Below are 57,671 nucleotides of genomic sequence, written 5' to 3'. Positions count from 1 at the left end.
AGCGCCAGCACCAGGCCCGCCGCGGAGGAGGCGGCGACCAGCGCCCGCGGGCCGGTGGCGCGGGGCGCCAGTCGCGGGCCGATCAGCAGCCCGGCCGTCCAGCAGACGAGCACCGCGCTGTAGGTGAAGCCGTTGCCGCCGATCGGGCCGAGGACCAGGAACACCTCGTTGACCAGCGCGATCGCCACCGCCACCCCGGCGACGGCCTGCGCGACCACCCGGCCGAGCAGCAGCTGGTCGCTGCGCAGGAGCACCCAGCCGCTCCACTGGCCGCCGGGCACGGCGGTGACGCCGTCGTCCCGGTCGGGGTCGCGGTCCACCCCCAGCCACACCACCATGACGAGGTGGGCGAACGTGACCACCGCGTCGAGCATCAGGGCCACCTCGATCCCCGGCCCGGCCGCGAGGACGCCGCCCAGCACGATGCCCGCCACCGAACCGGTGTTCTGCGCCGACGAGAGCCGCCGCCCGCCGTCACCGACCGTCAACGTCGACGCGCAGGTCCGCGCGACACCCGCGCACGCGCTCACCAACGCCACCAGCGGGTAGAGGGCGGGCGGCCACGGGTGCGCGAACAGCAGCCCGACCAGCAGCACCACCTGCGCGCACACCGCCACGGCGAGCACCATCCGGTTCGCGAACCGGTCCACCGCCCACCCGGCGAGCGGCGTGCCCAGCGCCGCGCCGAACGCGGCGGCCACGAACAGCCCGGCGACCGCGAACGGCCCCGACCCGGCCAGCTCGGCGGTGAACCCGATCAGCGTGAGCTGCGCGCCGAGGTGGGACGCCCCGGACCCGACCGCCACCACCGCGAGCCGCCGATCCGCCCGCACACCGCCCAGCACCGAGCCCATGCCACTCCCCCGCTGCGCCACCGCCACCGACCGGGTCGACCACCTCGCGGTGCCGATCATGCACCAAGATCGCGCCGGCCGGCGGCTGCGACCCGGGGTGTCGGGGCGACCCCGCCGGGTCGTGTCGGCCCCGAGGCGTCACGTCGCCCGTTCGGAGGCGTCCTCCGGTGTCGCACCCGCCGGATACGATCCCGTCGTGGACCCCGCCGACGACCTGCTGGCCTGGGCGCCCCCACCCGGCCCGGGACAGGCGCCCGTCGTCGCGCTGCCCGGCTACAGCGACTTCCGCCTGCTCGCCCACGGCGGCGAGGGCACCGTCTACCGGGCCACCCAGGACGGCCTCGGGCGGGACGTCGCGGTGAAGGTCCTCGACGTCACCGACCCGGACGCGGTCAGCCGGTTCCACCGCGAGCTGGAGATCACCGTCCGGCTGGGCCGCCAGCACCCGCACGTCGTGACCGTGCTGGACACCGGCGTGATCGACGGCCGGCCGTGCATCGTGATGGAGTACCACGACCTCGGCTCGCTGCACGACCGGCTCCGGCAGCGCGGACCGCTGCCGGTGCACGAGGTGGTCGCGGCCGGGATCGCGGTGGCCGACGCGCTGGCGTTCGCGCACGGCCAGGGCATCCTGCACCGGGACGTGAAGCCGCAGAACATCCTGGTGCTGCCCACGTCCTACGTGCTGGCCGACTTCGGGATCGCGCGCGGCGCGGACGCGGCGCACACGGCGTCGCTGCAGATGGTCAGCTACCGGCACGCCGCGCCGCAGATGGTGGACGGCCAACCGCCCGCCGCGACCGACGACCTGTGGTCCCTGGGCTCGACGCTGTTCACCCTGCTGGACGGGCAGCCGCCGTTCGCGTCGGCCGACCCGGGGGCCGACACCATGCTGGCCCACCTCGGCCGGGTGCGCGAGGCGCCGCCGAGGTCGCTGCTGCGCCGGGACGTGCCGGTCGAGCTGGTGGCGATCATCCTGCGGTGCCTGCGCAAGTCCCGGGACGAGCGGTTTCCGGACGCGGCGTCGCTGCGGGCCGCGCTGGCGGCGGTGCCGACCCGGACCGCGCAGTCCACTGTGGACCCGGACCACACGGCGGCGGTGCGGCACGAGGCGCCCGAGCGGTACCCGGACGGTCCGACGGAGCTGCCCGACTTCGGCCCCAGGCCGGTGGTGGCGGAGTCCGCGCCGGAACCGGTGGCCGCCGTTCCCGAGCCGGTGCGGACGTGGACCGAGGACCTGGCTGAGCTGACCGTGCGGCACAACACCGACCGGCCGCCGGCGCGGCCTCCGGCGGTGCTTCCACCGGGGTTGCCCGAACCGCCGCCGTCCCCGGCCCCGTCCCGGCGTCGGTCGTGGAAGCTGGCGGCGGCGGGCGCGGTGGTCGTCGGCGTGGCGGTCGGGGTGGCGTTGAGCCTGCCGGGCCGCTCGGACCAGGTCGCGGAACCGCCGCCCACGACGACGACCACGACCGTCGCCGTCACCACCACGACGGCGACGGTCCCGGCGGGCGGCGACCCGAGGTTCACGCCGGTGCTCAAGCGGCTGGAGGACGGCGGGGACCGGATCGAGCTGTTCTGGACCGACCCGAGCGAGGGCAACGCCCAGTTCGTCGTGGTGGACGTGACGGGCCCGTCGGCCAGGCCGCTGGTGACGGTGGCGGCCGGTGCGACGTCGCACGTGCTGGAGGGCTTGGAGCCGAAGGCGCCCGAGTACTGCTTCCAGGTGCTCGCGATCGGCTTGGCGGACCCGGCGACGCAGCGCGGCTCGTCGGCCCGCACGTGCGCCGTGCGCAACGGCTAGCGCCGTCGGAGGGGCCGGGGGTCGACCGCCCACAGCACCCTGCGCCGCCACCCCGCCGCCCGCCGCAGCTCACCCCGGACCTGCCGCGCCAACTCCCACGCCGACACCTCCGGTCCGGCCGCCTGCGCCATCCCCTTCAGGCCGACCTGCGCTCCCGCTGCCGACCCCGCCGTCGACCTCGCCGACCTCGCCACCGACCCCCACTCCACCGCCGCTGATCCTGCTGCCGACCCCGCCACCGGCCCCGGCCCCGCTGTCGGCGCGAACGCCGCGCGATCCGCCAACCCCGCCAACTCCACCGCCGCCGCCGACCCCAGGTCCGCCGCGATGTCCGGCGCCGTCCGCCCCGGCGGCGGAACCCTCCCCGCCAGCAGCAACCCGTCCAGCACGTACGCCCAGGCCCCGGTCGCCCCGGCCGCGCGCAGACGTCTGCGCCGCACCAACCGCGCCAACCCCACCACTGCCGGCAGCAGCACCGGAACCCCGCCGAGCACCGCGTACCCGATCCACCGCTGCGACCCGCCGTCGACCACCGGCCCGGCCACCGCGGCGGACGGCGTCACCAGGGGCGGGGCGGACAGCGGGGTGCTGGTGGGACTGGCCGTGATCGACGCCAACCGGTCCAGCACCTCGCGCTTCTGCGCCGCGCTGGACCCGCCGGACGACACACCGGCCACCGGGTCGAACGGCACCCAGCCCCACCCGGCGAAGTACACCTCGGGCCACGCGGTCGCGTCGCTGCCGCGCACCACCCGCTCCTCCCCCGCCGCCGGCTGGAACCCGACCACGACCCGGGTCGGCAACCCCACCACCCGACCCAGCACCGCGAACGCCGACGCGAACTGCTCAGCGGTGCCCGCGTTCGCGCCCGGCTCACCCGGCGCGCCGAACAGGAACCGCTCCAACCGCGAGTAGGACGACCCGACCGGCGCCTGCGCGTCCGGCGTCCGCCCCTGCTTCACCACCTGCTCGATCGCCACCGCCCGCTCGTAGGGCGTCCGCGCGTTCCGCACGACCTGCCGCCCGTACTCGGCCAGCGAGTACGGCAGCCCCGGCAGCCTCAGGTAGCGGTCGGCGTCGGCGGGCACGGTGGCGTTCAGCAGGTCGGTGTCGTCGGGCACGTCGAGCACACCGCGCACCCGGTACGAGAGGCCTGGGGCCAACTCCTCCACCAGGACCAGCGACCCGGAGTCGGGGTCGACCATCGCGCCGTCCACCGTCACCGCCGTGGGACGCCCGACAGTGGGAAGCCACCGGCCGGTCAGCTCACCGACCGTGATCTCCACCTCCACCTCGTCCACCCGCGCACCGGCCGGCAGGTCGGGCTCCGCCACGGCCCCGAGGGGCCCGTACAACGACGCCGCCCGCCACGCCGCCCCCGAGTAGTCCGACAACGCCACCAACCGCACCGCGCGTTCGGGTCCCCGCACGCGGAACAGCTCGGTGTCGCCGAGGTTCGCCCACGCCGCCAACTGCGGCAGCGGACTGGCCACCCCCAGATCGGTGACCGGCGGCTCCACCAACTCCCGCGGCTCGAACGCCCCACCGGACGGCAACACCACCGCGACCCCCGCCACCACCGCCACCGGCAGGGCGGCCAACCCGGACCACACCCGCCCACCCGTCTCCAGCCGGTCCACCACCAACCACCCGCCCACTGCCACCACCACCAACCCGACCGCGACCAACCCCACCCGATCCGCCCGCCCCGCCGTCAACAGCGCCGCGCACGTGTACAGCACAGCTGCGCCGACCACCGGCGCCACCAACGCCCGCCCCCTCCCCGCCACCGCGAGCACCACGACCAGCGACACCCCGAACACCAGCAGCACGCCCGGCGCCAGCAGCTCGGGCGTCGCGGGCGCCGGGCGCGCGGCGGTCAGCAGGCGCGGCACCAGGTCCAGCAGCACGGGGACGGGATCAGTCGAGTCAACCGCCGACGGCCGCGCCACCCAGTACCCGCCGACCAGCGCCAACACCACCAGCGCGAACACCGTGAACCCCACCGGCAACCGCCGCCACCGCAACAACGGCAAACACCCAAACCCCACCACCGCCGCAACCGCGAACACCAACGACGGCACGACCCCCTGCCACCCCGAGCCAAGGTGCATCGCAGCCACCACCACAAGCACCGCCGCCCAGACCACCCGGGCGCTCACCCCACCACCGGCCCGCTCACCAGCGGCCAACCCGCCCCCGGCCCGCTCGCCACCGGCCGACCCATCAGCGGCCCGGCCACCACCGGCTCTTCCACCACCGGCCGACCCGCCACCGGCTCGACCATTGCCGGCTCGACCATCACCGGCAGACGCGTCACCGCCGCCAGCCGACCTGACACCTCCACCACCGGGCCCGCCGGCACCAGCAGAGGGCTCGACGCCAGCGCCAGTGCGCCCGGCACCGCCAGACCCGACACCACCAGGTCCGGCACCAGGTCGCGCGCCATCACCCGCAGGCCCGGCACCGGCGCTCGCGGGACGGGCGCTCGCGGGACCGGCGGCCGCGTGCTCGCCAAGTGCAGGCCCGAGACCGAGACCACGACGGTCGCCGCGACCGGCACCGCTGCGGTCACTGCGGTCACTGCGGCCAAAACCGGGACCGGCACTGGCACCGGGGGTGGCGGGGGTGGGACCGGGGTTGGAGGAGTCGCGGGCGTTCACGGGGCCACCGACCGGACACACGGGAGGCCGTGGCGCCGCGCCTCCATACTTCCGGCAACGTTATCGGCGTTTCCATTCATCCCCGGAGCCCGTACCACCATCGAGTGATCCTCAACTTCCAGGACCACACCCGACGAAGCGCTCACCGGGACACCGCCGCGTTCCAAGTGTCCAGCAACCCCTCGGCCTTCGCATGTCGCAGCACCACCACCGACCCCACCGCCGACACGGGCCGCGTCGGGGCCGGGTCGACGACCAGGACCACGCCCACCGAAGCCCGACCCGCCTCCAGCGCCAACGCCGACGTGTCCGCCGCCGACCCGCACACCACGGCCACCACGTCCAGGTCCCGGATCGGCAGCGGACCCCCGACCGAAGATCCCCCGACCGAAGGCCCCTCGACCGCCTTCAGGTCAGCCAACGCCGCCAGCACCACCGACGCGTCCGCCCCCACCGCCCCCGCCGGCAGCTCCACGTCCACCACCCCCGACGACGACACCAGCCGCACGGGATGCCCCTCCGCGACCGCCACCGTCACCAAGGACGCCGCTACCTCCACCGCGTCCTCGAAATCCCCACCCGACGCGTACCCGCCCACCCGGTCGTCCAGCACCACCGCCAGGTGCGGCCGCGCCGGGTCGGCGTCCTCGCGGATCATCAGGGTGCCGGTGCGCGCGGACGTCGCCCAGTGCAGCCGCCGCAGGTCGTCGCCCGGCACGTACTCGCGCAGGCCCACCAGGTCCGTGCCGCCGCGCTCCACCCGCTCGTCCGCGCCGACGTGACCGCGCCGCACACCGCCCGGCAGGCCCCGCACCGGCAGCACGCGCGGCACGACGCGGACCTCGACCACGTCGCCGACGACGGTCCGGGCGTGCGCGAGGCCGGCGAGGCCGCGCCGGCTCAGGGTCAGCGGGCCGACCCGCAGCAGGCCGCGCACGTGCGTCGGGATCGGGTACTCGACCTCCACCCGCTGCCCCGGCGCGAGCAGCGGCAGGTCCACCGGCACGGCGGTCCCGGCCACCTGGTCGGTCGCGTCGAACGCCACCGGGAACCGGCGGCTGGTGCCGGTCAGTTCGAGCACCCCGGCGCACGCGCCCAACCGCTGCACGGTGCGCGGCCGCACGGTCCGCTTCGGGGCGACCCGCGCCCGCGACAGCACCGACCCGACCCCCGCCACCACGAACGCCAGCAGCGCGGCGCCCAGCCCGGCCACACCCGGATAACGCCACCACAGCCCGCACGCCAGGAGCAGCGCGCCGAGCAGCGCCGCGCCGATCCCGCGCGCGGTCAGCCGCACGCCGGTCATCGCGCGGCCGGTCGCGGGACCGCCACGCCGGCCAGCACGTCGGCCAGCACGTCGTCGGTGGTGACGCCCGCCAGCTGCGCCTCGCGCGTCAGCACCAGCCGGTGCGCGAGCACCGGCACGGCCAGCGCCTGCACGTCGCCCGGCACCACGAAGTGCCTGCCCTGCGCGGCGGCGTGCACCTGCACGCAGCGCACCAGCGACCGCAGTCCGCGCGTGCTCGCGCCCAGCCGCAGGCGACCGTCCTCGCGGGACGCCACGCCGATGTCGCTGATGTAGCGCAGCAACGGGTCCGCCACGTGCAACGTCGCCAGCCGGCGCCCGTGCTCGGCCACCACGTGCGGGTTGCTGATCGTCGGCACGCCGCCGACCTGGCCCGCGCCGCTGCCGGGCCGCAGCACGTCGATCTCGTGCTCCACCGCCGGGTACCCGATGGAGGTGCGCAGCATGAACCGGTCCAGCTGCGCCTCGGGCAGCCGGTAGGTGCCGTCCAGGTCGATGGGGTTCTGCGTGGCGACCACCAGGAACGGCGCGGGCACGGCGTGCGCGACGCCGTCGACGGTGACGGTCCGCTCCTCCATCACCTCCAGCAGCGCCGACTGCGTCTTGGCCGCCGCGCGGTTGATCTCGTCCGCCAGCACGACGTTCGCGAACACCGGTCCGGGCCGGAACCGCACCTGGCCGGTCTGCGGGTCGTACACCGACGTGCCGGTGACGTCGGACGGCAGCAGGTCGGGGGTGAACTGCACCCGCCGCGACACCCCGCCCAACGCGCCCGCCACCGCGCGCGCCAGCGTCGTCTTGCCGGTGCCGGGCACGTCTTCCAGCAGCACGTGCCCGCCGGCGAACATCGCGACGAGCACGAGGTCCACCACGTCCCGCTTGCCGCGCACGGCGGTCTCGACGGCGTCGCCGAGCCGCGCGTGCAGGGCGCGGAACGCCGCGATCTCGTCCTCGCCGATCGCCGGCGCCGCAGTAGTCGTCACTTCTCGCCCCTCGTGCTCAGGTCACTCCGCCGCACCGCGCCGCAGCCGCCGGTTGCGCAACGTCAGCAGCCACGCCGTGGCCAGCAGCCCGATGCCGCCGCCGACGAGTCGGCTGCTCTCCCCCGAGGGCAGGCTCCGGGGCTGGCAGATCCGGCCGCCGCAGGTCTCGGTGTCGCGGACCATCACGCTGCGGATGGCCGAGTCGACCGACCCAGAGCCGGTGGCGGCGTGCGCCCGCACGACGATCTGGTTGCTCCCGATGTCGACGTAGATGTTCGCGGACGTGGCCGAGCACGCGATCGGCTGCGAGTAGCCCTGCGTGAGGTTGACGATCTCGCACTGGCCGTCGTGGCTCGCCCAGTCGGCCGGCGGCGCCAGGTTCACCCGCCGGTCGAACACGTCGCCGGTCGGCGAGAACGAGGTGATCACGGCCGCGCCGGCCTGCGGCAGGCTGGGCGGCGGCGGTGGGGGCGGGGTGGTCGTGGTCGGCACGACCGGCGGCGGGGTGGTGGTCGTCGGGACGACCGGCGGCGGGGTGGTCGTCGTGGGCGGGGCCGGGGGCTTGGTCGTGGTGGTCGCCGCGACCGGGCGGACCGACCACGACGCGGTGCCGGGGTCGCCGAGGCCGAACCGGTTGTAGGCCGCCACCGCGACGTCCAGCTTCCCGCGGGAGCAGAACGTGGTGCCCGCGCACGGCAGCACCAGTTCCGCCGTCGTGCCCGCGACCCGCGTCTCCCGGGCGCCGCCCGAGAACCCGCCGCTGCCGGTCACCTGGTAGCCCGAGATCGGCTCGCCGCCGTCCGGCGCCGCGCTCCACGTCACCGCCACGGTGACGGACGTGCCGTTGTTGCCGCGCTGCGACACGGTCACGCCGGACGGGCGGCCGGGCGGGGCGCCGGGCACGCCGGCGCTCGGGGTCGTCGTGGGCACGGGCGCGGTCGTCGTGCCGCCGGTGTCCTGCGCGTTGCGGCCGTTGCCCCGGTCGTCCCGGGTGGGCGGGTCCGGGCGTGGCGGGGGCGGGCTCGGCACGGTCGGCATCGGGGGTCGTTCCGGGTCCACCACCGGCAGCTCCGGGCTGCGGATCACGACGCCGCGGGTGCGGCCGTCGGCGTCGACGATCACGCCCTGGTCGGCGCCCGGCGTGTTGATGAACAGCTTGCCGTCGTCGAACACCAGCGCCGGGTCGCCCGAGCCGCCCGTGCGCACGTCGTCCGCGCCGCGCCGACCGGACCGGTCGAGGACCACGACCTTGCCCGAACCGCGGCACGGCACGTAGACGCGTTCCCGGAACACGGCGGGCCGGCCCGGCTTGGAGCAGCTGAACTGCCCCATGTCGACCCGCACCACCTCGTCACCGCTGAGCAGCACGACCGCCGCCGCGTCCGGCACCGACGCGGGCACCAGGCCCGTCGGGCTGGTCTGCGCGGCCAGCACCTCGCCGCCCAGCGACGCGGTGCTCGCGGTGAGGTCGCGACCGGTGCCGTCGCGCACCACCACGCCGCCCTCCAACCCGAGCAGCGTCACGCCGCGCTCGTGCGGCACGAGCGCGGTGCGCGGGCCCGCGCCCGGCACCGGCTTGTTGGACCGCTCGGAGAACTCCAGGTCCTCTTCGGACCACTCCAGCGCGCGCAGGTTGCCGCCGTGGTCGACCGCCCAGACCACGCCGTCGTCGTCGACCACCACGTCGGCCAGCGGTTGGCCCGCGAGCCAGGGGGCGCCGATGTCGGCCAGCGTCACCGGGTCGGCGTTGTGCACCGACCCGGCCACGCGGTCGACCACGAAGACCCGGTCGAACGCGATGAGCACCTTCGCCGACGGGCCGGCGGGGGCCTGCCTGCGGCCCGAGGACAGGAGGGTGGCCAGGTCGATCACGGTGATCTGCCCGGTGCGGCGGTCCAGGACGACCAGCTTGTCGTCGGACTGGGCGATCTCCAGCTGCGCGTCCGCGCCGCTGACCTGCAGCCGGGTCTGGGGTTTGCCGGAGCTGGGGTTGACCTGCACGACCTCGCCGCGCTCGTCGTCGTCCAGCCAGGTGAGCCCGTCGGAGACCTCGACGGCGGTGCGCGAGATGCCGTCGCCGAGCGCGGCGCCGACCAGCAGCAACAGCCCCAGCGCGGCGGCGCTGACACCGGCCGACTCGCGTCGGCCCGCACCGATCGCCCGGCGCGCGATCCTGCCCAGCTTCGCTCCCACGGGCGGGATGCTAACGGCCCCGGGTGACGATCCGGCGTCGCTGTCCGGATCGGCCCCCGCCGCGGGGAACTGCCGCGGGGAACTAGAAGTCGGCCAGCTCGGCGCGCACCGCGGCGCACTCCGCCGTCAGGCCGTCGTCCACGGCGCGGCTGATCTCCGCCAGGGATCGCAGCTGTTCCGGCGTCAGCACGTCGAACAGGTGCTCGCGCACCGCCGTCACGTGGCCCGTCGCCGCCCGCTCCAGCACCGCGAACCCGGCTCCGGTCAGCGCCGCGATGGAGCCGCGCCGGTCCGACGGGCAGGCCCGGCGCTCGACCCAGCCCTCCTTCTCCAGCCGGGCCACCGCGTGCGACAGCCGTGACCGGGAGGAGTGGCACACCGCCGCCAGCTCGCTCATCCGCAGCGCCCGGTCCGGCGCCTCGGACAGCGCCACCAGGATCTCGTAGTAGGCCATCGGCATCCCGGCGTCGCGCTGCAGCTGCCGGTCCAGGTGCTCGGTGAACTTCGTCACGGCGGTCATGAAGGCACGCCAGACCTGCTGCTCCTCGGCGCTCAGCCACCGCACGTCGCTCATGCCTCCCATCATAGGTCCTTGTTGAACCTTCAACCAGGATGCGCTATGTTCTGTTGAGAGTTCAACCAGACCTACCCAGAAGGACCACTCAATGACCTCGCAGGCTGTGCAGATCCCCGGCTACCTCGTCGGCACGTGGGCGATCGACCCGGTGCACTCGGACGTCTCCTTCGTGGTCCGCCACCTCGGCGTGTCCAAGGTCCGCGGCCACTTCGGCTCCTTCGAGGGCACGATCGTGACCGCGGAGAACCCGCTGGAGTCGACGGTCAACGCCAAGATCGACGCCACCTCGATCGACACCCGCAACGAGCAGCGCGACGGCCACGTCAAGGGCGAGGACTTCCTCGACGTCGAGAAGTTCCCGGAGCTGACCTTCACCTCCTCCGGCGTGCGCGCCCACGGCGAGGGCTTCCTGGTCGACGGCGAGCTGTCCCTGCACGGCGTGACCAAGGCCGTGACCCTGGAGCTGGAGATCAACGGCTTCGGCGACGGCTTCGAGGGCGCGAAGGTCGCGGGCTTCTCCGCCTCCACCGAGATCAACCGCCGCGAGTTCGGCGTGACCGGCGGCCCGGCCGGCGCCGTCGTCGGCGACAAGATCACCATCCTGCTCGAGATCGAGGCCGTCAAGCAGGCCTGAGCTCGTCCCAGCACCCCGCGAAGGGCCCGTCGGCAGCCGACGGGCCCTTCGCGCTGCACGTCCCCGACCACCCCCTGCGCTGCGGATTCACGTCACACGCCCGAGCGAACATGAGCGGTCATTCCATTTCACCGCGCATTTCGGTAGTTTCCGGTCCGCCGCCGCGAACCGGGTGAACCGCACTCGGTGATGACCCGTAGTAGGTCGTGGGACTACGATTCCCTTTCGGTCAGCACTGAAGGCGTAGAACTCGAAGCGGACACGGTCCGCTCACGGTCGTAGACCACGTGGGTGACACCGGATGCACTCATGGCACCATCTGGCGCAGCACGCGCCGGACGCAGGCGAGGAGGATTCGGTGTGAACGGCCAGACCGAACAGGTCGACGACCTTCGACTCGTCGCGCTGCCCACCGCGGTGAACGTCGCGGACATGTTCGTGCGCTTCTCGCTCGGCGAGTGGCGCCTGCGGGCGATGCAGGACGAGGCCGCGCAGACCGTCCGCCGGCTGGTCGGCGCCGCGGTCGACGTGGCGGACCGCAGGGCGCCCGGCTTCCTGCTGGTGCGCCTGCGGCTGACCGGCGGCTACCTGGTGGTGGAGGTCGAGGGCAACCGCGTGGCGCTGCCGCCGGAGCTGGCGGGCACCCGCGCGGGCCTGGTCGACCTCACCGCGGGCGGCCACCTGGCGTGGTGCGAGCTGGCGCTGCCGTCCGGCATGAACGCCTCCGCCGTGCCGCTGCCGCGCCGCGAACCGCGCCGCTCCCCCGCCGCCGAGAAGATGGGCGACGAGCCGGACGTGGACCCCGAGGTCATCCAGCGCATCCTGTACGGCCTGGGCGGCGGGGCGCACCGCCCCGACTAGCACCGCCCCGACCGGCGGTGGGCCGACGCCGGACGGCGCCGACCCACCGGGGTGTCACCCGCGCGCGAGCGCGAGCAGGGCCAGCGCCAGCACGGCCATCCCGCACCAGGACGCGAGCGGCAGGCGTTCGTGCAGCACGACGACGCCCAGCACGGCCGCCACGGCGGGTTCGGCGAGCGTCAACGTGGTCGCCGCCGCCGCGCTCGTGCGCCGGAGCCCGTGACCGAACAGCAGGTACGCGGCGAACGTGGTGAACACCGCCAGGTGCGCGGTCACCGCGAGCCCGGCCGGGTCGGCCACCCACCCGACGCCGAGCAGCAGGAGCACCGGCAGCGTCAGCGCCGCCGCGCCGCCGAACACCGCGCCCACCACCGCCCGGGACGGGTGCCCGAGCCCGATCAGGTGCGCGCAGATCACCGAGTACGCGGCGTAGGACAGGCCCGCGACCAGCGCCAGCGCCACGCCGACCAGGTCGACGTGCGCGTTGCCGCCGCCCAGCACGAGCACCGCGCACCCGACCACGGCGGTCGACGTGACCAGCGGTCGGGAGCGCAGCCCCAGGACGATCGGCGCGGTGGCCAGCGCCACGGTGGTGGCGACCGCCACCCCGGTGCGCTCGACGGCCGGGTAGAACGCGAGCGCGTAGCCCGCCACGGTCAGCGCGCCGAGCAGCAGCAGCCGCCGGTCGGCGGTCCGCAGCACGGCGCGCGCGCCCCGGGCGGTGAGGAAGAGCAGGCAGCCGCCGAGCACCAGGCCCGCCGCGCCGACGGCCGAAGCCGGTGCGGAGGCGGGCGCGAGCGAGCTGGCGGTGCCGGTGGTGCCCCACAGGACGCACGCGGCCAGGATGGGCAGCGATCCTTGAGCAGGACGTGCTCGGACAACGGCAAGGGTCGACACTGGATCTCCGTTCGCGAGAAGAGGTGAGGGCGCGAACGGGCGCACTGCGCGATCAGGCAGGCGTGCGGGTGTGTGTCAGCGAGTGCGCCCGGTCAGGCGCACGGCGGCGGGAGGACCACGTGCCAGTGGGTGTTCACGACCGGCATCGTAGCCGAGCGGGGCCCCGGTATCGTGGGATCATGGACATCGGCGTCGCGGATGACCTGCTGCGGCGGTCCCTGGTGGTGTACAAGTTCGCGGTCGACGAGCTGATGACGAAGCTGCGCATCCTCAGCGAGGAGTTCGACCTCGTGCACCGGCACGACCCCATCGAGCACGTCACCCACCGGGTGAAGCGGCCGGACGCGATCCTGGACAAGCTCCGGCGCAAGGGGCTGCCCGCGGACCTGTCGCTGGCCGCCGAGCACCTGGACGACGTGGCGGGCGTGCGCGTGGTGTGCCCGTTCGTGTCCGATGTGTACCGGGTGCGCGACATGCTGGCCCGGCAGAGCGACGTGGAGATCCTGCGGACCAAGGACTACGTCGCCGCGCCGAAGCCCAACGGCTACCGCAGCCTGCACCTGATCGTGCGCATCCCGGTGTTCCTGTCCGACCGGGTGGAGCACGTGAAGGTCGAGGTGCAGCTGCGGACCATCGCGATGGACTTCTGGGCCACCCTGGAGCACAAGCTGTTCTACAAGTACGACGACCAGGTGCCCGCGGGCTTCGTCGAGGAGCTGACCGCCACCGCCGCCATCGCGGCCGAGCTGGACGCCCGGATGGAAGCCCTGCACCACGACGTCCAGCTCGACTGACCGCGCCCGCGCGGGCCGGTGCCCGCCGCGCCGCGGCCGGTGGGTCGACGCCCGGCGCGGGCGGTGTCCTCTGTGAACGGTGGGGTCCGCGGCGCGCGCGCCGGAGCGGTCGATCTTCCACCGGAGCCCGAGCCCGCCAACGCGCCGTGACGGACATCCGTCACCCAGCGCCACCGCGGCCCGGGAACACTACGGCCGGGTAACGCCAAACGACGTCCCGCGGCAAAGGTTACGGTGATCTCAAATATTGTGAGAAATTCATCCGGCGGACCGTGAAGCCATTTCATGGTCGCCTGTGCGACCGCTCACGTCTACCCCTGAAGGCGTTGACACCCGACTGCGAATAACCCTCGCGTACTGCGCTTCTATACGAGACCGGCTAGTCCAAACCCGACCGTTCGAGTGAATCGGGGGCGCTCTCCTCTGGCGTGGGGTCACGTTCTCCGCAAAATAGGTAATGACTATTCTGGGAATGCTCCGTTCGGCGGTCGCGACGATCTGCTGTCGACCGTCAATGTTGGGCACGCAGCCGTATTGGCTCATTCTCAGAGGACTCACGCATGGACACCCAACGGATCATCGCTCGATTAACGGCGCTCGTCCGCGAGCACCACGTCCCCGGCGCGCAGCTCGCCGTGCACCACGCGGGACGCACGTGGACGCACGAGGTGGGGCTGGCCGCCGATGCGGCCGTGCCCATCGGCTCGATCACCAAGACCTTCACCGCGACCGTCGCCATGGCCCTGGTCTCCGACGGCGACCTGGAGCTGGACGCGCCGCTGTCCGACCACCTGCCCGGCGTGGCCGACGAGCTCACGCTGCGCCACCTGCTCAGCCACACCGGCGGCCTGCCGTCGGACCCGGAGGACGTGCGCACCACGTCCCTGCGCCACCACGTGCGGCAGGCGCTGCGCGAGCTGCACCCGCTGCACGAGCCGGGCGCGGGCTTCTCCTACTCCAACATCGGCTACAGCCTGGTCGGCCACCTGATCGAGGTGACGACCGGGATGACCTGGTCGGAGGCGGTGGAGGCGGTCCTGCTGCGCCCGCTCGGGGTGCGCGCCGGGTTCACCACGAACCCGTCCGACGACGTGGTCAGCGGCCACGCGGTCAACCCGGGCACCGGCCGGGTCGTCCCGGTGGCGCAGTCGCTGGCCGCCGTCGACGCGCCCGCGGGCGCCCTGGCGGCCAGCGCGACCGACCTGGTCGCGTTCGGCCGGATGCTCGGCGGCGCGGCGCCGCACCTGATCGCCGCCGACGACCTCGCGCTGATGCGCGAGCCGGTCCGGCACGCCGAGCCGTTCGGCATGGCCGACGGCTGGGGCCTCGGCCTCGCGCTGTTCCAGCGCGACGGCGTCCGCTGGGTCGGCCACGACGGCACCGCCGACGGCACGTCCTGCCACCTGCGGATCAACCCGTCCGACGGCACCGCGGTGGCCCTGACCACCAACGGGAGCAGCGGTTTCGCCCTCTGGCGCGACCTGGTCCAGGACCTGGCGGACGCCGGCCTGCCGGTCGCGGACTACGACGGGATGAGCGGCCTGCGGCACCGCATCCCACCACCGCCGGACTGCACCGGCCGCTTCCGCAACGGCGACGTCGAATACGCGGTGCGGGCCGTGGACCGGGAGCGGTTGGCGCTCACCGTGGACGGCGAGCCGTTCGCGGACCTGTCGCTGTTCGATGGCCTGGTGTTCGCGATGCGCGATTCCGACACCGGTGACACCAACCAGACCGGGCGTTTCCTGCGCGACCCCGGCGACGGTGGGATCCGGTGGATCCAGATCGGTGGCCGACTGGCTCGCCGGCAGGTCGCAAAAACAGCCTGAAATCACGTTTAGCCCCCGCGCTTATCGGGTAAGGCGCGCCCCCGAGCCAGAAAGGCACTTCTCGCGATGACGCACGCCCGCACACTGCCGGAATTGATCGCCGCGCAGGCGCTGCGCACTCCCGACGCGCCCGCGGTCATATCCACCGACGCGGTGGTCGACTACCGGGAACTGGAGGAGCGGGCGAACCGGCTCGCGCACCTGTTGGCCGCCAAGGGGGCGCGGCGCGAACAGGTGGTCGCGGTGGCCATGCCGCGCTCGGTGGACAACGTGGTGGCCCGGCTCGCGGTGCTGAAGACCGGCGCCGCGTACCTGCCGATCGACCCGGCCTACCCGGCCGACCGGATCGCGTTCATGGTCTCCGACGCCGGGCCGCTGCTCGTGCTGGACGCCCTGCCCGGGCTGGACGGCCTGCCCGCCACCGCGCCCGACGTGGCGATCCGGCCGGAGGACCCGGCGTACGTCATCTACACGTCCGGCTCGACCGGCAAGCCCAAGGGCGTGGTCGTGCCGCACCGGGGCTTACCCGCCTTCTCGGCCGCCGAGGTCGAGCACTTCGACGTGCGGCCGGGCGACCGGGTGCTCCAGTTCTCCTCCCCCAGCTTCGACGCCTCGGTGCTGGAGCTGTGCATGGCCCTGCCCGCCGGCGCGGCGCTCGTGGTGCCGCCGCCCGGACCGCTGCTGGGCGACCAGCTCGCTCAGGTGATCGCGCAGTTCGGCGTGACGCACGCGCTGATCCCGCCGGTCGCGCTGGCCACCGTGCCGGACGTGGAGCTGCCGACGTTCCGCACGCTCGTCGTCGGCGGCGACGCGTGCCCGCCGGACCTGGTGGCCAAGTGGGCGCCGGGCCGTCGCATGATCAACGCCTACGGGCCGACCGAGTCCACCGTGGTCACCTCGTGGAGCGAGCCGCTGGAGCCGGGCGGCACGCCGCCCATCGGCAGGCCCGTCCCGGGCACCGAGGTCCGGCTGCTGGACGACGAGCTGCGCCCGGCCGCCGAGGGCGAGCTGTACGTGACCGGCGTCGGCCTGGCCCGCGGCTACCTCGGCCGGCCGGGGCTGACCGCGCAGCGGTTCGTGGCCGACCCGTTCGGCCCGCCCGGCGGTCGGATGTACCGCACCGGCGACGTGGTCCGCACCCGCGAGGACGGCCAGCTGGAGTTCGTCGGCCGCGCCGACCACCAGGTGAAGATCCGCGGCTTCCGGGTCGAGCCCGGCGAGGTCGAGGCGCTGCTGCGGCAGCACCCCGGCGTCGAGCACGCCGTCGTCATCGCCCGCGGCGAGCCGAAGCGGCTGGTGGCCTACGTGGTCGGCGGGACGGCGGGGCTGCGCGAGCACCTGGCGGCGAGCCTGCCGGACTACCTGGTGCCGTCGGCGTTCGTCGCGCTGGACGCGTTCCCGTTGACGCCCAACGGGAAGCTGGACCGCGACGCGCTGCCGGAGCCGGTCGTCGGCGACCTGCCGGAGGGTTACGTCGAGCCGCGCACCGAGGCCGAGCGCCGGGTGGCCGAGGCGTGGTCCGAGGTGCTGGGCGTGCCGCGGGTGGGCGCGCACGACGACTTCTTCGCCCTGGGCGGCGACTCGATCCTGGCCGTGCGGGCGCTGTCCCGGCTGGGTGGGCTGCCGGTCCGGGCGATGTTCGACCACCGCACGGTCGCCGCGCTGGCCGAGGCCGTGCTCGGGCACGACCGGGGCGAGGACCGCACGCCGATCCGCCGCGCGCCGAGGGGCGCGCCGCTGCCGCTGTCGTCCGCGCAGCGCAGGCTGTTCTCGCTGGACGCCGCGCCCGAGCAGAACACGTCGGTCGGCGTCCGGCTGTCCGGCCCGCTGGACGTGGCGCGGCTGGCGCGGGCGCTGGACGCGCTGGCGGCCAGGCACGACGCGCTGCGCACCACGTTCGACGTCATGGGCGACGAGCCGGTGCAGGTCGTCGCGGAGCACGGGGCGATCCCGCTGCGCGTGCTGACCGAGCCCGCCGACGCCGACGACCTCGGCCTGGCCGAGCCGTTCGACCTGCGCGCCGGGCCGCTGACCCGGGCCGTGCTGAGCCCGCTCGGCCCGGACGAGCACCTGCTGGTCCTGGTGCAGCACCACATCGTCACCGACGGCTGGTCGGTGCAGGTGCTGCTGGAGGAGCTGGCCGAGCTGTACGCGGGCGGGCAGCCCGGTGAGCCGGCCGTGCAGTACCCCGACTACGCGGTGTGGGACCGGGCCGGGACCGAGGGCGACCCGGGCTACTGGCGCGACCGGCTGGCCGGGATCGAGGCGCTGGACCTGCCGACCGACCGGCCGCGACCGCCGCTGCGCACCACGTCCGGCGCGGTGCTGCGCCGACCGCTGCCCGCCGACCTGGTCCGCAGGCTGGCCGGGGTCGGCCGGGCGCACGACGCCACCCTGTTCATGACGCTCACCGCCGCCGTGCAGGTGCTGCTGTCGGCGCGCAGCCGGCAGCGCGACATCGCCGTCGGCACGGTCAGCTCCGGCCGCGAGCACCCCGACCTGGACCGCGCGGTCGGCTTCTTCGTCCGCACGCTCGTGCTGCGCTCGTGGGTGGACCCGGACCTGCCGTTCACCGCGTTCCTGGACCACGTGCGCGACACCGCGCTGGAGGCGTACGCGCACGACGACGTGCCGTTCGACCGGGTGGTGGAGCAGCTGCGCCCCGACCCGGACCCCAGCCGCACGCCCCTGGTGCAGGCCGTGGTCGCGCTGCAGCAGCCGTTGCTGCGCGAGGGCGCGTTCGGCGAGCTGACCGCGGTCGAGCACGACCTGCCGCGGCCGGTGGCCCGGTTCGACCTCGTGGTGGAGTTCTGGCCGCGCGGCGACGACCTGGCGCTGACCGTCGAGTACAACACCGACCTGTTCGACGCGGGCACGGTCGAGTCGCTGGGCGACGACCTGGAGGCGTTGCTGCGCCTGGTGGTCGAGGACCCGGACCGCCCGCTGCGCGGGCTCGTGGAGCTCGACTTCGCGCCGGACGACTCGGTCCGCGTCCGCGGCGTCCGGGTGGACCCGGCCGAGGTCGAGCAGGCGATCCGGCGGCACCACGGGGTGACCGACGCGGCCGTGGTCGCGGTGGACGGCCGGCTGGTCGCCTACGTGACGCCCGACGTCGGCGCGTCCGCGCTGCGCGGCTTCCTCGGCCAGGTGCTGCCCGCGCACGCCGTGCCCGCGACGTTCGTCGGCCTGGACCACCTCGACCGCGACGCGCTGCCCGCGCCGCCCGAGGAGCGCGCCGAGGTCCGCTACGTGGCGCCGCGCACGCCCGTCGAGGCCGTGCTGGCGGAGGTGTTCGCCGACGTGCTCGGCGCGGCCAGGGTCGGCGTGCGGGACAACTTCTTCGAGCTGGGCGGCGACTCGATCCTGGGCATCCAGGTCGTCACCCGGGCCCGGCGCGCCGGTCTCGTGCTGACCTCGCGGGACATCTTCGCGCACCAGACCATCGCCGCCATCGCCCCGCACGTCACCCGCGACCTGCCGCCCGCCGCCGACCAGGGCCCGGTCGCGGGCGACGCGCCGCTCACCCCGATCCAGCGCTGGTTCCTCGACAGCCACACCGTGCGGCCCGAGCACTTCGACCAGTCCGTCGTCGCCGACCTGGACGACGAGGTCGACCCGGTCGCGCTGCGCGCCGCCCTCGCCGCGCTGGTCGGGCACCACGACGCGCTGCGCACCCGGTTCGAGGGCGACCGCCAGGTGGTCGAGGCCGCGACCGGCGTCAACCCGCTGGACCTGGCGGGCTTCGACCTCACCCGCGGCCCGCTGCTGCGCGCCGAGGTGCTGGACGGCCGGTCGGTCCGGCTGACCGCGCACCACCTCGTGGTCGACGGCGTCTCGTGGCGCGTGCTGGTCGAGGACCTGGCCACCGCCTACCGCCAGGCCCGCGCGGGCGGCACGGTCCGGCTGGGGCGCAAGACCACGTCGTTCCGGGACTGGGCGACCCGGCTCGCCGAGCACGCCACCGGCGGCTTCGACGCCGAGCTGGAGCACTGGGCGGCGGTGGCCGCCTCGCCGACCGACGTGCCGGTGGACCGGCACGGCCCCAACACGGTCGGCTCGCAGCGCGAGGTCACCGTGCGGCTCACCGCCGAGGAGACCGGAGCGCTGCTGCGCGACGTGCCCGGCGTGTACCGCACGCAGGTCAACGACGTGCTGCTGACCGCGCTCGGCCGGGTGCTGTCCGACTGGACCGGCCGGTCGCGGGTGCTGGTGGACCTGGAGGGCCACGGCCGCGAGGAGCTGTTCGACGACGTCGACCTGTCCCGCACGGTCGGCTGGTTCACCACCGTCTTCCCGGTCGCGCTCGACCTGCCCGAGGACGAGGACTGGGGCGTCGCGCTCAAGTCGGTCAAGGAGCAGCTGCGGGCCGTGCCCGGTCGCGGCATCGGCTACGGCGCGCTGCGCCGGCTGGCCCGCACCGCGCCCGCCTGCGACCCCCGGATCTCCTTCAACTACCTGGGCCGGTTCGCCGAGGACCAGCGGGACCTGGAGCTGTCCGCCGACCCGGCCGCGCCGCGCCCGCACCTGCTCGACGTGGTCGGCCAGGTGCGCGGCGACCGGATGGAGTTCACCTTCTACTACAGCGACAACACGCACGAGGAGGCCACCGTCGGCCTGCTGGCGGACGCGTTCGCCGCCGCGCTGCGCGGCGTCGTGGCGCACTGCGCCGAGCCGGGCGCGGGCGGCCGCACGCCGTCGGACTTCCCGCTGGCGCGGCTCACCCAGGACGAGGTGGACCGGATCACCGGCGCCGACGCCTACCCGCTCACCCCGATGCAGGCGGGCATGGTGTTCCACGGCCTGGGCGACCGGGGCGTGTACTTCCAGCAGACCACGTTCGTGGTCGACGGCGTGACCGACCCGGAGGTGTTCGCCGCCGCCTGGCAGCGGGTGGTCGACCGGACGCCCGTGCTGCGCAGCAGCGTGCTGTGGGAGGGCGTGCGCACGCCGTTGCAGGTGGTGCACGACGACGTCCGGCTGCCGGTCACCTTCCTGGACTGGAGCCACCTGGACGAGGGCGCCCGCGCCGAGCGGCTGCGCGAGCTGCTGGCCGACGACCGGGCGCGGGGCATGGACCTGGCCGCGCCGCCGCTGATGCGGATCGCCGTCGCCCGGCTCTCGCCCACCAGCGTGCAGGTGCTGTGGACGTTCCACCACGTGCTGCTGGACGGCTGGAGCGTCTTCCACGTGCTGTCCGACGTGCTCGACCCGGCCGGACCGGCGCAGCGGCCGCCGTTCCGCGACTACGTCGCCTGGCTGGCCGAGCAGGACGAGGCCGCGGCCCGGGAGCACTGGGGCCGGGCGCTCGGCGACTTCGACTCGCCGACCCCGCTGCCCGCAGACCGGCCCGCCGAGCACGGCACGTCCTCGCAGCGGCTGTCGGTCGAGCTGACCGACGCCGAGTCCGGGCGGCTGTACGAGTTCGCCCGCGCGCACCGGCTCACGCCCAGCGCGATCGTGCAGGGCGCGTGGGCGCTGCTGCTGGCCCGGTCCGCCGGTCGCACCGACGTGTGCTTCGGCGCGACCGTCTCCGGCCGACCCGCCGAGCTGTCCGGCGTGGACGCCATCACCGGCATCTTCATCAACACGCTGCCGGTGCGGGCCCGGGTCGACGGCGCGGCGCCGGTCGCGGAGTGGCTGCGCGCGCTGCAGGACGCGCAGGCCGAGTCGCGGCGGTTCGAGCACGTGCCGCTGACCGACATCCAGGCGTGCAGCGGCGTCGAGCGCGGCACGAACCTGTTCGACAGCGTCGTGGTGTTCGAGAACTACCCGGTCGAGCTGGCCGAGGACATGGGCCTGCGCGAGCTGTCCGCGGTCGAGACCACGAGCTTCCCGCTCAGCGCCACCGTCTACCCGGCCGACCGGCTCGGCGTGCTGCTGGGCTACGAGCCGGCCATGTTCGAGCGGGCCACCGTCGAGCGGCTGGGCGAGCGGCTGCGCCGGCTGCTGGTGCACCTGGTGGCCGACCCGGCCCGCCCGGTGGCCGACGTGCCGTGGCTGTCCGAGGACGAGGTCCGCCAGGTGGTCGTGGACTGGAACGGCACGCTGGTCAGCGAGCCGACCACGACCATCCCCGGGCTGTTCGCCGCGCAGGCCGCCCGCACGCCGGACGCCGTCGCGGTGACCTGCGAGGGCGAGCACCTGACCTACCGCGAGCTGGACGAGCGGGCGAACCGGCTGGCGCACCACCTGGTCGGGCTGGGCGCCGGGCCGGAGCGGATCGTCGCGCTGCGCCTCGGGCGGTCGCTGGACCAGGTCGTCGCGGTGCTCGGGGTGCTCAAGTCGGGCGCGGCCTACCTGCCGCTGGACCCGGCCTACCCGGCCGACCGGATCGCCGCGACCGTCGAGGACGCCCGGCCGGTGGCCACCCTGTCGGAGATCCCGGACCTGTCCGGGCTGCCGGCGACCGCGCCGGTCGTCGCGCTGCGCCCGGACCACTCCGCCTACGTCATCTACACCTCCGGCTCCACCGGGCGGCCCAAGGGCGTGGTCATCCCGCACGGCAACGTGGTGCGGCTGTTCAGCGCCACCGACCACTGGTTCGGCCTCGGCCCGGACGACGTGGTGTCGATGTTCCACAGCTACGCCTTCGACGTCTCGGTGTTCGAGCTGTGGGCCGCGCTGCTGCACGGCGGCCGGCTCGTGGTGGTGCCGCACGCGGTGTCCCGCTCGCCGCGCGACTTCGCCCGGCTGCTGGCCGACGAGGGCGTGACGATCCTCAGCCAGACGCCGTCGGCGTTCTACCAGCTCATCCCCGAGCGGCCGACCGGGCTCGCCCTGCGCTGCGTGATCTTCGCCGGCGAGGCGCTGGACCTGCGCAAGCTCGACGGCTGGGACGGCCCCGGCACGTTGGTGAACATGTACGGCATCACCGAGACGACCGTGCACGTCACCTACACCGAGGCCGACGGCAGCATCGGCGTGGCGATGCCGGACCTGCGGATCTACGTGCTGGACGAGGACCTGAACCCGGTGCCGCCGACCGTGCCCGGCGAGATGTACGTCGCCGGTCCCGGCCTGGCCCGCGGCTACCTCAACCGGCCCGGCCTGACCTCGTCCCGGTTCGTCGCCGACCCCTTCGGACCGCCGGGGACCCGCATGTACCGCAGTGGCGACCTGGCCCGCTGGGACGACACCGGCACCCTGCACTACCTGGGCCGGGCCGACCACCAGGTCAAGATCCGGGGCTTCCGGATCGAACTGGGCGAGGTGGAATCCGTGCTCCTGGCGCATCCCTCCGTCGCCCAGGTCGTTGTACTGGCGAACGAACAACGCTTGGTGGCGTACTACGTCCCGGAGAAGCCGACCACGGCGACGGAGCTGCGCGACCACACGGCCGAGGTCCTGCCCGACCACATGGTGCCCGCGGCGTTCGTCGCACTGGAAAGCATGCCGTTGACCGTGAACGGCAAGCTCGACCGCGTCGCGCTCCCCGCGCCCGAGCGCGACGCGGTCACGTCCACCGACTACGTGGCTCCCCGCACCGAGACCGAAGAGGCGATCGCGGCGATCTGGACCGACGTGCTCGGCGTCGGCGAGATCGGCGTGGAGGACAGCTTCTTCGCGCTCGGCGGCGACTCGATCCGCAGCCTGCACATCACGTCCCGGACCAAGGCGGCCTTCGGCGTCGACCTCTCGCCGCGCGACGTCCTCACCGCCCGCACCGTCTCCGCCCTCGCCGACCTGGTCGAGGACCTGGTGCTGGCGGACCTCGAAGCCCTCGCTGCCGACACGGAGGCGTGACCCGGAATGACCGCGTCCAAGAACGACCGCATCTCCGCGCTGCCGGAGCACCTGCGGGAACGCCTCCGCGCCCGCCTCGCGGGCAAGGCGACCGACCGGCCGAAGGCCGACGTGATCCCGCCCGCGCCGCGGGACGAGCCGCTGCCGCTGTCCGCGGGCCAGCAGCGGCTGTGGTTCCTCTCCCAGTTCCAGCCGGAGAGCACCGAGTACACCAGCGCCATCGCGCTGCGGCTCACCGGCGCGCTCGACCTGCCCCGCCTCACCGCGGCGCTGCGCGGGCTGCTGCGCCGGCACGAGTCGCTGCGCACCACGTTCGACCAGGTCGACGGCCACCCGGTGCAGGTGGTGCACGACGACGTCGACTTCGCCGTGGTCGCCACCGACGACCTGCGGGCCGAGCTGGACCGGCCGTTCGACCTGCGCACCGGGCCGCTGTTCCGGGCGGCCCTGCTCACCGAGTCCGCCGACGTGCGCGTGCTGCTGCTGACGTCGCACCACATCGTGGTGGACGGCTGGTCGCTCGGCCTGCTGACCGAGGAGCTGGGCGCGCTGTACCGGGGCGAGGCCCTGGACCCGCCCGCGCTGCAGTACGCCGACTACGCCGTCTGGCAGCGCGGCCGGCCGGTGGACACCGGCTTCTGGGTCGACCGGCTCGCGGGCGTCGTGCCGCTGGAGCTGCCCACCGACCGGCCGAGGCCCGCCGAGCGCACGTCCGCGGGCGCCACGCACGAGTTCGCGGTGCCCGCCCGGCTGGCCGGCGACCTGGCCGAGCTGGCCCGGGTCAACGAGACCACGCTGTTCACCACGCTGACCGCCGCCTGCCAGCTGCTGCTGGCCCGGTACTCGGGCCAGGACGACGTCGCGATCGGCACGGTCACCAGCGGCCGGGGCCGGCCCGAGCTGGCCGGCCTGGTCGGCTTCCTGGTCGGCACCGTCGTGCTCCGGTCCACAGTGGACACTTCACGGTCGTTCGCCGAGTTCCTGGCCGAGGTCAACCGCACCGCGCTGGACGCGTTCGCGCACGACGACGTGCCGTTCGACCGGGTGGTGGAGGCGGTCGGCGCGACCCGCGACCCGAGCCGGACGCCGCTGTTCGACGTGATGGTCGTGCTGCAGAACGCCGGCCGCGCGCTGCCCGAGCTGCCCGGCCTGCTGGTCGAGGAGCAGCCGCTCACCCGCGAGTGGGCGAACTTCGACCTGAGCGTCGACTTCACCCAGACCGAGGACGGCATCCACGGCCTGGTCGAGTACAGCACCGAGCTGTTCGACGCCGACACCGTCGACCGGATGGCGCGGCACCTGCTCGTGCTGCTGGCCGGGATCACCGCCGACCCGCACCGGCCGATGGTCGAGCTGTCGCTGCTGCTCGGCGACGAGCCGACCGGCCGCGGCCGGGAGCTGGCCGTCCCCGCCACCACGTTCCCGGCGGTGTTCGAGGCGCAGGCCCGGCGCACGCCGGACGCGACGGCCCTGGTCTGCGAGGGCGACGAGCTGACCTTCGCCGAGCTGAACGCGCGGGCCAACCGGCTGGCCCACCACCTCATCGCGGAGGGCGTCGGGCCGGAGCGGATCGTCGCCCTGTCGCTGCCGCGCGGCGTCGAGGCCGTGATCGGCATCCTCGGCGTGCTCAAGGCGGGCGGGGTGTACCTGCCGGTCGACCCCGGCCTGCCCGAGGCCCGCCGGCGCTACCTGCTGGAGGACTCCGGCGCGGCGCACGTGCTCGACGCGCCGGTCGACACCACCGGTCTGCCCGACACCGACCCGGTCGTGCCGCTGCGCCCCGAGCACGCCGCGTACGTCATCTACACGTCCGGCTCCACCGGGCGGCCCAAGGGCGTCGTGGTGGAGCACCGCGCGCTGCTGAACCTGATGCACAACCACCGCGACGAGTTCGCCGGCGAACGATTGCGCGTCGCGCTCTCCGCCGTGTTCTCGTTCGACACGTCGTGGGAGGGCATCCTGCTCATGGCCGACGGCCACGAGCTGCACGTGCTCACCGACGACGTCCGGCTGGACGCCGTCACCCTGATCGACTACGCCGAGCGGCACGACGTCGACCTGCTCGACCTGCCGCCGTCCTACGTGCAGCAGCTGCTGTCGGCCGGCCTGCTCGGCCCCGGCAGGGGCCCGAGGATCCTGCTGCTGGGCGGCGAGGCGATCGGCGCGGCGCTGTGGAACGAGCTGGCGCGCAGCGGACTGCGGGCCTACAACTTCTACGGCCCGACCGAGACCACGGTCGACGCGGTGTACACGCCGATCGGCGGCGACCGGCCGGTGATCGGCCGACCGGTGGCGAACCTGACCGCGCACGTGCTGGACGAGGACCTGCGGCCGCTGCCGGTCGGCGTGCCCGGCGAGCTGTTCGTCGGCGGGCCGCAGGTGGCCCGCGGCTACCTGGACCGGCCCGGCCTGACCGCCGACCGGTTCCTCGCCGACCCGTTCGGCGAGCCCGGCGCCCGGATGTACCGCACGGGTGACCGGGTGCGGTGGGTCACCGTCGGCGGAGCCGACAACGGGCCGCGGTCGGCAGTCCTGGAATACCTCGGCCGGACCGACGAGCAGGTCAAGATCCGCGGCTTCCGGATCGAGCCGGGCGAGGTCGAGGCCGCGCTGCTGAGCCACCCGGACGTCACCGAGGCCGCCGTGGTGGCGCGCGCCGACAACGGGCACACCCGGCTGGTCGGCTACGTCGTCACGACCGGCCCGGCGAACCTGCGCGAGCACCTGCGGCGCTCGCTGCCGGAGTACTCGGTGCCGTCGGCGTTCGTCGAGCTGGACCGCCTGCCGCTGACGCCGAACGGGAAGCTGGACCGGGCCGCCCTGCCCGCGCCCGAGGCGGTCGGCGACGGCGAGTTCGTCGCGCCGCGCACGCCGGTCGAAGCCGAGCTGGCCCGGATCTGGGCCGAAGTCCTCGGCGTCGAGCGGATCGGTGTGGAGGACAACTTCTTCACCGTCGGCGGCGACTCGATCCTGTCCATCCAGCTGGTGTCCCGGGCCAGGCAGGCCGGGCTGCACCTGACCTCGCGGGACGTGTTCCGGCACCAGACCGTCGCGGAGCTGGCGCTGGTCACCTCGGTGCGGGCTGAGGAGGAGCCGGAGCGGCTGTTCACCGGACCCGCGCCGCTCACCCCGATCCAGCGGTGGTTCTTCGCCGAGCACGGCCCGCTGGCGCACTACACGATGACGCTGCTGCTGGAGCTGGACCCGGAGGTCGACGCCGACGCGCTGCGCGCCGCCGTGCGGACCGCGGTCGGGCACCACGAGGCGCTGCGGCTGCGGTTCCGGCAGGTCGACGGCCGGTGGGCGCAGGAGGTCGCGGACGCGGGCCCGGACGTGTTCCGGATCGCCGAGGACGACGACGTCGAAGCCGCCGCCCGGGACGCCCAGCGCGGCCTGGACATCGGCGACGGGCCGCTGCTGCGCGTGGTGCTCTTCCCCGGCGCGCGGCCGAAGCTGCTGCTGACCGCGCACCACCTCGCCATGGACGGCGTGTCGTGGCGCATCCTGCTCGGCGACCTGGAGCGGGCCTACCGCGGCGCGGCGCTGGAGCCCGTCGGCACGTCGTTCACGCAGTGGGCGCACCGGCTGGACGAGCACGTCCGGTCCGGCGCGCTGGACGGCGCCCGGGACCACTGGGCCGCGCTGCCCGCGCCCGAGGCGTTGCCGGTGGACCACGAGGGCCCCAACACGGCCGGCTCGGCGCGCGTGGTGTCCGTGCGGCTGGACCGCGGGACCACGGACGCGCTGCTGACCGCCGTGCCGCCGGTGTACCGCACGCAGGTCAACGACGTGCTGCTGAGCGCGGTCGGCCGGGCGCTGGCCGAGTGGACCGGGCGCGACGAGGTGGGCGTGGCGCTGGAGGGCCACGGCCGGGAGGAGCTGCTGCCCGGTGTCGACCTGTCCCGCACGGTCGGCTGGTTCACCTCGCAGTTCCCGGTGGTGCTGCGGACGTTCGGCGACGGCGACGGCGCCGACTGGGGCCGCACGCTCAAGTCGGTCAAGGAGTCCCTGCGCGCGGTGCCGCACAAGGGCCTGAGCTTCGGCGCCCTCGACCACGGGCAGCCGGGCGGCGGTCCGCTGCCCGAGGTCTCGTTCAACTACCACGGCCGGTTCGACGTCGCCGGCGGCGGCTTCTTCCGGGGCCGCGGCGAGTCGGCGGGCGAGGACCTGGCGCCCGACGAGACGCGCAGCCACCTGATCGACGTGACCGGCGTGGTCGAGCACGGCGAGCTGGAGCTGAGCTGGACCTACTCCGATCACGTGCACGACGAGGCGACCGTGCGGCGGGTGGCCGAGCGGACCGCCGAGGCGCTGCGCGAAATCGTCGCGCACTGCGCCCTCCCCGGCGTCGGTGGCCGCACGCCGTCGGACTTCCCGCTGGCCAGGCTCACCCAGGAGCAGGTCGACGCGCTCGCGGGGCCGGACGTGGAGGACATCTACCCGCTGACCCCGTTGCAGGCGGGCATGGTGTTCCACAGCCTGGTCGAGCCGGGCGCGTACGTGGACCGGATGCGGCTGGTGCTCGACGGCGTCGGCGACCCGGCGGCGCTGGCCCTGGCGTGGCAGCGCGTGGTCGACCGGACGCCCGTGCTGCGGTCGAGCGTGGTGTGGGACGGCGTGGCCGAGCCGGTGCAGGTCGTGCGCCGCGGCGTGGAGCTGCCGACCGGCGGCCTCGACGACCCGTTCGACCTCGGTGTCGCGCCGCTGCTGCGGGTGCGGGTCACGCCGCTCGGCGGCGACCGGGTCGAGCTGGTGTGGTCGTCGCACCACGTGATCCTGGACGGCTGGAGCACCGCGCAGGTGTTCGGCGAGGTGCTGGAGCAGTACCGGGCGATCACCACCGGCGTCCCGGCCCGGCTGCCCGCGCGGCGGCCGTTCCGCGACTACCTGCGGTGGCTGGCCGAGCAGGACGGCGCGGAGGCCGAGGCGCACTGGCGGGCCGTGCTGTCCGACGTGGACGGACCGGCGGCGCTGCCGTTCGACCGGCAGCCCGGCGGCGACCACCGCGGCGAGGCGTCCGCGTCGGTGCGGTTCTCGCTGGACCTCGGCGACGCGGCCCAGCGCGCCGGGCTGACCGTGAACACCGTCGTGCAGGGCGCGTGGGCGCTGCTGCTGGCCCGCGTGTCCGGCGAGCCCGACGTGGTGTTCGGCAGCACGGTGTCCGGCCGCCCGGCCGAGCTGCCCGGCGTCGAGTCCATGATCGGCATGCTGATCAACACCGTGCCGACCAGGGCGGTGGTGGACGGCTCCGCCGAGGTCGGCGCGTGGCTGCGCGGGTTCCAGGCGGCGCAGAGCGAGTCGCGGCGGTTCGAGCACACGTCGCTGGCCGAGATCCAGTCCTGGGTCGGCGCCCGGCTGTTCGACAGCGTCGTGGTGTTCGAGAACTACCCGTTCGACCGGGAGACCGCCGGGCCGCGGGTGGTCGAGGTGCACTCCGTCGACAACACCACCGTGCCGCTGACGGTGAGCGCGTCGATGACCGACCGGCTCGACCTCGACCTGGCCTACGACCCGGAGCTGTTCGACGCCGCCACCGCCGAGCGGCTGGCCGGGTGGCTGCGCGAGCTGGTCGCGGCGATCGCGGCCGACCCCGGCGTCCGGATCTCCGAGCTGCCGTGGCTGTCGGAGGCCGAGCGCCACCAGGTGCTGGTGGAGTGGAACCGGACCGCGCTGGACACGCCGCCCTCGCTGTTCCCCGAGGTGTTCGCCGAGCAGGCGCGCCGGACGCCGGACGCGACAGCCCTGGTGTTCCACGACACCTCGCTGACGTTCGCCGAGCTGGACGCGCGGGCCAACCGGCTGGCGCACCACCTGCTCGCGCACGGCGCCGGGCCCGAGCGGGCCGTCGCGGTGCTGCTCCCCCGGACCGCCGACCTCGTGGTGGCCGTGCTCGCCGTGCTCAAGGCGGGCGCGGTGTACCTGCCGGTCGACCCCGGGCTGCCGCGCGAGCGGGTCGACTTCCTGCTGCGCGACGCGAACCCGGCGCTGGTGCTGGACGCCGTGCCGGACCTGGCCGGGCTGCCCGGCGCCGCGCCCGACGTGCGGGTGCGGCCCGAGCAGGCCGCGTACCTGATCTACACGTCCGGCTCCACCGGCACGCCCAAGGGCGTCGTGGTCGAGCACCGGCAGCTGGCCAACCTGTTCCACGCCAACCGGCGCGACCTGATCGCGCCGCTGACCGAGGACGGCAAGACCCGGTTCGCGGTCACCGCGACGTTCTCGTTCGACACGTCGTGGGAGGGCCTGCTGTTCCTGGCCGACGGCAACGAGCTGCACGTCGTCGACGAGGAGCTGCGGCTGGACCCGACCGCGCTGGTGGCCTACCTGGTCGAACACGGCATCGGGGTGGTCGACCTGACCCCGACCTACGCCCGCCAGCTCATCCCGGCCGGCCTGCTGCGGTCGGGGCTGCGCGCGATCATGGTCGGCGGCGAGGCGGTGGACGCGCCGCTGTGGCGCGAGCTGGCCGACTCGCCGGTCGAGGGCTTCAACTACTACGGCCCGACCGAGGTCGCGGTGGACTCGGTGGCGACCCGCGTGGTCGGCGACCGGCCGCTGATCGGCCGACCGCTGGCCAACCTGGCCGCGTACGTGCTGGACGCCGACCTCCGCCCGGTGCCGCCCGGCGTGCCCGGCGAGCTGTTCCTCGCGGGCAGGCAGGTCGCGCGCGGCTACCTGGACCGGCCCGGCCTGACCGCCGCCCGGTTCGTGCCCGACCCGTTCGGCGGCACGCCCGGCGCGCGGATGTACCGGACCGGCGACCGGGTGCGGTGGCTCGCCGACGGCGCCTTGGAGTACCTGGGCCGCACCGACGACCAGGTGAAGATCCGGGGCTTCCGGATCGAGCCCGGCGAGGTCGAGGCGGCGCTGCTGGCCGTGCCGGGCGTGCGCGAGTCCGCCGTGGTGGTGCGGGACAACCGGCTCATCGGGTACGTGACCGGCACGCCGGAGTCCGACCCCCGCTCGGCGCTGGCCGAATCGCTGCCGGACTACCTGGTGCCGTCGGCCGTGGTGGTGCTCGACCGGCTGCCCCTGTCGCCCAGCGGCAAGCTGGACCGGCGGGCGCTGCCCGAGCCGGACCTGTCCGGCGAGTTCGTCGCGCCGCGCACCGAGGCCGAGGAGGTCGTCGCCGCCGTCATGGCCGACGTCCTCGGGCTGGAGCGGGTCGGCGCGCTGGACGACTTCTTCCGCCTCGGCGGTGACTCCATCCTCAGCATCCGGGTGACCTCCCGGTTGCGCGCGGCGTTCGGGATGCAGCTCTCGCCGCGCGCGGTGTTCCGACACCCCACGGTGTCCGGGCTCGCCACCGCCATCCTCCACGGTGCGGGCCCCGGCGATGTGGAGGTGGCCGCCATCCCGGTGATCCCGCGCGATGGCGACCACCTCCCGCTGGTCCGCCCGCAGTCCCCCGCGCAGCGGCGGCTGTGGTTCCTGGACCAGTTCGAGGTGGGCAGCACCGAGTACGTGACGCCGACCGCGTTGCGGCTGCGCGGGCCGCTGGACGTGGACGCGCTGCGGCGCGCGGTGGACGGGCTGGTCGCGCGGCACGAGTCGCTGCGCACCACGTTCGACGACGGCGTGCAGGTCGTGCACGAGCCGTTCGAGGTGCCGCTGGCCGTCGAGGACGGCTCGTGGGAAGCGGTGCTGCGCGAGGAGGTCGGCACGCCGTTCGACCTGCGCCGCGGGCCGCTGCTGCGGGCCCGGCTGGTCCGGGTGGAGCCCGAGGAGCACGTGCTGGTGCTGACGCTGCACCACATCGTCACCGACGCCTGGTCGTCGGGCGTGCTGGCCCGGGACCTCGGCGCGCTGTACGCGGGGCAGGACCTGCCCCCGGCGGCCCTGCAGTACGCGGACTACTCGCAGTGGCGGCAGGACCCGCCGGTGGACTACTGGGCCGAGCGCCTGGTCGGCGTGCCGCCGCTGGAGCTGCCCACCGACCGACCGCGCCCGGCCGTGCGCAGCGCCGCGGGCGCGGTGCACCGGTTCACCATCCCCGCACCGGTCGCGGACGCCCTGAAGGCGTTGGCGGCGCGGCGCGGCGACACCCTGTTCACCGCCCTGGTGGCGGCCACGCAGGTGCTGCTGGCCCGCTACACCGGTCAGGACGACATCGCGGTGGGCACCGCCGTGTCCGGTCGCGGCCGGGCCGAGCTGGACGACGTGGTCGGCCTGTTCGTCAACACCGTCGTGCTGCGGTCCACCGTGGACCTGCGGCGGTCGTTCGACGACTTCCTGGCCGACGTGCGCACCACCGTGCGCGAGGGCTTCGAGCACCAGGACGTGCCGTTCGAGCGCGTGGTGGAGGCCGTGCGGCCGGACCGCGACCCGAGCCGCAACGCGTTGTTCGACGCCATGGTGCTGCTCCAGAACACCGGGACCGAGGTGCCCGAGCTGCCCGGCCTGCGGGTCGAGGAGGTGGACCTGCCGCTGTTCAGCTCCACCTGCGACGTGTCGTTCGAGTTCGGCGAGGCGGACGGCGCGCTCGCCGGGGCGGTCGAGTACAGCACCGACCTGTTCGACGCCGGGACGGTCGACCGGATGGCGCGGCACCTGGTCGCGCTGCTGGCCGGGATCACCGCGCGGCCGGACCGCCCGCTGGCCGAGGCGTCGCTGCTGCTCGGCGACGAGCCGGACGGGCACGGCGTGCGGCTGGAGGCGCCCGACACCGCGTTCCACGCGGTGTTCGAGGACTGGGCGCGGCGCACCCCCGACGCGACCGCCCTGGTGTGCGGCGCCACGTCGCTGACGTTCGCCGAGGTCGACGCGCGGGCCAACCGGCTCGCGCACCACCTGCTCGCGCACGGCGCGGGCCCGGAGCGGGTGGTCGCGGTGTCGCTGCCGCGCTCGGCCGACTCCGTGGTGGCGGTCCTGGCCGCGCACAAGGCGGGCGCGGCCTACCTGCCGGTCGACCGCGACCTGCCGCGCGAGCGGATCGACTTCCTGCTGCGCGACGCGAACCCGGCGCTGGTGCTGGACACCGCGCCGGACCTGACCGGGCTGCCCGACACCGCGCCCGACGTGCGGGTGCGGCCGGACCAGGCCGCGTACCTGATCTACACGTCCGGCTCCACCGGCGTGCCCAAGGGCGTCGTGGTCGAGCACCGGCAGCTGACCAACCTGCTGCACAACCACCGGCACGCGCTCGTCGGCGAGCCGGCGGGCCCGGAGCAGCGGCTGCGGGCCGCGCTGACGGCCGTGTTCTCGTTCGACACGTCGTGGGAGGGCCTGCTCGTGATGGCCTACGGCCACGAGCTGCACGTGCTCACCGACGACGTCCGGCTGGAACCGGCCGCGCTGGTCGACTACGTGCGCGAGCACCGGATCGACTTCCTCGACCTGACGCCGTCCTACGTGCAGCAGCTCCTGCCCGCCGGGCTCCTCGACGGCGAGCACGTGCCGGCGCACGTGATGCTCGGCGGCGAGGCGCTGCCCGACGCGCTGTGGCGGGAGCTGGCCGCGTCCCGCACGACCGCGCACAACTACTACGGCCCCACCGAGACGGCGGTGGACGCGGTGTCCACCGTGGTCACCGGCGACCGCGCGCTGATCGGCCGCCCGCTGGCCAACCTCGTCGCCCACGTGCTGGACGAGGACCTGCGGCCGGCGCCGGTCGGCGTGCCCGGCGAGCTGTTCATCGGCGGCGCGCAGGTGGCCCGCGGCTACCACGACCGGCCCGGCCTGACCGCGCAGCGGTTCGTCGCCGACCCGTTCGGCCCGCCCGGCGCCCGCATGTACCGCACCGGCGACCGGGTGCGGTGGGTCGGCGACCAGCTGGAGTACCTGGGCCGCAACGACGACCAGGTGAAGGTCCGGGGCTTCCGGATCGAGCTGGGCGAGGTCGAGGCGGCGCTGCTGCACCACCCGGAGGTCGCGCAGGCCGCCGTGGTGGCCCGCGAGCACAACGGCCACCAGCGGCTCGTCGCCTACACCGTGGGCACGTCCGCCGACCTGGCCGGCTGGCTCAAGCAGCGGCTGCCGGACTACCTGGTGCCGTCGGCGTTCGTGGCGCTGGACGCGCTGCCGGTGACGCCGAGCGGCAAGGTGGACCGGCGGGCGCTGCCCGCGCCGACGTTCACCGACGCCGGGTACGTCGCCCCCGAGGCGGGCGTGGCGACCACGCTCGCCGACATCTGGGCCGACGTGCTCGGCGTGGACCGGGTCGGCGCGCGGGACAACTTCTTCGCCCTTGGCGGCGACTCGATCCTGAGCATGCAGGTCGTGTCCCGGGCCAGGCAGGCCGGGCTGAAGCTGACCTCGAAGGACGTGTTCCTCCGCCAGACCGTCGCCGAGCTGGCGCTCGCCGCCACCGCGGACACCGGCACGGCGCACGAGGTGGTCGCCGGCCCGGCGCCGCTGACCCCGATCCAGCGCTGGTTCTTCACCGAGTACGGCCCGCTGGCGCACTTCACCATGTCGGTCGTGGTCGAGCCGGGCGACGTCGACCCGGCCGCCGTGCGCGGCGCGGTGCGGGCCGTGGTGGACCACCACGACGCGCTGCGGCTGCGGTTCACGCAGGTGGACGGCGTGTGGCAGCAGGAGGTGGCGGACGTCGGGACCGCCGAGGTGTTCCGGGTGGCCGACACCGACGACCTGGTCGCCGAGGCCGCGGCGGCCCGCGCGAGCCTCGACCCGCGCACCGGCCCGGTGCTGCGCGCCGTGCTGCTCGCCGACGGCAGGCTGTTCGTGACCGCGCACCACCTGGTGATCGACGCGGTGTCGTGGCGGATCGTGCTGGCCGACCTGGAGACCGCGCTGGCGGGCGGCGACCTCGGGCCGAAGGGCACCGCGTTCACCGACTGGGCCCGCCGGCTCGACCGGCACGTGCGGGACGGGCGGTTCGACGCCGCGCTCGCGCACTGGTCGGCCGTGCCGGTGGAGGAGCGCGTGCCGACGACGGCCGGTTCCGCGCGCACGGTGTCGGTCCGGTTGGGCCGCGCCGAGACCGACGCGCTGCTGACCGCCGTCCCGGACGCCTACCGCACGCAGGTCAACGACGTGCTGCTGACCGCGTTGGCGGCGGCGTTCGGCGGGCGGGCGCTGGTGGCGCTGGAGGGCCACGGCCGCGAGGAGCTGTTCGACGGCGTGGACCTGTCCCGCACGGTCGGCTGGTTCACCGCCGAGTTCCCGGTGGCCCTGTCCGTTCCCGAGGGGGAATGGGGGCCCGGAGCCGATTGGGGCACCGCGCTGAAGGCGGTCAAGGAGCAGCTGCGCGCGGTGCCCGACAAGGGCCTGAGCTACGAGGCGCTGCGGTACTCCGACCGCGGCCTGTCCGGGTCGCTGCCGCAGGTGTGCTTCAACTACCTGGGCCGGTTCGAGGACGCCGCCACCGACGTCGAGCACGGCCGCGAGGTGCCGGACGACCTGCTCCGGCCGCACCCGCTCGACCTCACCGCCGCCGTGCAGGCGGGCGAGCTGGTGGTGGAGTGGGAGTACTCCACCGAGGCGCACGACGAGGCCGGGGTGCGGGCGCTGGCCGAGCGGATGGTCGACGCCCTGCGCGCGATCGTCGCGCACTGCGCCCGCCCCGACGCCTGGGGCCGCACGCCCTCGGACTTCCCGCTGGCGAAGCTGACCGCCGACCAGGTGGACCGGCTCGTCGACCGGGACGTGGAGGACGTCTACCCGCTCACCCCGCTGCAGGCGGGCATGCTGTTCCACAGCCTGGTCGACGACGGCACCGCGTACCTCAACCAGGTCCGGGTGCGGCTGTCCGGGGTGGACGACCCGGCCCGGCTGGCGCGGGCGTGGCAGCGGGTGGTCGACCGCACGCCGATCCTGCGCACCGCCGTGGCCTGGGAGGGCCTGGACGAGCCGGTGCAGGTCGTGCGGCGCGGGGTGACCGTGCCGGTGACCTACGCCGACGTCACCGACGAGGTGGTGGCCGCCGACGCGGCGGCGGGCGTGGACCTGACCGAGGCGCCGCTGATGCGGCTGGTGGTCGGGCGCGCGTCCGACGACGAGGTCGACCTGCTGTGGACCTCGCACCACCTGCTGCTGGACGGCTGGAGCACGGCGCAGGTGTTCGGCGAGGTGCTGAACGAGTACGCGGGCGGCGCCGCCCCGGCGCGGCGGCCGTTCCGGGACTACCTGGCGTGGCTCGCCGAGGTCGACCAGTCGGCCGTCGAGGAGTACTGGCGCGGCGCGCTGGCCGGGTTCGACACGCCCACCCCCCTGCCGTTCGACCGGCAGCCCGCCGAGGCGCACCGGGCCGAGTCGTCCGCCCAGGTCGTGCTCGACCTGCCCGCGGACCGGCTGGACGCGGTCGCCCGCGCCCACGGCCTGACGGTCAACACCCTGGTCCAGGGCGCGTGGGCGCTGCTGCTGGCCCGCACGTCCGGTCGCCGTGACGTGGTGTTCGGCAGCACGGTGTCCGGTCGCCCGGCCGAGCTGCCCGGCGTCGAGTCGATCGTCGGCATGTTCATCAACACCGTGCCCGCCAGGGTCGTGGTGGAGCCGGACGCCGAGGTCGTCGCCTGGCTGCGCCGGCTGCAGGACGCGCAGATCGAGTCCCGGCAGTTCGAGCACGCGTCGCTGGCGCAGGTGCAGGGCCTGGCCGGGGTCGGGTCGGGCACGGGCGGTCGCCTGTTCGACAGCCTGCTGGCGTTCGAGAACTACCCGGTGGACAAGGAGACGCCGGACGGCGCGCCCGGCGTCGGCGAGGTGGACGGCCTCGACACCACCACCTACCCGCTCACGGTCCGCGCGCACGTGGACGACGCGCTGCACGTCGAGCTGACCTACGACCCGCGGCTGTTCGACGAGGGCACGATCACCGCGCTCGGCGACCGGCTGGCCCGGTTGCTCGACGCGATCGGGACCGACCCGCGCCGGCGAGTGTTCGAGCTGCCGTGGTTGTCCGACGGCGAGCGCGAGCAGGTGCTGGTGACGTGGAACGGCACGTCGGCGGGCAGCGCGGTCGAGGACACCGTCCCGGCGCTGTTCGCGGCGCAGGCCGCGCGCACGCCGGGCGCGACCGCGGTGACGTGCGAGGGCGCGAGCCTGACCTACCGGGAGCTGGACGAGCTGTCCAACCGGTTGGCGCACCACCTGGTCGGGCTGGGCGCCGGGCCGGAGTCGCTGGTGGCGCTGCGGTTCCCCCGCTCGCTGGACCTGGTGGTCGCGGTGCTCGGCGTGCTCAAGTCGGGCGCTGCCTACCTGCCGCTGGACGTGTCGTACCCGGCCGACCGGGTCGCCCACATGATCGCCGACGCGCGGCCGACGACGACCCTGGAAGCCCTGCCGGACCTGTCCGGGATGCCCGTGGACGCGCCGGACGTGCCGCTGCGGCCCGAGCACGCCGCGTACGTGATCTACACGTCCGGCTCCACCGGCAAGCCCAAGGGCGTCGTCATCCCGCACAGCAACGTGGTGCGGCTGTTCGGCGAGACCGACCACTGGTTCGGCTTCGGGCCGGACGACGTGTGGACGCTGTTCCACAGCTACGCCTTCGACTTCTCGGTCTGGGAGCTGTGGGGTCCGCTGCTGCACGGCGGCCGGCTCGTCGTGGTGCCCCACGAGGTGTCGCGCTCGCCGCGCGAGTTCGCCCGGCTGGTGGCCGACGAGGGCGTGACGGTGCTGAACCAGACGCCGTCGGCGTTCTACCAGCTGCTGGAGGAGGCGCCCGACCTCGACGTCCGGTACGTGATCTTCGGCGGCGAGGCGCTGGACGTGCGCAAGCTGGCCCCGTGGCGCGGCTCCGGCGCGTTGGTCAACATGTACGGCATCACCGAGACGACCGTGCACGTCACCTGGACGCACGCCGACGGCTCGATCGGCGTGCCCATCCCCGACCTGCGGGTGTACGTGCTGGACGACGAGCTGCAGCCGGTCGCGCCCGGTGTGGTCGGCGAGATGTACGTGGCCGGGCCCGGTGTGGCGCGCGGCTACCTCAACCGGCCCGGCCTGACCGCGCAGCGCTTCCCCGCCGACCCCTTCGGCGAGCCGGGCACGCGCATGTACCGCACGGGCGACCTGGCCCGGTGGGTCGACGGCCGGCTGGAGTACTTCGGCCGCGCCGACCAGCAGGTGAAGATCCGGGGCTTCCGGATCGAGCTGGGCGAGATCGAGGCGGCGCTGGCGGCGCACGACGCGGTGACCCAGGTCGCGGTGGTCGTGCGGGAGGACCGGCTGGTCGCCTACTACGTGCCCGCCGGCGCCACCGAGGACGGCGCGTCGGCGGCGGGTCGGCCGGTCGAGGCCGCCGACCTGCGCGAGCACGTCGCCCGGTCGTTGCCGGACTACATGGTGCCGACCGCGTACGTGGCGCTGGAGCGGTTGCCGCTCAACGCCAACGGCAAGCTGGACCGGGCCGCGCTGCCCGCCCCGGAGCGCGAGGCGTCGGCGGCCGGCGGGTTCGTCGCGCCGCGCACCGACGCCGAACGACTGGTCGCCGAGGTGTGGGCGGACGTGCTGGGCCTGGCCGAGGTGGGTGTGGAGGACAACTTCTTCACCCTCGGCGGCGACTCGATCTCCAGCATCCGGGTGGTGTCGCGGCTGCGGTCGTCGTTCGACGTCTCGCCGCGCGAGGTGTTCGACCACCCGACGGTCGCGGCGCTGGCCGCCCGGCTGTCCGGGTCGACCGCGGCCGACGCGGTGATCCCGCGGGTCGGGGGCGACGCGCCGCTGTCGTTCGCGCAGCAGCGGCTGTGGTTCCTGGACCAGTTCTCGCCCGGCGGCACGGAGTACGCGACGCCGCTGGCCGTGCGGCTGCGCGGCGGGCTGGACGTGCCCCGGCTGGAACGGGCGCTGACCGCGCTGGTCGAGCGGCACGAGACGCTGCGCACCACGTTCCCGGCGGTGGACGGGCTGCCGGTGACCGCGTTGCGGCCCGCCGCGCCGGTCGTGCTGCCGGTGGTCGACGCGCTGCCCGCGGTGGAGCCGTTCGACCTGGCCGAGGGCCCGCTGTTCCGGCCCGCGCTGGTGCGGCTCGGGCCGGACGACCACGTGCTGGCGCTGACGATGCACCACATCGTCACCGACGGCTGGTCCGGCGGCGTGCTGGTGTCCGACCTGGCCGCCCTGTACGGCGGCGAGGAGCTGCCGCCGCTGCCGATCCGGTACGGCGACTTCGCCGCCTGGCAGCGGGAGCAGCCGCTGGACGCGCAGCTCGCGTACTGGCGGGAGCAGCTGGCGGGCGTGCCCGCGCTGGAGCTGCCGACGGACCGGCCGCGACCGCCGGTGCAGACCACGGCGGGCGCGCAGACCGAGTTCGCCGTGCCGGCCGAGGTGGCGCACCGGCTGCGCGAGCTGGCGAGGGCCGTGGACGGCACGCTGTTCATGGCGCTGGTGGCCGCGTGCGAGGTGCTGTTCCACCGGTGGTCCGGGCAGGACGACTTCGCGGTGGGCACGGTGGCCTCCGGCCGGGACCGGCCGGAGACGCAGGACCTGATCGGGTTCTTCGTCAACACCGTGGCGCTGCGGGCGCGGATCGAGCCGTCGGCGACGTTCCCGGAGTTCCTGGCCCGCACGCGCGACACCGTGCTGGACGCGTTCGCGCACCAGGACGTGCCGTTCGAGCGCGTGGTGGACGCGGTGCAGCCGGACCGCGACACCAGTCGCACGCCGCTGTTCCAGGCCGTGGTGGCGCTGCAGAACGCGCCGCAGGCCCCCGGCTTCGCGGACCTGGTGGCGGAGGACGTCGAGCAGCCCGTGGTGAGCACCGGCTTCGACGTGACGGTCGAGTTCACCGAGGACGCCGACGGCGGGCTCCGGGGCTCGGTCGAGTACAACACCGACCTGTTCGACGCGGGCACGGTCGGGCGGCTGGTCGAGCACCTGGGCGTGCTGCTGGCCGGGATCGCCGCCGACGCCGACCGCCCGCTGTGGTCGCTGCCGGTGCTGCCGGACGGCGAGCGCGAGCTGGTGGCCCGGTGGGGCGCCACCGGACCGGCGGTCGAGGGCCCCGGTTTCGTGGAGCTGGTCGAGGCGCAGGTGGCGCGGACGCCGGACGCGGTGGCGCTGACCGGCGCGGCCGACGTGACCTACGCCGAGCTGAACGCCCGCGCGAACCGGCTGGCGCACCACCTGATCGGGCTGGGCGCCGGGCCGGAGCGGATCGTCGCGCTGCGGCTGCCCCGGTCGGTCGACCTGCTGGTGGCCGAGCTGGCGGTGCTCAAGGCGGGCGCCGCGTTCCTGCCCATCGACCCGGACTACCCGGCCGAGCGGATCGCGTTCATGGTCGCCGACGCCCGGCCGCTGGTCGTGCTGGACGGCCCGGTGGACGTGTCCGGGCAGCCGGACACCGACCCCGGCGTGCCGGTGCGGCCGGAGCACCCGGCGTACGTGATCTACACGTCCGGGTCGACCGGGCGGCCGAAGGGCGTGGTGGTGTCGCACGCCGGCCTGGCCACGTTCTCGGCGGCCGAGGTCGAGCACTTCGACGTGCGGCCCGGCGACCGGGTGCTGGAGTTCTCCTCCCCCAGCTTCGACGCGTCGGTGCTGGAGCTGTGCATGGCGTGGCCGGCGGGCGCGGCGCTGGTCGTGCCGCCGCCGGGGCCGCTGCTCGGCGACCAGCTGGCCGAGGTCGTCAACGGGCACGGCGTGACGCACGCGCTGATCCCGCCGGTCGCGCTGGCCACCGTGCCGGACGTGAAGCTGCCGACGTTCCGCACGCTGGTCGTGGGCGGCGACGCCTGCTCCGCGGACCTGGTGCGGCGCTGGGCCCCCGGACGGCGGATGGTCAACGCCTACGGGCCGACCGAGTCCACCGTGGTCACGTCGTGGAGCGGGCCGCTGGAGCCCGGCGGCGCGCCGCCGATCGGGCGGCCCGTCCCCGGCACCCGGGTGCACGTGCTGGACGGCGAGCTGCAGCCCGTGCCGGTCGGGGTGCCCGGGGAGCTGTACGTCTCCGGCGTCGGCCTGGCCCGCGGCTACCTGGACCGGCCCGGCCTGACCGCGTCCCGGTTCCTGGCGAACCCGTTCGGGCCGGCCGGGTCGCGGATGTACCGCACCGGCGACGTGGCGCGCTGGACCGCGGCCGGTGAGCTGGAGTTCGTCGGCCGGGTCGACGAGCAGGTGAAGATCCGCGGCTTCCGGATCGAGCTGGGCGAGGTCGAGACGGCCCTGCTGCGGCACCCGGACGTGCGGGAGGCGGTCGTCGTCGCCAGGGCGGACGCGCGCGGCCACAAGCGGCTCGTCGCGTACGTCGTCGGCGAGGTCGGGCAGCCGGACGGCGTCCGGGAGTTCCTGGGCGAGTCGCTGCCGGACTACCTGGTGCCCTCGGCGTTCGTGCCGCTGGCCGCGCTGCCGATCAGCCCGAACGGCAAGGTGGACCGGGCGAAGCTGCCCGAGCCGGACTTCGGCGCGCTCGGCGGCGCGGACCACGTCGCGCCGGACGGGCCGGTGGAGGAGGCGCTGGCGGCGGTGTGGGCGGACGTGCTGAACGTGCCGCGGGTCGGCGCGCGGGACAACTTCTTCACCCTCGGCGGCGACTCGATCCTGAGCATGCAGGTGGTGGCCCGCGCCCGGCAGGCGGGCTACCGGTTCGCCACCCGGGACCTGTTCGCGCACCAGACCGTGGCGTCGCTCGCGCCGCACGTCTCGGTCGAGGACTCGACCGCGGCCGACCGGGCCCCGGTGGTGGGCGACGTGCCGCTGACCCCGATCCAGCACTGGTTCCTCACCTCCGGGCGGCGCAACCCGCACCACTTCAACCAGTCCCACCTGGTCGAGCTGGACCCGGCGGTGGACGTGGCCGCGCTGCGGCGGGCGCTGGGCGCGCTGGTGGCCCACCACGACGCGCTGCGGCTGCGGTTCACCTCGGTCGACGGGGTGTGGCGCCAGCACAACGACGACGTCCGCGACGTCGACGTGCTGACCGAGGTGGACGGCGTGGCCGAGCTGGAGGCGGTCGCGGACCGGGTGCACGCGTCGTTCGACCTGGCGACCGGTCCGCTGCTGCGGGCCGTGCTGTTCCGGGCCGAGCAGCCGCTGCTGCTGCTGGTCGCGCACCACCTGGTGGTCGACGGCGTGTCGTGGCGGATCCTGCTGGACGACCTCGACACCGCGTACCGGGGCGGCGACCTCGGCGCCAAGACCACCTCGTACCAGGAGTGGTCGCGGCGGCTGGAGGCCCACGTGCTCGGCGGCGGGCTGGCCGACGAGGTCGAGCGGTGGGACCAGGAGTTCCCGCCGGCGCCGGCGCCGAGCGGCGCGCAGGAGTCGGTCACCGTCGAGCTGTCCGAGGAGGACACCGACGCGCTGCTGCGCGGCGCGCCCGCCGCCTACCGGACCCGGATCAACGACGTGCTGCTGGCCGCGCTGGCCTGGGCGCTGTCGCGGTGGACCGGCTCGCCGCGGGTCGCGGTGGACCTGGAGGGCCACGGGCGGGAGGACGTGCTCGACGTCGACCTCTCGCGCACGGTCGGCTGGTTCACCACGGTGTTCCCGGTGGCGCTGGAGGTGCCGGACGGCAGCTGGCGCGACCGGGTGAAGGCGGTGCGCCGGCAGCTGCGGGCGGTGCCGGGCAACGGGTTCGGGTACGGGGCGCTGCGGCAGCACGGCCTGGTGCCCGACCGCGGCCGGCCCGCGGTGTCGTTCAACTACCTGGGCCAGTTCGACGGCGGCTCGGCCGAGTCCACCGGGCTGTACCGGGCGGTGCTGCCGTCGGTCGGCCACGACCACGACCCGGCCGACGTCGGCGACCACGCCGTCGACGTGGTCGGCGAGGCCGGGAAGACGTTGGGCTTCACCTGGTACTACTACCCCTCGGCGCACTCGGGGGACGAGGTGGGCGCGGTGGTCGCCGACTTCGCCGCCGCGCTGCGGGCGATCGCCGCGGACTGCCGGGGCGCGCTGTGACGACGTCGTTGGCGCGCAACCGGAACTACACGCTGCTGTGGGGTGGCCAGGCGCTGGCCGAGGTGGGGTTCAGCGCCTCGATGCTGGCCCTCCCGCTGCTGGTGCTGGTGCTGACCGACTCGCCGGTGCTGGCCGCCCTGGTGCTCACCGTGGACGCCACCGCGCAGCTGCTGGTGGGGCTGCCCGCCGGCGCGCTGGTCGACAGGTGGGACCGCAGGCGGATCATGCTGTGCTGCGAGGCCGCCCAGGTGCTCGCCCTGGGCAGCCTCGTGGCCGCGGTGGTGACCGACCAGGTGTCGGTCGTGCACGTGATGGCGGTGGCCGCGGTGCTCGGCGTGTGCCGGGCGCTGTTCGAACCGGCCGAGGACGCGACGCTGCCCCGGCTCGTGCCGGAGTCCCAGCTGGCGACCGCGGTGGCGATGAACAGCGCGCGGTCGTCGCTGGGGCAGATGTCCGGCACGGCGCTGGGCGGCGTGCTGTTCGCGGTGACGCGGTGGCTGCCGTTCCTGGTCGACCTGGTCACGCACGTGGTCGCGTTCGTGATGCTGCTGTTCCTGCGGGTGCCGCCGGCGCAGCCGGTCGAGTCGCACCCGCACCTGCTGCGGTCGATCGGCGAGGGCCTGCGGTGGGTGTGGAGCCGGCGCGAGATCCGGGTGACCGCCCTGTGCGCGGTGGTGCTGAACCTGTTCTTCACCGCGTTCTACCTGGTCGTCATCGTGCTCGTGGAGCGGCGCGGCGCGTCCACCGCCGAGATCGGCGTCATGGCGGCGATGTTGGGCGTCGGCGGCGTGCTCGGCGCCCTGGCCGCGCCGTGGCTGCACCGCGTGCTCGGTCCGCACCGGTCCATCGCGGCGGTGTTCTGGGTGCTGACGCTGCTCGTGCCGTGCACCCTGGCGCTGGAGTCGACCTACCTGATCGGGGTGCTGTTCGCCCTGATGAGCTTCCTGGCCCCCACGGCCAACACCACGATCGGCACCCACCAGCTGCTGCTCACCCCCGACGAGCTGAGAGGACGGCTCAGCGGGGTGATGGGAGTGGTCGTCGGCGGCGCGGGCGCGCTCGGGCCGGTGGTCGGCGGCGTGCTGACCGAGGCGCTGTCGGCGGCTACCGCCGTGGTGGTGTGCGCCGTGGGGATTTCCTTCATCACGATTTTCGTCACAGTCAGCCCGACGCTGCGCGGGTACGCGAAAGCACAAGAGGAGAAGAACGCATGAGGGACGACATCACCTACCAGGTCCTGGTCAACGACGAGGGCCAGTACTCGTTGTGGCCCGCGCACCACGACGTGCCTGCCGGGTGGCGGTTCGAGGGCACCAAGGGCACCAAGGACGAGTGCTCCGCGCACGTCGACACCGTGTGGACCGACATGCGCCCGGCGTCGCTGCGGGCGGCGATGGGCTGAGACCCGGCCCCGGTCCGCCCCTGATGACCGCGGCCCACCTGATCCGGTGGGCCGCGGTCATCGCGCGTCGAAGGACACTTCCGCGGCGGGCACCACGCGCAGCCGTCCGCCGGGGTGGACCGCCCGGCTCAGGATCCGGTTGTGCCGGTCCACGACCTGCTCGGCGGTCAGGCCCGCCTCGGGGTCGCCGTCGGCGGCCGGCGCGTGCCCGTCGCCGACCAGCACGACGTCCAGGCCGTGGCTCAGCGCCGACCGGGCGGTCGCGTCGACGCAGTAGTCGGTGGCGACGCCGGTCAGCACGACGGTGTCGACGTCCCGCTCGGCGAGCAGGGCGGCGAGCCCGGTGCGGTAGAACGCGTCGGTCGCGGTCTTGCGGACCACCTCGTCGATCGACTCCAGGCCCAGGCGCGGGCTGAGCCGCGTGCCCGGCGACGCCGGGTCGAACGTGGTGCCGCTCGGTCCGATCTGCTGCAGCGCGATCACCGGCGCGCCCGCCCGCCGGGCCCGGCGCGCCAGCACCGCGATCCGGTCGGCCAGCTCCGGGCCGCGCCGGACGAGCGGGATCAGCACCTCTTGCACGTCCACGATCAGCAGCGCCGCCTTCACGACCGCGAGCCTACGCGCGGGAGGCGGGTCGATAACGTCTGCGCGGTGAGCACAGGCGACTGGTTGACCGACACCCGCACGTCCTACGACGCGGTGGCCGAGAGCTACGCCGACTTCGGCCGGGAAGCGTTGGCGCGCAAGCCCGTGCTGCGCGGCGTCCTGGCCCTCTTCGCCGAGGCGGCGCGGGCCGTCGGCGGCCCGGTGGCGGACGTCGGCTGCGGTCCGGGGCTCGTCACCGCGCACCTCCGCGACTTCGGGCTGGACGCGTTCGGGATCGACCTGTCGCCCCGGATGGTCGGGATCGCCCGCCGCGACCACCCCGGGCTGCGGTTCGAGGTCGGCTCGATGACCGACCTGGACCTGCCGGACGGCTCGGTCGGCGGCGTGCTGGCGTTCTACTCGGTCATCCACGTCCCGGACGAGGAGGTGCCCGGCGCGCTCGCGCACTTCCACCGCGTGCTGCGGCCCGGTGGCGTGGCGATGCTCGGGTTCCACGTCGGCGACGTGAGCCGGTTCAAGACCGAGGGGTACGGCGGCCACCCGATGGCCCTGCACGTCCACCGGCGCACGGTGGAGCGGATGTCGGCCTGGCTGCGCGACGCCGGGTTCACCGTCGAGGCGCAGGTGCTGCTCGACCCGGACGAGGAGGTGCCGGGTGGCGCCGTCCTCGCCCGCCGGGGCGCCTGAGCTGGTCGCGCCGACCACCCGGCTGCGGGCGGCCTGGCTGGCGGCGCGGGACGAGTGGGGTCCGGGCCCGCACGAGGACGGTTTCGGGCTGCTGCCCACCGACGACGTCGACTCGCCGGACGGGTTCGCGGCCTGGGTGGCCCGGCTCGCCGCCGAGGCCGACCCGGCCCGGCGGCGGTGCCGGTACCGGTGGGTCGTGCAGGACGGCCGGGTGCTCGGCGGGATCGCCGTGCGGCGGGAGCCGGCGGACCTGGTGCGCCGGCTCGGCCACGTCGGTTACGGCGTCCGGCCGTCGGCGCGCGGGCGCGGGGTGGCCACCCGGGCGCTCGGCCTGGCGCTGGGCGAGGCCCGCGAGCTCGGCCTGGACCGGGTGCTGGTGGTGTGCGAGGACGGCAACACCGCGTCGATGAGGACGATCGAGCGCAACGGCGGCGTCCTCGAAGACGTCCGGGACATCGGCCTCGGCGTCGTCCGGCGGTACTGGATCGACCTCGGGTAGCCCTACGTCACCGGCACGATCCGGGCGGCCAGCAGCCGGCCGTCCTCGACGTCGAGCAGGCCGACGGTGCCGTGCGGCTGGCGGCGGCGGTCGGTGGGCGAGCCGGGGTTGAACACGCGCACGCCGTCCCCGGTGACGTCCATGGGGATGTGCGAGTGGCCGAACACCACCAGGTCCGCCTCCGGGAACCGGCGGCGCATCCGCGCGGTGCGGCCGGTGGCCTGGCCGCTGTCGTGGAGCATCGCCACCCGCAGTCCCGCGAGGTCGAGCTCGACCGCGTCGGGCGCGCCCCACGCGGCCACGTCCGGCCCGTCGTTGTTGCCGCGCACCGCCGTGACCGGCGCGTACTGCGCCAGCTCGACCAGCACCGGCGCCACGCAGACGTCACCCGCGTGCAGGATGACGTCCGCGTGCCGCAGGTGCTCCGCGACCCGCGGCGGGCACGTCTTCCACCGCCGGGGCGCGTGGGTGTCGGAGAGCACGACCACGCGCATGTCAGGAGACGGCGGGTCCCGCGTCGCCGCTCGCCGACAGCTCCTTGAGGAAGTCGTGGCACTGCTTGGCGCGCGCGGAGTCCTCCTCCATCACCCGGCGGAAGAAGTCGGCGATCTCCTGCTTGCCCGCGTTCTCCGCGTCCCGGACGTACTGGCCGTAGTCGTGGCCCGCCTTGAGCGCGTGGTACTGCACGGAGATCAGGTCGTAGCTGACGTCGTCGAACCCGGTCTCGCCGGTGGCCATGGCCCCTCCTTGGTGTCGTGGTGGTCGTCGTGGTGGTCGCCCTGTGCCATACCCGCCAGCGGCGGCGTCAACCGCCCGGGCCCGGTCGCTCTGAGTGGCGGGGTCCCGTGGTTGCTTGTACGGTTCGAGTTGGGTTGAGACGACAGCCTGTGACCGGTGGACGTGGCGACGAGCCGCTTCCCCGCGGCTGGAGGAACCCATGAAGATCGCGGTCGTTTCGGCGCACGCGAGCCCGCTCCCCGTGCTCGGCGACGCCGAGGAGGGCGGTCAGGACGTCCACGTCGCCGACCTCGCGGCGGCGCTGGTCACCGCCGGTCACGACGTGGTGGTGCACACCCGCCGTGACTCCGTGCGATCGGTCGACCTCGTGCACACCCGGCGGGGTTACGACGTGGTGCACGTCCCGGCCGGTCCGCCGAGCCCGCTGCACCCGGACGAGGTGCTGCCCCACCTGGACGAGTTCACCCGGTTCCTGCGCGAGCAGTGGCGGGCCGACCCGCCGGACGTGGTGCACGCCCACTACTGGACGTCCGGGGTGGCGTCGGTGCTGGCGGCCAAGGACCTGGACGTGCCGGTGGTGCAGACGTTCCACGGGTTGGGCGCGGTGGAGCAGCAGGTGGGCGACGGGTCGGTGCCCGAGGCGCGGCTGTCCACCGAACGGCTGATCGGGCGCGAGGCGGACCTGGTCGTGGCCGGGTGCACGGACGAGAAGGCGCAGCTGGTGCGCCTGGGCGTGGCGCGGAGCAGGGTCGCCGTGGTCGCGCCGGGGGTCGACGTCGAGCTGTTCAAGCCGGAGGGGCCGCGGCTCAACCGCCCGCTGCCGCACCGGCTGGTCTCGCCCGCGCCCGGCGCGGAGGACGTGATCACCGCGCTGCGGGCGGTGCCGGACACCGAGCTGGTGGTCGTCGGCGGCCGGGCGGAGGACGTGCGCAGGCTGCGCGAGCACGCCCGCGAGTCGGGCGTCGGCGACCGGGTCAGGCTGGTCGGCCGGGTGCCCAGGGTGGCGATGCCCGCCCTGCTGCGGTCCGCCGACGTGGTCGTGTGCGCCGCTCCCGGCGCCTCGTCCGTCGCGCCGGTGGAGGCGATGGCGTGCGGCGTCCCGGTCGTGGCGGGGACGGTCGGCGGGGCGGTGGACACCGTCGTGGACGCCGTCACCGGGGTGCTCGTGCCGCCGCAGGACCCGAAGGCCCTGGCACGCGCCCTGCGCCCGCTGCTGGTGGACGACGCTCGACGTGAGGCTTACGGCATCGCCGGCGCGGACCGGGTGGAGGCGCGGTACAGCACGGCCCAGGTCGCCGCCGAGGTGGTGCGCGTCTACCGCCAGGCGACCGGCCGGCCGGAGACCGTCGAGGCGTCACTGCAGGACGGGTGACGGCTCGGCTCACCGGCTGTGCGGTCTCGACGCCTGCCTGCCCTCGGTTCGCGCTGTCAGGGCGGGCAGCGGCTGTCTGGGCTGTCGAGGCGGGCGGGCTCGCACCGGCAATGCGCGCTCTCAGGACAGGCGGGCGGGCTGTCAGGTAGGCAGCTCGCGCTGTCAGGGCGGGCAGGCGCGCAGGCGGTCGGTGAAGTCGTCGGCGGAGCCGTAGGCGCGCAGGCGGATCGGCCTCGGGTCGCCGGGGTGCCCGCCGCGCAGCAGGGCCGCCACGAACGCGGCCACCTCCGCCGCCGTCGGCAGCACGTCCCCGCCCAGGTAGGAGATCACCACCGGCGGCTCGTCCGCGTCCGTCCGCACCGCCGCCGCCCAGCCGAACTCCTCGTCCCACACCAGCGCGAAGCCCCGGCCCGGGAACGAAGGCAGGTTCCCGGCCAGGGCGAGGTAAGCGGTCGCGGGTGGACCGGCATCGGTGGATGGCGGCCGTTGCGCCGAGCCCAGCTCCACCGCGACGGCCCGCACGTAGCGCCGCAGGCCGTGGGTCGGCGTGTCACCAGAGTCGGGGTCCACCAGCGGCTCCCTGCGCGGAAGGCGGCGGCCGGGTCGAGCCCGGCCGCCGGTCTCCCTCAAGTCACCCGGCGCGCGGGACGTCGCCGGGTCGGATCGAGCGGCCCAGCGCGAAACCGAGCGCGATCATGCCGATGCCCAGCACCAGGTGCAGCCAGTTGTCGGCGCCGTTGACCGGCACGAAGTTCGCCGCGCTGTCGTGGTCGATGATGAGGCCGTAGAGCCACAGCACCAGGTACACCACACCACCGGCGACCAGGTACAGGAACGCGTTGCGCGCCGTCTTGGCCATCACCAGGCCGACGACGCCGAACAGCAGGTGCACGATGTTGTGCAGGACCGAGACGGCGAACACGCCCAGGAGCATCGCCTGGGAGTGGTGGCCCGCGAACGTGAGCTGGTCGTAGTTCGTGGTCAGCCCTGGGATGAACCCGGCGATGCCGACCACCAGGAACACCGCGCCCACGACCGTCGCGGCCAGTTGGACCGGTGTGCGAGTCGTCGCTGTGCCCGCTCTGGTCATGTCGTCTCCCGTTGCATCGCGGAACCCACTTCGGTTGTCGTCCGACTACCCCTCTTGCGTTCGCGCAAACGAGGGGTTTCACCGGCGCACGACCAGCCGGTCCGGGGGTGCGCGCGGAGCGCCTTGACGCCGCGGGTGCCACGTAGGCTGTGCGCACCTCGGACGAGGGTGTCGACACGCGGTGAGAGGAGGCGAGCCGGTGCGCACGACTGCGAGAGCGGACCGGCTCGGGCTGCTGCTCGCCCTCGTGCTGGTGCTGCTCGGGGTGAGCGCCGCCACGGCGCCCGACAACGGGAACACCGGGCAGCGCCAGGCGTCTCAGGGCGCGACAGCACTCCTCGGCGAGTCGGTGTCGGCGGCGGCGTCGATGAACGACGACCTCCACGACTGGCTGCGGCTGTCGATGGCCGCGCGGTTCGCCCCCGCCCAGGCGGAGCCCGACTCCTGGTGGGCCGTGCGCCCCCGGGAGGCCGGTGGGCGCCCCCTGCGGGGCCGGTCACCCGTCGACGGGTTCGGCGGCGCGGGCCTGGCCACCGTGGAGCCGCCACCGCGGTCGAGTCGGGGACCGCCGTTCGCGTGAACCGGGTCGACCGGTTCCGCACCGCTCCCGCACGCCTGTCGCGCGCACCCCGGCCGGGGTGGCGCGGCTGATCGCGCGCGGGAGCCGACGTCGTGCTCCTTCCTGCCGCAACTCCCGTGAGGACCCGCAGATGAACGTTGTCGTGCTCGCCCTGCTCGCCGCGTCGGTCGTGGCCGTGGTGGCGCTGATGGTGAGGATGTACGTCAAGGACGAACCGTTCTACGGCGCCGTGGGACTCGCCGTCCTGACCGGTCCGGGCAGCATCCTGGCGCTCGCGCACATGGCCGTCGCCTAGGACCGCCGGCCCGGTGGCGTCGCTGCACCCGCGCCACCGGGCCCGCCTGGCGAGAGGGGCGAGCCGCCCGCGGTCACGGTTCGATGAGGCCGGAGCGGATCGCGTAGCGGGTGAGTTCCAGCCGGTCCTTGAGCCCGAGCTTCTGCAGCAGGTTCGCGCGGTGCCGCTCGACGGTCTTGACGCTGATGACGAGGAGGCCGGCGATGTCCTTGGACGAGTGGCCCTCGGCGACGAGCTTGAGGATCTGCTCCTCGCGGTCGGTGATGGCCTTGTCGGGCACGTCCGCGCCGTCGCGGACCCGGTCGAGGTAGTTGCGGATGAGCGCCGTGACCGCGCCCGGGTAGAGGAACGGCTCGCCGCGCATCGAGGCCCGGCAGGCTTCGACGAGGTCCCGGTCGGCGACCGACTTGAGCACGTAGCCGGAGGCGCCCGCCTTGAGCGCTTCGAAGAAGTACTGCTCGTTGTCGTACATGGTCAGGATGAGGATGCGCAGGTCCGGTTGGAGGCGGGACAGCTCCCGCGCGGCCTGCAGACCGGTCAGCCGGGGCATCGCGATGTCGAGGATGGCCAGGTCCGGGCGCTCGGCGCGGGCCTTCTCGACGGCTTCGGCGCCGTCCCCCGCCTCGGCGACGACGGTCAGGTCCGGCTCGCCGTCCAGGATCAGCCGGACCCCGCGCCGGACCAGCGCGTGGTCGTCGGCGAGCAGGACGCGGGCCACCGGCTTCGGCATCAGGCGCTCCGGGCCGGGACCGGCACGCGCAGCCGCACCCGGGCGCCGCCGCCGGGGTCGGAGTCGACGGTGAGCCCGGCGCCGATGAGCAGCGCCCGCTCGCGCATGCCCCGGATGCCGGAGCCCTCGGGCGCGCCGCCGAGCCCGCGGCCGTCGTCGTGGATGCGCAGGTCCACGGTGTCGCGGTCGTGGGTGAGGGCGAGGTCGAGGCGCCGGGCGCGCGCGTGGCGCGCGACGTTGGTGATGGCCTCCTGCGCCACCCGGTAGACGACCAGCTCGACCTCGTTGCCGAGGTCGGGGAGGTCGCCGTCGAACCGCTGGCGGACCGACAGCCCGCTGTGGTCGGCGATCTCGGCGGTCAACGCCTTGAGCGCGCTGATGAGCCCCAGCTCCTCCAGCACGCCGGGGCGCAGCCGGCGGGCGATCCGCCGGATCTCGTCGAGGCCGCCGCGGGTGGTCTCCTGCACCTGGCGCAGCTCGTCGCGGACCGCCGGCGGCGCGTGGTCGGCCACCCGCTTGAGTTCGAGCAGGACCGCGGTGAGGGTCTGGCCGACCTCGTCGTGCAGCTCCCGGGCGACGCGGCTGCGCTCGGCCTCCTGCGCGGACAGGGCGCGGGCGGTGCTGTCACCGCGCTCGGCCTCCAGCCTGTCGAGCATGGTGTTGAAGGTCCTGATGAGACCCGCGATCTCGCCCTGGCCGGTGGGCGCCGGGCGCGGACCGGGGCGCAGCAGGTCCGTCGTGGTCATCGCGCGGGTGAGGCGTTCCAGCGGCGCCAGGCCCAGCCGCAGCAGCACGGCGTTGGCGACCAGCATGACCACCAGGCCCCCGGACAGGATCACCGCTTCGGTGAACAGGACCGGGGTGGACACCGTCACCGGTCCGAGCAGCAGCGCCGCCGCGGCCACCACCAGCACCACGGCGTTGAGCAGGAAGATCCGCCAGAACAGGGACAAGGTCACAGCCTCCTTCGGCTCCAGGCTGCCCGGCGGTGCGGCGCCTGTCCATCCGGGGTGGCGCCCATTCGCCACGTGGGTGCCGCCACCGCCCCGGGATGGGTGTCGGCCCCGATTGTGCCCCCGCCCGGCGGCTCGAAGACTGGTGCGGACGGTTCACGACGCCAGGAGGAAGAGGTGACAGCCGTGCTCGGATCAGAGCCCCGGACGCTCGTGCCGCGGCAGGCCACCCCGGTCACCGGTGACGCGGCCACCACGCTGCAGGCGCACTTCCACCGCCACGCCGAACAGGTTGATTTCATGCACGCTAGCGATATCGCGGTGAACGTGCCGACGGTCACCGTCCACGATCCGGTCGCGCAGGCCGTGCGGGTGATGGCGGTGAGCCGGTTGCCGGGCCTCGTCGTCGTGGACGAGCGGTCGCGCCCCTCGATGGTGCTGCCCGGGACGCAGGTGCTGCGCCTGGCGGTTCCCAGCGCCTACCAGGAGGACTCGGCGCTCGCCCGGGCGGTCGACGAGGACCACGCGGACCGCTTCTGGCTGGAGCTGGGCGACCTGACGGTCGGCGACTGCGCGCCGCGGCGACCGGTGAAGCCCGTGACCGTGCGGGCCGACGCGACCCTGCTGGAGGTCGCCGCGCTCATGGCGCGCTCGCACAGCCCGCTCATCGCGGTGGTCGACGCGGACGGGGTGCTCCTCGGCGCCGTCACGCTGGAGCGCCTGATCACCAGCTTGGCGGTGTTCGGCCAGGCCGAGTGACGGCCGAACCCGCCCGCCGACCACCGCCCCGTTCCTCCGCACCCGCTCGCGGGTGCGCTTCGCCGTGTCCTCTTAGGAGAGTGCCTTCCGTGTGCCCGAGTGCCGCGACCACACCACAGCCCGGCCGCGAACCCACCGCGCGCACCGACCGCGCCGACGGTCACGCCGACGGTCGCTTCGGCGGCCGGACCGGACCTCCGGGTCGTGACCGGTGAGCGCGGTCCTCGCCCTCGCGATCTTCCTGGTGGCGTTCTTCTTCATCGCCACCGAGAAGGCGGACAAGCTCAAGGTGGTGCTCATCGCGTCGGGCGTGATGGCCGTCCTGGGCCTGGTCCCCGGCGCCGAGGTGTTCTTCTCCGAGCACGCCGGCATCGACTGGAACGTCATCTTCCTGCTGTTCGGCATGATGATCATCGTCGGGATCGTCAAGCAGACCGGGATCTTCGACTACCTCGCCATCTGGGCGGCCAAGAGGGCCAGGGGCAAGCCGTACCGCCTCATGGTGATGCTGATGGCGATCACCGCCGTGGCGTCGCCGTTCCTCGACAACGTCACCACGATCATGCTCGTCGTCCCGGTGACCATCGTGGTGTGCAACCGGCTGCGCGTCGCGCCCCAGCCGTACGTGATCGCCGAAGTCCTCGCGTCCAACATCGGTGGCGCGGCAACGCTCATCGGCGACCCGCCGAACATCATCATCGGCAGCCGGGCCGGGTTGACCTTCACCGACTTCCTGGTGCACATGGCGCCGATCGTGGTCGTCATCTTCGCGGTGTTCGTGCTGCTGACCCGGGTGCTGTTCCGCAAGTCGTTCCAGCACAACCCGGACCACGTCGCCGCGGTGATGGCGCTCAACGAGCGGCGGGCCATCACCGACGCCAGGATGCTGCGCCGGTGCATGGTCGTGTTCACCGCGGTGGTCGTCGGGTTCGGCCTGCACTCCGTGCTCCACCTCGACCCCGCCGTCGTCGCCCTGGTGGGCGCCGGGCTGATGATGCTGGCCACCGGAGCCGACGTCGGCGACGTGCTGCGCGAGGTCGAGTGGCACACCCTGGCGTTCTTCATGGGCCTGTTCGTCATGGTCGCGGGCCTCGTGCACACCGGCGTCATCGAGGCGATCGGGAGCTGGGCGGTGCGAGGTGTCGGCGACAACTACTTCGCCGCGGCCACCGCGCTGCTGTTCGGCTCCAGCGTCCTGGGCGCCTTCTTCGACAACATCCCCTACGCCGCCACGATGAGCCCCGTCGTGGAGGGCATCGTCGCCGAGGTCCCGGACCCGGCGACCGGGCAGGCGCTGTGGTGGTCCTTCGCCCTCGGCGCGGACTTCAGCGGCAACGGCACGGCGGTGGCGGCCAGCGCCAACGTCGTCGCCATCGGCATCGCCGCGCGCACCGGGAACCACATCAGCTTCTGGCAGTTCACCAGGTACGGCATCGTCGTGACGCTGCTGAGCACGGTGATGGCGTGGGCCTACGTCTGGCTGCGCTACTTCACGTGATCCCGAGGGGCGCCCAATGCCACTGCGGCAGTTCTTCGGCTCGCCGAAGTCACCCCGTCCGGCGGTCGCCCCGAACGCGTCCCCGAAATGTCACGCGGGGGTCACGGAATAGAAGCGGCGGCACCCCAGCAACAAGCCGTCGGCGGCGATGGTGAAGATGTCGGCGAATTCCACGGCCGGCGCCGGGGCGGCGGTGAAACGGCCCACCGCGGCGATGCAGTCGCCGTCGGCGATCACCCGCAGCAGGTGGTGCCTGCCCCTGGGCCCCTCGGCCGGCGCGAGCACGTCGAGGACTTCGGAGCGACCGCCGGCCGGCGTCGCCCGGAGGGGTTCGCCCTGCGCCGCGCAGTGCACCAACGACTCCAAACCCTCCAGGTCGCCGTCATCGGCGTAGAGGTAGGAAAGCCGGACGTGGTCGACCCCGACCGCCGTGATCGTGTCGCTGGGCGGCGTCGGCCGGCGTTCGCCGAGTGCCATGCCCCCTCCTTTCACCCTGCCGCCCGGGACGCGCGGGCGGACTCGCGGAACCGACTTTCCGCGCCCCCGGCAACCCGCCTTTATCACGCCTCTATCGCGGCGGCATCTCGCGCGCCATAACCATTTCCAATGGGTTGGTCCAGACCTGTTCCGAGGCGTTGGGAGAACTACGGAACTGCATTCGCACGGGTATCTTCTGCCTGGCGCCCGGTGCAGGCTTCAGGTCAGGCGGGCGAGCGGAGGTCGCATGGACGAGGTCGGGAGCCGGGTGGCCCCCATCGGCGAGCACCTGGTGTTCAGGGTCCTCGGGCCGATCGAGGTCGCGGGCGCGGGCGGTCCGGTGCGCATCCCTCCCGGGCGGCAGCAGGTCATCCTGGCCTCCCTGCTGGTGGAGGCGAACAAGGTGGTCAGCACCGACCACCTCGTGGACACCCTGTGGGAGGTCCACCCGCCCGACACCGCGCGCACCCAGGTGCAGATCTGCGTGTCACGGCTGCGCAAGACGCTCTCCGAGGCCGGGGTGGAGGTGTCCATCGTGACCCGCCCTCCCGGTTACCAGCTGCGCGTGCCCGATACCGCGCTCGACGTCCACGAGTTCACCCGCGCGGTCGCCCGGGCGCGCGCGGACGTCAAGCGCGGCGCCCTGGCGGAAGCCTCGGAGGCGTTGCGGGCCGCGGTGGGGCTGTGGCGCGGGCCGTGCCTGAGCGGGCTGTCGGGCCGACCGCTGCGGACCAAGGCGCTGCGGCTGGAGGAGGACCGGCTCAACGCCGTCGAGACCTACCTCGGCATCGACCTGGAGCTGGGTGCGCACCACGAGCTGGTCGGCGAGATCGGCAGGCTGGTGCACGAGCACCCGCTGCGGGAACGGCTGCGCGCGCTGCTGATGCTGGCGCTGCACCGGTCGGGCCGCAAGGCCGAGGCGCTGGAGGTCTACCGCGCGGGCCGCGACCTGCTGGTGGAGGAGCTGGGCCTGGAGCCGGGCGAGGAGCTGCGCGGGCTGGAGCGGGCGATCCACGCCGGTGACGCCTCCCTGCTGCGCGGGCCGGCGGTCGAGCGGGAGCAACCGCCCGCCGCGCGGGTCGAGGCGGCGCCGCCCCGGGCCGTGCCGCGGCACCTGCCCGCGGACACGGCCGACTTCATCGGCGGCGAGGCGTTGATCCGCACGGCGGAGCAGGTGCTCACCGACGGGCGGCGGTCGGTCGGCGTCGTGGTGGTCATCGGCAGGCCGGGCGTCGGCAAGTCCGCGCTGGCCGCCCACATCGGGCACCGGATCGCGGAGGAGCACTTCCCGGACGGCCAGCTGTACTGCGACCTGCGCGGCACCTACAGCGACGCGGGCGAGTCCGCCGACGTGCTCGGCAGGTTCCTCCAGGCACTGGGCATCCCGGGCGCCCTGATCCCGGTCGACCACACGGCGCGCACCGAGATGTACCGGACGCTGCTGGCGGACCGACGGGTGCTGGTCGTGCTGGACAACGCCGTCAGCGAGCGGCAGGTCCTGCCGCTGCTGCCGGGCAGCGGCACGTGCGCGGTGGTGGTGACCAGCCGGTCGCGGCTGACCGGCCTGCCGGGGGCGCGCCACCTGGAGCTGGACCTGCTGGACCGGGACCAGTCGCTGGACCTGCTGGGCCGGGTCGTCGGCGAGGACCGGGTGGCGGGCGAGCGGGAGGCCGCCGAGGCGCTGGTGCGCACCGTCGGCGGGCTGCCGCTGGCGCTGCGGATCGTCGCGGCGCGGCTGGCGGCACGGCCGCACTGGTCGCTGGCGTCGATGGTGCACCGGCTCGCCAGCGAACGGCACCGGCTGGACGAGCTGGCGCACGGCGAGATGACGATCCGGGCGAGCCTGTCGCTGACCCACGACGGGCTCGACCAGCCGACCCGGCGGCTGTTCGGCCTGCTGAGCCTGGCCGAAGGGCCGTCGCTGCCGGGCTGGGTGGCGGGCGCGGTCCTGGACGACGATCGCCCCTACGCGTCGGACCTGGTCGAGCCGCTGGTGGACGTGCAGATGCTCGACGTGGTCTCGGTCGACGGCTCGGGCGGGTTCCGCTACCGCTACCAGGACATCATCCGCCTGTTCGCCCGCGAGCAGCTGTCCGCTGTGGACCCCGAGGAGCAGCGCCGGGTGCAGGAGCGGGTGCTGGGCGGCTGGCTGTCGCTGGCCGAGCAGGCGCACCGCGGCGTGTTCGGCGGCGATTTCACCGCGCTGCACGGCGCCGCGCCGCGCTGGCGCCCGCCCGCCGACCACGCGGCGCGGCTGCTGGAGCACCCGATGCAGTGGCTGGAGGACGAGCTGCCGAACCTGCGCGCCGCGGTGGCGCAGGCGGCCAGGATCGGCCTGGACGAGCTGTGCTGGGACCTCGCGGTCACGGCGACGACCGTGTTCGAGGCGCGCGGCCACCTGGACGACTGGCGGCACACCCACGACGACGCCCTGCGCGCCACCAGGGAGGCGGGCAACGCCCGGGGCACCGCCGCGCTGCTGGCCTCGCTGGGCACCCTGCACATCAACCGGGGTCGGCCCGCGGAGTCCGCGGCGTCGCTGACCGAGGCGCTGGAGCTGTTCACCGAGCTGGGCGATCCGCTGGGGCGGGCGCTGTGCCACCGCGACCTGGGCCTGCTGACCCGGCAGGCGGGCGACGACGCGGGCGCGCTGGCGCTGTACGAGCAGGCGCTGCGCGGTTTCGACGAGGTCGAGGACGTGGTGGGGCGGGCGATCGTGCTCACCCAGCGCGCCCACGTCCTCATGCGCACCGGTCGGGGCGACGAGGCGTTGGCGCAGCTGGACGAGGCGATGGGCATCTGCCGCTCGGTCGGCTACACCGGCGGGGTCGCCACCGCGATGCGCCGCATCGGCCAGGTGCAATCGCACCGGGGCGAGCACGCGCGGGCGGAGCGGACCCTGGAGGAGGTGCTGGAGATGGTGCGCGCCAACCGCGACGTGATCGGCGAGGGCCACCTGCTGCACAACCTCGGCGAGGTCAACGCGGCGGCCGGTCGGCACGACGCGGCCGGGGACTACTTCGGGCAGGCGATCGCCGTGCGGGAGCGGATCATGGACCACGAGGGGGCGGCGGTGGTGCGGCGGGACCTAGCCCTGCTGCGAGCGGGGGTCCCCGCGTAGCGCCCGAGGGGGCCGGCCGCGGTTCGTCACGCGGCGGGCGAGCGGTGTTCCCGGCGAAACCGGCGGGATCGGCGGAACCGGTGGGATCGGTGGAGCTGTCGGAGCTGTCGGGTCCGGCGGCGAGCTAGTCCCAGGGGTTGGTGCCGTCGGTGGTGGCGGGGGCGCCGTCCCACGGGTTCGTGCCGCTCGTGGAGACCGGGGCGGTGTCCCGGGGGTTGGCGCCCTCGGCCAGGGCGCCCTGCGCGCCGAGCAGGGTGGCGGCGGTGACGGCGGCGGCGAGGGCGATACCCCGGGCGATGGCGGTGATGTTCATCCTTCTCTCCATTCGGGCTTGTTCTCCGGCGTTGAGAAAAATGTACGAGGCCGTTTAATCCCGCCCTTATCACGCCATTTATCTCCCGGCTATCACGAGGCGATGCCAGTCGTGATAGCCGGCCGAACACGCCCTGACCTGGTCAGATCAACCCCAGCCGCACGGCGTGCGCCACCGCGTGCGCCCGGTTGCGGACCCGCAGCCGGGCGGTCAGCTCGTAAATGACGTTCTTCACCGTGTGCTCCGAGCACGCCAGCGCCCGCGCTATCGCGGAATTGCCGAGACCCTCGGCCATGAGCTGCAGCACGGCGGTCTGCTTGGCGGTCAGCGACTCGACCTGGACCACCGCGCCGTCGCCCGACCGGCCCAGCAGCCGGACCAGCGCCTGGTAGGGCACGACGCCGTCGCCGTGCAGCGCCGAGTGCACCCCCGCGACCAGCCGGGACACCGGCGAGGCCACCGGGCAGAGCACCGCGCTGGCGCCCATCCGCACGGCCCGCAGCACCCCGGCGGGGTCGAAGGAGTCCGCCAGCACCAGCAGCCGGTCCTGGCCGGGCAGGAACGCGGCCGGGCACGCGTCCAGCGCCTCGTCCACCGACTCCGCCGCGAGCACCACGA

Annotated in this window: 35 protein-coding genes (2 of these 35 running past the window's edge); 17 read left to right on the top strand and 18 right to left on the bottom strand. The window is 74.4% G+C overall.

Going from position 1 to position 57,671, the window contains the following annotated elements:
• A protein-coding gene (locus AB0F89_RS21575) for an MFS transporter (protein ID WP_367127305.1) crosses the window boundary here: on the bottom strand, nt 1–914 show its 5' portion. The gene continues 373 nt to the left of window position 1, outside the view; the window shows 914 of its 1,287 coding nt (coding positions 1–914); it begins with the start codon at nt 912–914; its stop codon lies off the left edge, out of view.
• A gap of 136 nt (nt 915–1,050) precedes the next feature.
• Here AB0F89_RS21575 and AB0F89_RS21570 point away from each other — a divergent pair, with 136 nt between their 5' ends.
• Nucleotides 1,051–2,655, top strand: coding sequence for a protein kinase (locus tag AB0F89_RS21570; RefSeq protein ID WP_367127304.1), 1,605 nt, complete (start codon nt 1,051–1,053; stop codon nt 2,653–2,655).
• On the opposite strand, the gene AB0F89_RS21565 is transcribed toward AB0F89_RS21570, so the two are convergent.
• From AB0F89_RS21565 to AB0F89_RS21540, 6 genes are all read right to left on the bottom strand, one after another.
• Nucleotides 2,652–4,790 (bottom strand): transglutaminaseTgpA domain-containing protein, encoded by a 2,139-nt coding sequence (locus AB0F89_RS21565; protein ID WP_367138954.1) that lies wholly within the window; start codon nt 4,788–4,790, stop codon nt 2,652–2,654. The two genes, AB0F89_RS21570 and AB0F89_RS21565, sit on opposite strands and share 4 nt — an antisense overlap.
• Before the next feature lie 23 nt (nt 4,791–4,813).
• On the bottom strand, nt 4,814–5,230 hold the full coding sequence (locus AB0F89_RS21560) for a hypothetical protein (protein WP_367127303.1): 417 nt from the start codon (nt 5,228–5,230) through the stop codon (nt 4,814–4,816).
• A gap of 230 nt (nt 5,231–5,460) precedes the next feature.
• Nucleotides 5,461–6,624: a DUF58 domain-containing protein gene (locus tag AB0F89_RS21555; RefSeq protein ID WP_367127302.1), complete on the bottom strand. Its 1,164-nt coding sequence runs from the start codon at nt 6,622–6,624 to the stop codon at nt 5,461–5,463.
• Nucleotides 6,621–7,607, bottom strand: coding sequence for an AAA family ATPase (locus AB0F89_RS21550; protein WP_367127301.1), 987 nt, complete (start codon nt 7,605–7,607; stop codon nt 6,621–6,623). The genes AB0F89_RS21555 and AB0F89_RS21550 overlap by 4 nt, the downstream gene beginning before the upstream one ends.
• A 21-nt stretch (nt 7,608–7,628) precedes the next feature.
• A complete protein-coding gene (locus tag AB0F89_RS21545; RefSeq protein WP_367127300.1) occupies nt 7,629–9,800 on the bottom strand; it encodes a hypothetical protein in 2,172 nt (723 codons plus the stop codon).
• An 82-nt stretch (nt 9,801–9,882) separates the two neighbouring features.
• Complete coding sequence (locus AB0F89_RS21540) at nt 9,883–10,374, bottom strand: MarR family winged helix-turn-helix transcriptional regulator (RefSeq protein ID WP_367127299.1); 492 nt, start codon at nt 10,372–10,374, stop codon at nt 9,883–9,885.
• Nucleotides 10,375–10,465: 91 nt separating this feature from the next.
• Here AB0F89_RS21540 and AB0F89_RS21535 point away from each other — a divergent pair, with 91 nt between their 5' ends.
• Nucleotides 10,466–11,011, top strand: a complete 546-nt coding sequence (locus AB0F89_RS21535; protein ID WP_367127298.1) for a YceI family protein — start codon at nt 10,466–10,468, stop codon at nt 11,009–11,011.
• A gap of 360 nt (nt 11,012–11,371) precedes the next feature.
• Entirely contained in the window at nt 11,372–11,872 is a 501-nt protein-coding gene (locus tag AB0F89_RS21530; RefSeq protein WP_367127297.1) for an ATP-binding protein, read from the top strand.
• 54 nt (nt 11,873–11,926) lie between these two features.
• On the opposite strand, the gene AB0F89_RS21525 is transcribed toward AB0F89_RS21530, so the two are convergent.
• Entirely contained in the window at nt 11,927–12,769 is an 843-nt protein-coding gene (locus AB0F89_RS21525) for an EamA family transporter (RefSeq protein WP_367127296.1), read from the bottom strand.
• Nucleotides 12,770–12,948: 179 nt separating this feature from the next.
• Here AB0F89_RS21525 and AB0F89_RS21520 point away from each other — a divergent pair, with 179 nt between their 5' ends.
• The 6 genes from AB0F89_RS21520 to AB0F89_RS21495 all read left to right on the top strand — a co-directional run bounded on the left by AB0F89_RS21520 (nt 12,949) and on the right by AB0F89_RS21495 (nt 43,335).
• Nucleotides 12,949–13,563 (top strand): GTP pyrophosphokinase family protein, encoded by a 615-nt coding sequence (locus tag AB0F89_RS21520; RefSeq protein WP_367127295.1) that lies wholly within the window; start codon nt 12,949–12,951, stop codon nt 13,561–13,563.
• Between the two features lie 560 nt (nt 13,564–14,123).
• Nucleotides 14,124–15,392 carry a serine hydrolase domain-containing protein gene (locus tag AB0F89_RS21515; RefSeq protein WP_367127294.1) on the top strand — a complete coding sequence of 423 codons (1,269 nt, stop codon included), beginning with the start codon at nt 14,124–14,126 and terminating at the stop codon, nt 15,390–15,392.
• 93 nt (nt 15,393–15,485) lie between these two features.
• The gene (locus tag AB0F89_RS21510) at nt 15,486–23,135 is read left to right on the top strand and encodes an amino acid adenylation domain-containing protein (RefSeq protein WP_367127293.1); all 7,650 of its coding nucleotides are present in this window, start codon (nt 15,486–15,488) and stop codon (nt 23,133–23,135) included.
• 6 nt (nt 23,136–23,141) lie between these two features.
• A complete protein-coding gene (locus AB0F89_RS21505) occupies nt 23,142–41,933 on the top strand; it encodes a non-ribosomal peptide synthase/polyketide synthase (protein WP_367127291.1) in 18,792 nt (6,263 codons plus the stop codon).
• Nucleotides 41,930–43,147 carry an MFS transporter gene (locus AB0F89_RS21500; protein ID WP_367127290.1) on the top strand — a complete coding sequence of 406 codons (1,218 nt, stop codon included), beginning with the start codon at nt 41,930–41,932 and terminating at the stop codon, nt 43,145–43,147. Before AB0F89_RS21505 ends, AB0F89_RS21500 begins: the two co-directional genes overlap by 4 nt.
• Nucleotides 43,144–43,335 (top strand): MbtH family protein, encoded by a 192-nt coding sequence (locus AB0F89_RS21495; protein WP_367127289.1) that lies wholly within the window; start codon nt 43,144–43,146, stop codon nt 43,333–43,335. The genes AB0F89_RS21500 and AB0F89_RS21495 overlap by 4 nt, the downstream gene beginning before the upstream one ends.
• 57 nt (nt 43,336–43,392) lie before the next feature.
• Here the strand turns inward: AB0F89_RS21495 and AB0F89_RS21490 are convergent, their stop codons facing one another.
• The gene (locus AB0F89_RS21490) at nt 43,393–43,941 is read right to left on the bottom strand and encodes an isochorismatase family cysteine hydrolase (protein WP_367127288.1); all 549 of its coding nucleotides are present in this window, start codon (nt 43,939–43,941) and stop codon (nt 43,393–43,395) included.
• Between the two features lie 45 nt (nt 43,942–43,986).
• Here AB0F89_RS21490 and AB0F89_RS21485 point away from each other — a divergent pair, with 45 nt between their 5' ends.
• Both AB0F89_RS21485 and AB0F89_RS21480 read left to right on the top strand, forming a co-directional pair.
• Nucleotides 43,987–44,628 carry a class I SAM-dependent methyltransferase gene (locus tag AB0F89_RS21485; RefSeq protein ID WP_367127287.1) on the top strand — a complete coding sequence of 214 codons (642 nt, stop codon included), beginning with the start codon at nt 43,987–43,989 and terminating at the stop codon, nt 44,626–44,628.
• On the top strand, nt 44,597–45,127 hold the full coding sequence (locus AB0F89_RS21480) for a GNAT family N-acetyltransferase (RefSeq protein WP_367127286.1): 531 nt from the start codon (nt 44,597–44,599) through the stop codon (nt 45,125–45,127). Before AB0F89_RS21485 ends, AB0F89_RS21480 begins: the two co-directional genes overlap by 32 nt.
• 2 nt (nt 45,128–45,129) lie before the next feature.
• On the opposite strand, the gene AB0F89_RS21475 is transcribed toward AB0F89_RS21480, so the two are convergent.
• Both AB0F89_RS21475 and AB0F89_RS21470 read right to left on the bottom strand, forming a co-directional pair.
• Nucleotides 45,130–45,621 carry a metallophosphoesterase family protein gene (locus AB0F89_RS21475; RefSeq protein WP_367127285.1) on the bottom strand — a complete coding sequence of 164 codons (492 nt, stop codon included), beginning with the start codon at nt 45,619–45,621 and terminating at the stop codon, nt 45,130–45,132.
• A gap of 1 nt (nt 45,622) precedes the next feature.
• Nucleotides 45,623–45,865, bottom strand: a complete 243-nt coding sequence (locus AB0F89_RS21470; protein WP_367127283.1) for an acyl carrier protein — start codon at nt 45,863–45,865, stop codon at nt 45,623–45,625.
• Between the two features lie 199 nt (nt 45,866–46,064).
• Here AB0F89_RS21470 and AB0F89_RS21465 point away from each other — a divergent pair, with 199 nt between their 5' ends.
• Nucleotides 46,065–47,237 (top strand): glycosyltransferase, encoded by a 1,173-nt coding sequence (locus AB0F89_RS21465; protein ID WP_367127281.1) that lies wholly within the window; start codon nt 46,065–46,067, stop codon nt 47,235–47,237.
• A gap of 162 nt (nt 47,238–47,399) precedes the next feature.
• Here AB0F89_RS21465 and AB0F89_RS21460 read toward each other — a convergent pair whose 3' ends face one another.
• Together AB0F89_RS21460 and AB0F89_RS21455 are read right to left on the bottom strand one after the other, a co-directional pair.
• Nucleotides 47,400–47,807, bottom strand: a complete 408-nt coding sequence (locus AB0F89_RS21460; protein ID WP_367127280.1) for a DUF6292 family protein — start codon at nt 47,805–47,807, stop codon at nt 47,400–47,402.
• 61 nt (nt 47,808–47,868) lie between these two features.
• Nucleotides 47,869–48,327, bottom strand: coding sequence for a DUF4383 domain-containing protein (locus AB0F89_RS21455; RefSeq protein ID WP_367127279.1), 459 nt, complete (start codon nt 48,325–48,327; stop codon nt 47,869–47,871).
• Between the two features lie 199 nt (nt 48,328–48,526).
• Here AB0F89_RS21455 and AB0F89_RS21450 point away from each other — a divergent pair, with 199 nt between their 5' ends.
• Both AB0F89_RS21450 and AB0F89_RS21445 read left to right on the top strand, forming a co-directional pair.
• Complete coding sequence (locus tag AB0F89_RS21450; protein ID WP_367127278.1) at nt 48,527–48,907, top strand: hypothetical protein; 381 nt, start codon at nt 48,527–48,529, stop codon at nt 48,905–48,907.
• Nucleotides 48,908–49,037: 130 nt separating this feature from the next.
• The gene (locus tag AB0F89_RS21445) at nt 49,038–49,202 is read left to right on the top strand and encodes a hypothetical protein (RefSeq protein WP_367127277.1); all 165 of its coding nucleotides are present in this window, start codon (nt 49,038–49,040) and stop codon (nt 49,200–49,202) included.
• A gap of 73 nt (nt 49,203–49,275) precedes the next feature.
• Here the strand turns inward: AB0F89_RS21445 and AB0F89_RS21440 are convergent, their stop codons facing one another.
• Complete coding sequence (locus tag AB0F89_RS21440; RefSeq protein WP_367127276.1) at nt 49,276–49,932, bottom strand: response regulator; 657 nt, start codon at nt 49,930–49,932, stop codon at nt 49,276–49,278.
• Nucleotides 49,932–50,891, bottom strand: a complete 960-nt coding sequence (locus AB0F89_RS21435) for a HAMP domain-containing sensor histidine kinase (protein WP_367127275.1) — start codon at nt 50,889–50,891, stop codon at nt 49,932–49,934. Before AB0F89_RS21435 ends, AB0F89_RS21440 begins: the two co-directional genes overlap by 1 nt.
• A gap of 180 nt (nt 50,892–51,071) precedes the next feature.
• On the opposite strand from AB0F89_RS21435, the gene AB0F89_RS21430 reads away from it, so the two are divergent.
• On the top strand, nt 51,072–51,644 hold the full coding sequence (locus AB0F89_RS21430; RefSeq protein ID WP_367127273.1) for a CBS domain-containing protein: 573 nt from the start codon (nt 51,072–51,074) through the stop codon (nt 51,642–51,644).
• A 211-nt stretch (nt 51,645–51,855) separates the two neighbouring features.
• Complete coding sequence (locus AB0F89_RS21425) at nt 51,856–53,142, top strand: SLC13 family permease (RefSeq protein WP_367127272.1); 1,287 nt, start codon at nt 51,856–51,858, stop codon at nt 53,140–53,142.
• A gap of 90 nt (nt 53,143–53,232) precedes the next feature.
• Here AB0F89_RS21425 and AB0F89_RS21420 read toward each other — a convergent pair whose 3' ends face one another.
• On the bottom strand, nt 53,233–53,619 hold the full coding sequence (locus AB0F89_RS21420; RefSeq protein WP_367127270.1) for a nuclear transport factor 2 family protein: 387 nt from the start codon (nt 53,617–53,619) through the stop codon (nt 53,233–53,235).
• Between the two features lie 247 nt (nt 53,620–53,866).
• On the opposite strand from AB0F89_RS21420, the gene AB0F89_RS21415 reads away from it, so the two are divergent.
• Entirely contained in the window at nt 53,867–56,740 is a 2,874-nt protein-coding gene (locus AB0F89_RS21415; protein ID WP_367127269.1) for a BTAD domain-containing putative transcriptional regulator, read from the top strand.
• A gap of 124 nt (nt 56,741–56,864) precedes the next feature.
• On the opposite strand, the gene AB0F89_RS21410 is transcribed toward AB0F89_RS21415, so the two are convergent.
• Together AB0F89_RS21410 and AB0F89_RS21405 are read right to left on the bottom strand one after the other, a co-directional pair.
• Nucleotides 56,865–57,053, bottom strand: coding sequence for a hypothetical protein (locus tag AB0F89_RS21410; protein ID WP_367127267.1), 189 nt, complete (start codon nt 57,051–57,053; stop codon nt 56,865–56,867).
• A gap of 142 nt (nt 57,054–57,195) precedes the next feature.
• Nucleotides 57,196–57,671, bottom strand: partial view of a response regulator transcription factor gene (locus AB0F89_RS21405; protein WP_367127266.1) — the 3' portion only. 112 nt of this gene lie beyond the right edge of the window; 476 of the gene's 588 nt are visible here — the last part of the coding sequence; its start codon lies beyond the right edge, outside the window; it ends in the stop codon at nt 57,196–57,198.

The organism is Saccharothrix sp. HUAS TT1, assembly GCF_040744945.1.
Taxonomy (GTDB): domain Bacteria; phylum Actinomycetota; class Actinomycetes; order Mycobacteriales; family Pseudonocardiaceae; genus Actinosynnema.
The sequence above is the reverse complement of the archived record's forward strand: the minus strand, read 5'-3'. Positions and strand labels throughout refer to the sequence as shown.

Excerpts from the sequence above, each read along its gene's own strand:
- AB0F89_RS21555 (WP_367127302.1), bottom strand. The coding sequence starts at position 6,624 with ATGACCGGCGTGCGGCTGACCGCGCGCGGGATCGGCGCGGCGCTGCTC.
- AB0F89_RS21540 (WP_367127299.1), bottom strand. The coding sequence starts at position 10,374 with ATGAGCGACGTGCGGTGGCTGAGCGCCGAGGAGCAGCAGGTCTGGCGT.
- AB0F89_RS21535 (WP_367127298.1), top strand. The coding sequence starts at position 10,466 with ATGACCTCGCAGGCTGTGCAGATCCCCGGCTACCTCGTCGGCACGTGG.
- AB0F89_RS21520 (WP_367127295.1), top strand. The coding sequence starts at position 12,949 with ATGGACATCGGCGTCGCGGATGACCTGCTGCGGCGGTCCCTGGTGGTG.
- AB0F89_RS21515 (WP_367127294.1), top strand. The coding sequence starts at position 14,124 with ATGGACACCCAACGGATCATCGCTCGATTAACGGCGCTCGTCCGCGAG.
- AB0F89_RS21505 (WP_367127291.1), top strand. The coding sequence starts at position 23,142 with ATGACCGCGTCCAAGAACGACCGCATCTCCGCGCTGCCGGAGCACCTG.
- AB0F89_RS21495 (WP_367127289.1), top strand. The coding sequence starts at position 43,144 with ATGAGGGACGACATCACCTACCAGGTCCTGGTCAACGACGAGGGCCAG.
- AB0F89_RS21475 (WP_367127285.1), bottom strand. The coding sequence starts at position 45,621 with ATGCGCGTGGTCGTGCTCTCCGACACCCACGCGCCCCGGCGGTGGAAG.
- AB0F89_RS21470 (WP_367127283.1), bottom strand. The coding sequence starts at position 45,865 with ATGGCCACCGGCGAGACCGGGTTCGACGACGTCAGCTACGACCTGATC.
- AB0F89_RS21465 (WP_367127281.1), top strand. The coding sequence starts at position 46,065 with ATGAAGATCGCGGTCGTTTCGGCGCACGCGAGCCCGCTCCCCGTGCTC.
- AB0F89_RS21455 (WP_367127279.1), bottom strand. The coding sequence starts at position 48,327 with ATGACCAGAGCGGGCACAGCGACGACTCGCACACCGGTCCAACTGGCC.
- AB0F89_RS21445 (WP_367127277.1), top strand. The coding sequence starts at position 49,038 with ATGAACGTTGTCGTGCTCGCCCTGCTCGCCGCGTCGGTCGTGGCCGTG.
- AB0F89_RS21440 (WP_367127276.1), bottom strand. The coding sequence starts at position 49,932 with ATGCCGAAGCCGGTGGCCCGCGTCCTGCTCGCCGACGACCACGCGCTG.
- AB0F89_RS21420 (WP_367127270.1), bottom strand. The coding sequence starts at position 53,619 with ATGGCACTCGGCGAACGCCGGCCGACGCCGCCCAGCGACACGATCACG.
- AB0F89_RS21415 (WP_367127269.1), top strand. The coding sequence starts at position 53,867 with ATGGACGAGGTCGGGAGCCGGGTGGCCCCCATCGGCGAGCACCTGGTG.
- AB0F89_RS21410 (WP_367127267.1), bottom strand. The coding sequence starts at position 57,053 with ATGAACATCACCGCCATCGCCCGGGGTATCGCCCTCGCCGCCGCCGTC.